This is a genomic window from Ruegeria lacuscaerulensis (assembly GCF_013031245.1).
GTDB classification, from domain to species: Bacteria; Pseudomonadota; Alphaproteobacteria; order Rhodobacterales; family Rhodobacteraceae; genus Ruegeria; species Ruegeria lacuscaerulensis_C.
Genome location: NZ_WPZL01000030.1, coordinates 1 through 45,280, shown reverse-complemented (window position 1 = coordinate 45,280; position 45,280 = coordinate 1). Strand labels below are relative to the sequence as shown.

The following is a 45,280-nucleotide window of genomic DNA, read 5'->3' as shown; positions in this document are numbered from 1 at the left end:
GATCGAGCCAAAAAGCTCTGGGTCACGGTCGGAAAGGGACTGGGTGAAAAAACCGTCAGTTCGATGGGGCGCATTCACGGGTCATATCTCCTGTAGAATGAGGGCTGTTGCGGCTGCGTAAGCCGAATTGGCGTGCATTGTTGGTTGTGTCTGGGCGTAACGACAGAAATCAGATCACCCTGTCCCGAGGTTCACGGCCTTCGAAAAAGTCACTCAGGTTATCGAGCACACGGAACCCCATCGCCTCGCGCGCCTCGCGCGTGGCGCTGCCCAGATGGGGCAGCATCACGAGGTTGTCGCATTGCAAAAGGTCCGGGCTGATGCGCGGCTCGCCTTCGAAGACATCCAACGCCGCGCCGCCGATCATGTCGAACATCAGGGCCTGAATCAGAGCCCATTCGTCGATCACCTCACCGCGTGCAGTGTTGATAAGGAAGGCGTCCGGCTTCATCAGGCTCAGCCTGCGCGAATTGATCAGGTGCCGGTTGGCGGCGCCGCCGGGACAATGGAGCGATACGAAGTCACATTGCGGAAGCAGATCGTCGATTGCGTCCACTTGAGTTGCGTTGCACTGGGCCAACTCGTCTGGTGACACTCTGCTGCGATTGTATACAAGTATGTCCATGCCGAACCCGTGATGGGCGCGACGGGCCATCTCTTGCCCAATACGGCCGTAGCCGATGATCCCCAGCGTCTTACCGCTGACCTTGGTTCCGATCAGATGCGTGGGCCGCCAGCCCGTCCAGTTACCAGCTCGCAACTCGCGCTCGCCCTCACCCGCACGACGCGCCACCATCAATAACAGAGTCATTGCGATGTCTGCGGTGCATTCGGACAGCACGTCAGGCGTGTTGGTCACGGTCATGCCCAATTCCCGCGCCGACGGCTCGCAGATATGGCTGTAACCGACGCCATAATTGGCGAGGATTTTCGTTTGCGCCCCGGGGACGTCCAGCGCCTCGGCACTGAGTGTGTCGGTGACGGTGGGCAACACCGCGTCATAGGACTTCAGTGCCTGCCGGATTTCTGCCGGGGACATTGGTTTGTCCCCGGCGTTCAGAACCGCGTTGTAGTTCTCGGCCAGCTGCGCCTCGACGGCGGCAGGCCAGCGACGGGTAACCAAAACCGAGGGTTTGACCATCACGCAGCCTCCATCACGCGGGCAATGGTTTCACCGATGACGGCCGGGTTTTCAGCCACGGTCACACCGGCAGCAGACAGGATTTCAACCTTCTCGCTGGCGCTTTCGCCAAAGGCCGAGATGATGGCACCTGCGTGGCCCATGGTCCGGCCCTTGGGTGCGGTCAGACCCGCAACATAGGCAATTACCGGCTTGGTGATATGGTCGCGGATGTACTCCGCAGCCTCAGCTTCCTGCGGGCCACCAATTTCACCGATCATCGCGATGACATGGGTGTCCTCGTCTTCTTCGAAACGCTGCAGGATATCCTTGAAGGACGACCCGTTGATTGGGTCGCCACCGATCCCGACGCTGGTCGAAACGCCGATCCCCCGCTCTTTCAGCTGCGCCGCAGCCTCATACCCCAGCGTACCCGAGCGGCCAATGATCCCCACATGTCCTGGTAGATAGATGTGGCCCGGCATGATCCCCAGCAGTGCTTTGCCAGGCGAGATCGTACCCGCGCAATTGGGGCCGGTCAGAACCATGCGCCTCTCTTTGGGGTAACGATACATGTACCGCTTGACCCGGATCATGTCCTGCGCCGGAATACCGTCCGTGATGCAGACGCAATAGCGGATACCCGCATCAGCGGCTTCCATGATCGCATCCGCTGCGAATGGCGGCGGCACGAAAACAAGGCTCGTATTTGCACCGGTTTTTTCGACGGCCTGTTTGACCGTATCGAACACAGGAACGCCTTCGACGGTATCGCCGTGCTTACCAGGCACCACACCGCCCACGACATTTGTGCCGTAGCTCAGCATGTCCTTGGTGTGGAACCGGGCCATGCGCCCGGTAATGCCCTGTACGATAACGCGAGAGTCACGATCGAGAAGAATGCTCATTACACAGCCCTCATCTTGGTGCCTTGAGTAAGGTCGTTTTTCCATGCGCCTACAGCGCGCTCAGCAGCTTCCATCAATGTCGTTGCGCGAATGATGGGCAGGCCCGATTTGGCAAGGATTTTCTGTCCTTCTTCGACATTCGTGCCGGCCAGTCGCACGATGACCGGGATATCGATATCAAGCTCTTTCAGCGCCTGAACGACACCTTCCGCCACCCAGTCGCAGCGGTTGATACCGGCGAAAATATTGACCAGGATCGCCTGCACATTGTCGTCCGACAGAACCAGCCGGAAAGCCTTGGCCACACGCTCGGGCGACGCGCCGCCGCCGATGTCGAGAAAGTTGGCAGGCTCGCCCCCGGCCAGCTTGATCGTATCCATCGTGGCCATTGCCAGACCGGCACCGTTCACGATGCAGCCGATATTCCCGTCCAGCCCGACATAAGACAGACCACGATCTGCCGCGCGGCTTTCACGCGGATCTTCCTGGCTTTTGTCGCGCAGTTCGGAAATCTGCGGGTGACGGAAAAGGGCGTTGTCGTCAAAGCTCATCTTCGCGTCCAGCGCCAGAACACGGTCGTCACCGGTAATGACCAGCGGGTTAATCTCGACCATAGTGGCGTCCAGATCGCTGAAGGCGGCGTAGCAACCCTGCAGGGTGCGCACCATCTGCTGGATCAGTTTTGGTTCCAGTCCAAGCTCGAACGCGATTTCGCGTGCCTGGAATTCCTGCAGCCCGACTGCAGGTTCAACGATTGAGCGTACGATGCTTTCGGGACGGTCTGCCGAGATATCCTCGATCTCCATGCCGCCTTCGGAAGAGGCCACGATCATGACCCGCTGGCTGGATCGGTCGAGTACGAAACCAAGATAGATCTCGCGATCGATCGGCACGGCGGATTCGACATAGACGCGATAGATGCCTTTGCCTTCGGGGCCGGTCTGATGCGTGACCAGCTTGCGACCGAACAGGTCATCGCAGGCCTCGTAGATTTCGTTTTCGGTGTTGCACAGCTTGACCCCACCGGCCTTGCCGCGACCGCCCGCGTGAACTTGCGCTTTGACGATCCATTTGTCGCCACCCAGCTCACGTGCCCGATAGGCCGCTTGCTCAGGGCTGTAGGCCAATGCGCCCGAAGGCACATCTACGCCGAAGTTGGCAAGGATTTCCTTCGCCTGGTATTCGTGGATATCCATCTGGTTCGCTCCCGTTTATGCGGCGATTGAGGTGCCGTAGCGGCTTTCAAGCAAAGCCTCGATTGCTTCCTGATCGACGACCCCACCCAGCTCGCGCAGAGCTTCGGCAAACAGGCGCACGATCCGGCTGACGGCCTCGCGGTTCAGTTGGTTGAGGATGCCGATGCGTACCTGCACAGGCGCGCTGAGCGTTGGCCAGATACCGAATCCCCGTGCCCGGCAGTTCTGCACCAACTCCATCTCACGGCCCGCCAGTTCCGGCGGCAGGTTCAGTACGACGAGGCTGGGCATGTCCGAGGTCACCTCGCATCCCATCTCGATCACCGCGTCCCGCAGAACCTGTTCATGCGTCCGGTAGGACAGCGACCGTTTCGCCAACCCTTCCTGCAGGGTCAGACGCAGCGACTCATGGAACGCGGCGACGGCGTATCCGGAATGGGTCCGGTGATAGGTGCCTTTCTCCACGTCCTGCCCGTCAACGATGCCCCAGTGACGGGCCTCGAAGATCGGATTGTGCACGTAAGTATAGGCGCCTGATGTTTTCAGCGTATCGATATAGGCATCCGTGAAGCTGACCGGCGCGTAGGTGAGCGGCAGGCAGCACAGACCCTTTTGCGGGCATGAGGCCCATCCGGCAATGCCCGGAAAATCGTCAATCGAAAAGTCATCGACGCCCAGCGATGAGACCGCGTCGATCAGGCCCATTGCACCATGGCGCTCGCAGGCATCCGAGAATCCGCGCAGGTCGTTGATGCGGCCCGAACCGGTTTCCCAATGCGCCATGAAGGCCCATTTCGGTTTGTGCTCTGCCAAAGCGGCTTCAACCACTTCACCGGTCACCGGCTGGCCGTGTGGAACCTCGATCACGGTGACGCCGGCGGCCTGCGGGTCAAGCGGGTTGGCCGCGTGTTCCTCGGGCGTGGCGGCCTTGATCCGCAGTGTCAGCGCATCGATGCCGGAAAAGGTGCCATTGGTGAAGGCAATAACCTTGTCACCGGGCATGACGGCGGAAAACATCGTGTCCAGAGCGCTCCAACCAGTACCGGCAACCGCAAAGGTATAGGCGTTCTCGGTACCCCAGATCTTCCGCAGCATGTGCTTGCACTCGACCATCCCCCGAAGGACATCGCCCTGCATGTGATCCGCGACACCAGCATTGGCAAAGGCATGCAGGACGCGGGCATCGGTATTGCCTGGCCCCGGACCCGCGGCAAGAGTCTCGGGGATCTCGAGCGGAGGGAAGATCTGAAAAGTCATTGTTAGACATCCTCGGCAGTTGGTCGGGCATAGCGACCCGTTGTGTTACGTTGACAGACAGAAAACCGAGACTTGCCCGAACGCGCAACGTAACTTACTACTGCTTTAGCATGGCTAATAGTATGGGGAAAAACCTACCCATATTGGTAAAAATACCAATGTATACCAAAATCCACCCCACCCTAATGGGTAGGTTTTTAGAAAATTAGGGAGAAAACAGATGGTTGATGCCCCCAAACCCCCGATTGATATCATGCTGGCCGACGGCAATCCGCTGGTCCTTTCTGCGATGTCGGAAATCTTCGAGCGTGACCCGCGATTCTCTCTGGTCGCGACCTCGGCCACAGCCGAAGGATTTCTGGGAACGGTGATGCGAGTGCCTGTTCAAGTCGGTGTGGTGGACTGGAACCTGCCGGTTCTGGGCGCAGCCAAACTGATCGAAGTGCTGCGCGAACAGGCGAACGCCCCCCGTTTCGTCGTCTATGGAGAAACGACCGGTGATACCCCGCGGTTGGCGATGCAAGCAGGTGCCGCGGGCTTCGCCGCCCGGTCTGGTGAGGTCGAAGGCCTGCTGGAAACCTGTGCGGATGTGGCGGCAGGCAAAATGGTGTTTCCTTTCATCGATGTCCGGAAGATGCAACAGGATCCGATCCAGAGCCTGTCCCGCAAGGAGCGCGCCATCCTGGAGGCTCTGGCACAGGGCATGTCCAACCGCGACCTCTCCAAAGAGCTTCAGATCTCGACCAATACGGTAAAATTTCACCTGTCGAACATCTACGAGAAGTTGGCGGTCAAAAACAGAACCCAGGCGATTGCCTATTATTATTCCTCCCAGTTTTCAGGGGGCTGACCGGAAAACCCGATGGTTGGGACGATGGATTTCAAAGGTGTATTCAACCAGCGTTCTTGCCCCGGGCAAACCATGAATTGCAAAAGGCTAAGGTATAGATCAATTGCCTGACGTTGCGCATGCTCACTGGGCGCCGACGTTTTCGGTGGAAACCTTCTTCGTTCCAAGGCAATCTAAGTACCTGCACTCAGGCAGGAGGACCCACAGTGCCCCAGTACAACGATATGTTTGAATTGTCTGTCGAGGATATGGACCTTATTGAACAGGCGTTGCGCCTTGCAATAACCGTCAACTCCGCCAGTTCCGTTGACGAAACCGACGAAAGCCGTCAAGACCGTGAAACCTCGGTGCGCAAAATGCATGACCTCCTGGGCAGGCTTCACGATCAGAAAATCTTCTATCGCCCAAAGAGCGGAACCTATATCGGCGGGTGAACCTTTTAACGAGTTATTCTCGATTGCGTCTCCTGTCAGACAATAACTTTCTTTGCCATTTCGTAGTACGCAGCAAAGGCAGATAACTTTGAGCAAGCTATTCATTTTTGACTGGCGGTGACTTGCGCGCGACCTTTCCAGTCGGAGAACAGATTTTACTTAAGCTCCAACGTCCGACCCTGGGAGAGATGAAAAACGGTGAAATCTACTGTTTGCCCAGAGAGGCTCCAATGACTTCGACTCAGAAGTCCACGTACAGACGCCTGAATAACCAGTACAACAATAAAATCCCAATCCAAGAAGTTCCAAATGAGGTTAGAGAACGTCGGAAAATTCTAACGGACAAAGCTCTCCAAGTCTTGGATGCGGAGGTGATACCAGTTTTCGTTCAGTTGCTGAGCTGCACTTTGCGCTCGGGACTTTGCGACCGCCGCTGATCTTGTCCGCAACGAGAAAGATATTTTTCCAATCGTATAATGGTGGATTAAGTCCTTCGGGACCCGTCGTGTAAAGTAAAGGAATCCGGCTCTTACAAAATGAAAAGGGAACGGTTTTGTTCTCCAGCACGCACTACGCCCTTGGTCAACTCCAGTTAAAGCTGAATGGAAACAGCAGGTTACCTTCTGGGAATGGTGCCCGGGGGCGGTCCAGAAACCGAAACAATTCAATAGCTTAGAAGGCATTCGACCAATGAGCAACTTTTGAGCAACGCCCCTGCCCCCATGAGGTTTCAAGAACGACTTTTGGGCTACTTTACTCGCATTGCTTGTGTCAGCTTGTGAACAGTAGTTAAAGGAGCCTGTCCGTGATGCGCCATGCGCAACAAATGTTTACCCGGCAGGGCGGCGTCAAGAATTCGAAGGTGATACCAGTATTCGTCGAGTTGTTGCGCGGCTTTCGTAGCCCTTGAGACCGCTATCGTTGATGACCGCGTCCTGAGCGAAAACGATATCTTTCTGGCAGCGTAGTGCTTCAGAAGGTCCTGTGGGACTCGCCGCTCGAAATAGTAGATGCCGTTCTTGTTGAACGAAAAGGGGACCAAATTGTCATACGCCATGTCCTACACCCGCGCAGTTTTCACAAGAAACTGAGGGTAATCAATAGGTTTGTATGAAAACGTGGTGCCCGGGGGCGGAATCGAACCACCGACACGAGGATTTTCAATCAAGTTACCATAAGTGATTTCAATGGGTTACAACAAAGTGTATCACTTCGTGCATAACCTTTGAAAACCGATGGTTTGGCGGGGGTTTAGGATATTGAAATACAATTGTTTTTTTGATCTCATGGCCGTCACAACGTTTAGGAAAACAGTTTGAAGAGCATGCTCTGGTTCAGCACTATCAGCTTGGTCTATCAAACTAGATCTAAACGACGGAAGTGTTTCCCTGCTCAAAACGACACCTCACAATCAACATCAACTTACAATTGGCGGTCTAGTAATGCTAACCAACTGGAAAATCGGAGATTGCGTCAGACATCACCGACCTTGAAGAAGAATTTTGAAACGGCATTTTATGGACACGTTCCGTAGAATCTGATTAACCGGGACCACGCTACGTCCAACAGGCAAAAAAACATAACAGGGATTTCTTTAGCGTGCAGAACTTGAGGATTGTATCTCCAAAACGAGACCGGCGCATCCAAAATGGCTGGGAAGCTTTCTTTCCGTACTATGCAGGCTACCCAGAAGTGTTCGTGGACGAGCTTCTAAGTTCAGCAGATTTGCGTCAATCGTCTGTGGTACTTGATCCGTGGAACGGAAGTGGCACCACCACCTTAGCCGCCGCACGCAAAGGCCACAGGTCAATTGGCTATGACATCAATCCAGTGATGATCGTGATTGCTCGAGCTAGGCTGCTTCCCAAGTCCGAAGCCGATTCTTTAGAGCCGATACTTCAACAAGTTCTCGAGGGTTGTGAACCTCAACTTGAAGTTCCTTCGAATGATCCACTGAATAAGTGGTTCCATGACGAAACCACCGCAGCTATTCGAGCGCTTGAGCGTTCAATTTGTGAGCGCCTAGTGGGCAGGCTCACGCTTAACCACTCTGGGGTGAATCTTGAATACTTATCCTCCATCGCAGCAGCATTTTACGTAGCGCTTTTTGCAGTAGGTAGAAAACTTGTTTCATCATTTAGATCAACCAACCCGACATGGATACGTGTTGCAAAGGTCGACGAAGACCGAGTTCACGTCGATGGAAGTAATGTGCGGGAACTGTTTCGGGATCAGATAGTGGCGATGACGTTGGAGTTATTGCACCCTTCTCACAACAGAGAGATCGACTTTGCGGCAGTTGAACTTGCAACGGTAGACAGCCAAAATTGCAACGTAGAGGAAGAGGCTATCGACCTCGTTGTAACATCTCCTCCATATTGTACAAGAATCGACTACACCGCAGCAACAAGAGTAGAGCTTGCCATTTTAAAGCCTCTTTGCTCAATCGATGATCGTCAGTTATCGCGACAAATGATTGGCTCTACTCGAGTACCGGTCGATGAAATAGAGAAGAAAGAAGAGTGGGGGAAAACTTGCCTTAGCTTTTTAGACAAAGTGAAAGCACACCCGTCGAAAGCGTCAAGTGGCTATTACCTAAAGACGCATCTAGATTATTTCGAAAAGATGGCGGCGAGCCTTAAGTCCATAAGGCAATCTCTGAAAATAGGAGGAAAAGCCATCTTAGTTGTGCAGGATTCATTCTATAAAGACGTCCACAACGATCTACCGGCTATCCTTTCCGAGATGGCAGGTCCATCAAACTTACACTTAAAACGCAGGGAAGACTTTAATGTGCGTCGAACAATGTCGGGCATGAACGTCAGTTCAAAAAATTACAACCGAAAGCCGGGAGCAGTTGAGGCTGTCCTCTGCTTTGAAGCAGTTTAGAAGTAGGGTGCAATGAACTCAGCTAACGATATTGTCCAAGAAGTGTCCTCGGCTTTACATCAGGCCCATACACAGTCATTAGATATTTCATTTAATGAATTGCTCGACATGCACGATAGTGGCGAATTGAACATTGCTCCGGATTACCAACGTCTATTTCGTTGGTCTGAGGGGCAAAGGTCCAGAATAATCGAATCTCTTTTACTTGAAATGCCAATTCCACCCGTCTTTGTGATTGAAGATGAGGAAAACAAGTATCAACTAATCGATGGCCTACAACGTATCTCATCTTATTTACATCTTCGAGGTCAACTAGACGCACCACATTTGGATCCTCCAGTCAAAAAGGGTGAGTTCCTGAGGTTAGTTGACTGTGATATTGTCACCGCACTAAATGGCCTGACTTGGCATGATCTCCCATCTTCTCTACAGATTCGCTTGAAGCGTTCCTTTATTAGGGTCGAAGTTGTACGCAAGGAATCTGATCCCCGTTTCAAGTACCACATGTTCAAGCGCCTCAATACAGGTGGAGAAAAGCTTTCGGACCAACAAATACGCAATGCCACTGTTCGAATGCTCGGCAATGAAATGCCGGATTTTCTGTCAGAGCTTAGCCAAGTTGACGCTTTTGTTGCGTGCGTTGGTGGCCTCACCCAAGAACGTTTCCTGTCCGGCGCCCATGATGAATTGGTACTGAGATTCTTCGCACTAAAAAACAACAGAGAAAAATTCAAACACGAAGTGGGAGATTTTTTGACAGAATTTATGGAGGGCGTTGCAAAAGAGGAAATCGCTTTTGACTATTTGGCGGAGAAAGAGGTTTTCGTAAAAACTTTCGAAGCGCTCAAAGCCTCTATGGCGGAAATGTCATTTTCATTTCTCAACAAAAGAACGGGAAAGTTAACTAACGGCTTTGGTATCTATCATTTTGAGGCCGTGACGATGGGACTGCAAGCAGTCTTGTCCAAGCTCGATTCGACCGACGACACACAAATGAAAAAGCTTCAAGAAGTACTTACAGCGGTTAAAACCGACGGCGACTTCGTTACGATTACAACAGGGGGAGGAAAAAACTCTCCCGGACCTCTCAAAGCCAGAATCGAATTCGTAGAAAAGGCGCTTGCAGATGCGTTCAGCAGCTGAAGTGCACGCCGAACTCGAGGCTGATCGTGAAAGTCGTGAAACGGAAATTCGACTCATTGAACAAGTTCACGACAGCACCGATGATGAAGATGACCAAATACGCTATCGGAGAATATTAGTCTTAATGACTTACGCCCACCTTGAGGGTTTTTGTCGATTTTCGCTTTTGACTTATGCTAGCGCAATTAACTCGATGCGATTGTCTTGTGCAAGCGTTTCACCAGCAATAGCGGCAGCAGGTCTCAGCAATGTTTTTGGTGCGCTTCGGGATGCTCAACGAAAGCATGATGCATTTCGTAAAACCTTGCCGGACGACTCAGCGCTACACCTAAGCGCGAGAGAGCAAAAGTTTATTGTTGACTACGAAAAGATTTCGCAGCTCGTTGTTGAGATTCCGGATAAGGTAATAGACACAAAATCAAACGTCGATACTGCGATTTTAAAGAAGTTACTTTTTCAGCTTGGACTTGAATTCGAGGACGTTGAAAACCATAGAGCAATATTAAATCGCCTCGTAGGTACGCGTAATGCAATTGCCCATGGTGATCGACTCGCGCAACCCGGTAAGAAAGAGGTCGCAGATTTTCTCAACGCAGCACGAACTATTATGAACTTTATTCAAGAACAAGTATTTTATGCTATGCAAAACAATTTGTTTCTTCGAAGTGCTTCCGACCCTGATTTATCTCACACCCAGCATTAGAAGGCGGTATTTGTCGTTTGCTAAGCGAGGTATTTTAATTAGCTATTTTCCCGGTGATAGTGCAACGTCAAAGTATTGTTTTTCGAAAAGCTCTCGAACACTGTAAGCTAAGAGATTTGTCCCGTTGTATACAACATCAGAACTCTTAAATGCGCGCGTCCTTTGGAGTATTACATACTACTGCATTTAGAATTTCGATTGGGTTCACACTCAAAGCCCGGCACAGGATTACCAGTTCAGGCACATCAACACGCCGTTGCCCGCTTTCAACCCGCGCAACGAACGATTGGTGGCACCGCAACTTATTCGCTAGCTCCATCTGTGAGAGGCCTGCATCTTTCCGCGCCTTAATGAGTGCCGCCACTAGGGCCAACTGCCCTTCAGAATGTAGTGTTTTTGTCATTTGAACCCCGCATCTTGCGAGGGTTCCCAATAATCTTGAAATCAGATTATCTAAAAAGTAGATATTTCTTGTCGGCCTTCCCGAATGTTGGCCGTATCGGGGGCGGTGCGGGCACCACTGCCCCCATCAATCCATAACAACAGGCATTAAGACATGACAGACTCACAAGACACAGACGACACTAACGACGAAGGCAGCATCTGGGACGTGTTCCGGCTCATCGGCTTCGGCGTCTTCTGCTATTTTATGTACGTGATTTTCTTCACCGATCCTCGGGGAGACCAATTCAACGAACTGGTTGAGACGACTGCGCCAGCCGACCAGAAAGTGTTTCTCGATGTTGTCGGAGCAGCCATCGAGACAGCAGACAGCGCCAGCAACGATGCGGCGGCCACGGCTGCCTACATCGCGGCCAACGAACAGCTTTGCTCCGGCCAGACATTCAACCCGTTCAGCGTGAAGACCGGATGGGTCGGGATTTTCGATGGTGCTGACCTGACGGACTCGAACTCCAAAATGTATGTGGAGATCGATATCGGCCACGACAACGAAATCAGGGCCGAGGTTCCTGACGCCTTGCGGAACACGGTGCTGAACATCGAAGACGGCAAGTCAGTCACATTCTCAGGGACGTTTGAACAGGGCAACATGTATGAAAATCAATGCCTGGACACGATTGGGTCCGTCCTGTTCGGAGCGAAGCCCAAGCTGACCAACAGGCAATTCACCTTCGGCCTCAGGCAGATTGCAGAAATCTCCAATTGATCTTTGAGACGCACAGCAAGCCATTGCTGTGCGTCCGTCACATCATCGCCAGTCATTTAAGCAGCAGGTACTCAGGACACTATGAAGACGTTAACCCTTTCCACCCTCCTTGCCTTATCGGTCGTGACCTTCGATACCGTCGCACCCAGCATTGCCCAAGCACAATCTGTCAGCCAATCCCAATCGCAGCTTGAGACAACGTTCAAGCAACTACCCGAGCGTGACCGGATCACGATTCAGTCTCAGCTTTTAGACTTTGGCCTCTATTCCAGCACGTTGGATGGGCTGTGGGGCCGGAATACAGAAAACGCCTTGCGCCAAGCTGCGATGATGATGGAACAGAACATGGGAACGGATTTGGCGTTGCACTCCCCGCAGCAGGCCAGAGCATACCTGAACCAGTTCATCGACGGATCGGCCAGTGCCTTCATGTGGGGCGGAGGTGGCGAATGTGACGGATGTGAGGAACCTGACCTTCAACCGGCAACAGCCTCAACCACGGACGCAGGTAACGCAGAGAACTTGCAGCGGGCTATCTTTGCAGCCTGCGTGAAGAATGCTCGTCTCCTGAACCACTACATGTCTACCGATCCTGTCGGCAGCAATGCATTCAACAACAAGGCCAGCACATCTGTGAACTGGGCAGAGATCGGGCTGTCTGTGAAGCGGCTCGGAGTACACCACGTCAACAATCGCTGGCAGGCGGTGGATGGCACGACCCTGATGGAAGCCTGCAAGGAGCAGGAACAGTGGGCCGACTTGTTCGACTCGGAAATCCAGTATTTGGGCAAGCACATTCTGCTGCGTGATCTGGCATATCGTGACACGGAAACAGGCCAACTGTCAGATGATCTGGCCCTGCACGAGAAACACTCGGTGGCAGTGTATCCGCTGACGGGCAAAGAAACCGAGAGGTTGAACAGCAACCAAGACGATTACGACATCATGGCAGCATCGTTCCATCTGATCGAAAGTACGGCCTGCCGGGGTAGCAGGAACTTGTCCAACGTGAGTGAGCAGCGGAGCGCACCGGGATCGAAGGCACGTGTTGTCGGAGTCAACAAATCAACCAAAGCAATCACTGCCTGCGAAGAAGTCAGCGACGTATTTGTTGGCGGACAACCTTTTGACTTGTCCAAGCAAAACCGGTGCTTTGTAAAATTCCACATCGCCCCCAACACAACGAACGTCGCTGAGGAACCGATTGACGATGATGCGTTACGCGCTTTCCTCGATATGGGTGGCTACGCATTGCACTCACGACCGTTCGGCCTGCATCTTCTGGACGTGCTGTCACACAGCGATTTTCAGAACTGGCAACATCGAGGCGCTTGGTTCCTTGAGGGCAAAGGCGACATTCGGGATGTTGCCAAGGTTCTCGGATCGGCAACGGATGCGTTTGAAGATACGATTGAATGGGAGAAAGCTCAGCAACAGCTTGACGTGACGGCCTATACCTTCGTCACTCAGCCTGCTTTGGGTCGTGACCAAAGCGCCATCGCCAAACATCCGTTATGTCAAACCGCTCTCAAGGAAACCCGGAACAAGATCGCCAGCCAACGTCTCAGCCAATGACAGGCTGCACTTCATGCGTCGAGTGAATGACTCAAGGTGAGCCACCCGTCTTCGGGTGGCTCATTTCTTTCTTTGCACTCGGTCGCACAATTAGTCTTGTGGCCGCATGGCAAACGTAGCAACGTCGTGTTGATTTTTAGTTCAAAACTAATGGGGTAGATCACATGGCTGGAAAATTTGAACTCTACGAGGACAAGGCTGGTGAGTATCGGTTTCGGCTGAAGGCCGGAAATGGCGAAATCATCTTGGCCAGCGAAGGTTATGTTCAAAAGGCCAGTGCTGAAAACGGTGTCGCATCGGTAAAAACGAATGCACCGAATGACGACAGGTACGAGCGCAAGGAAACCAAGTCCGGCGGCCATATGTTCAACCTGAAAGCCAGCAATGGGCAAGTGATAGGCACGAGCGAAAGCTACACAACAGCCTCTGCCCGGGACAACGGCATTGAATCCGTCAAGCGGAATGCCCCTGAAGCACGGGTTGAAGACCTGACCTAACTAGGACTGAGCGCACGTCTAAAGCGTTTCTCAAACCTGAACGGCAGAGCATTGGCAAAGTATTTTCTCGGCCGCTGCTTTGTTACTGAGAATCGCGGCGCACCGAAACAATTGCGAACAAGAACCGATCATTTCAGGCATCAAACATGGAACTCACATACCCCATCAACTTCGTTGGTTTTGAACACGGTGCTACCAGTGGCGACGTGATTACCCGTGACGGAGAAATTCTCGGTAGCTGGACCTTCATCAAAGACGAGGAGGACACCGGAGAGTTTCAATTTTTTGCGGATGGCGAAACTGAACCAATGTTCACAGAAGGGGTGGCATTTCTAAGCAGCGGCTTGCGTGTAGGAATGGCGCTTAGCACCATATGCCGGACCATTCGTGATTGGCACGACGAAAGTGAGCCGGTGGAAAAAGTCTACGGTGGTTTAGTCAACTCGGCATAGTGGCCTGAGATACAAAGAGGAAAATATGGAAGTCTGGTTTTGTATAAGTGGAAGTGTCGTTGCAAAGAGTGATGCAGGTACAGTTCCCCCAGTTGGCTCTGAAGTCACCATACGGATGGAAACCTATAAAAAAGGGCTGGAGGCGGGAACTATTTTGACCTTCACGGTCAGTGAAGAGTTTCCACCACACTACGATTACACATCTGACGTGGTGTATATCGACGTGAATGGATGGGAGGTTCATAAACCTCATCAGGAGTTCAACGATTGATCAAGCATTGGTGGAACGGCACTTTTATCCCCTACGACAACGATGACGACAGCGGAGTCTTCTTGATGGGAGGGACATACCGACGGCACTGGTCTGCAAATGTTGCACGTGCCGTGGTCAGTTTCCTATCTCGGGAGTGGAAATGGGTGATCGGAACGTCACTTGCCGTCTTGGGCCTTGCAATGAGCTACGCTCGTTTCTTTTGAGGGCGCGGTGCATAAGTCATGATTTGTGCACCACATGTGAGGACTCTGAAAAATCAGGATGTGGATATGGTGCATAAATCCAGTGCGTATCTCGGCGCGATTTATTAGCCTTTTTCCATGCCGATTGGCTACCTTACAGCCAACGTCAGCTTTGATGAATCAACGACTACCTGCGGCAAACTATCGGCCACCGCTAAACCCGTTGCCCACACGTCCAAGAATTCCGACCCCTTCTACGATAAACCAACGTTTGTCGGTTACGGAGGGATGAAACATGGTCGAGTACGTTGTCTATTACCGGGTTTCGACCGAACGGCAGGGGCGATCAGGGCTCGGGCTGGAAGCGCAGCGGTCGATGGTCGAACAATTCCTGTCACCGGCAGATCAGGTGATTGCCGAGTTCACCGAAATCCAATCCGGCAAACGGGATGATCGGGTTGAGCTATGGAACGCCATCAACCTTGTGAAGAAGAACCGCTCAAAGCTGTTGATCCCCAAGCTGGACAGGTTTTCCCGGAAGGTGTCGTTCATATCGGGGATCATCGACCAAGGAATAGAACTTGTCGTCTGCGAACACCCAAACGTCTCAACATTCTTTCTGCACCTACTGGCCTGCTTTGCCGAAGAGGAGCGCCGACAGATATCAGAACGCACCAGAGCCGCACTCAGAGCGGCAAAGAATCGGGGAACCATCCTTGGCCGGAACGCTCAGGCATTGGCGGCCCAACGGCAGTCTGAGAAGCAGAGATTCTTCGAAACGATCCGCATCGAATTTGAGGAGGCGATTGCTGACGCCGGATCATATTCGGGTGCTGCAAGACTGCTGAACGAGTGGGAAGTAAAGACATGCAAGGGTGGGCGCTGGCATCCACAGACAGTCAAGAACTATGCTGTTTTCTTGGGTGACACCGAATTGCAGAAAGCCTGAACACCGGCCCGAAAAATTGTTATGCAGGCGAAACTGACATACGGCCTCATGGCGGAATCCAAAGATCTATTGGTCACACCAAATCAGCGGGTCCTCAGAAATCGCTTCGACGGCATTTAGTATGGAAGCCCGAATTTTGGCTTCGTTTGCGCTGACATCTAGTCCCATGTGTTGGGTCTCAATGAAAAAAAGGTACTCAACAACTTCATCAACTGTACTTCGATTTCGCAGCATCCCTGCGGCTTTAACTAGGTAGGTATCATACTCGTCTTCGAAGGGCTGGCCCTTCCACCCACCCATCGTGCCATTCAATCCGATGGGGTCCCACAGTGACCACCCAATTTCCCTAAGCCTATCAATATCGATTTTGGGGTGAGCTTTTTTCATGCACCAAAAGTTGCACCGAAGGTGTCGAATTGACAACAGACAAACAACGAAACCGTGGACGCTTTAGGGCTCTCAGCGAACCTAGGTCGCTTTGCTGACTAACGCAGACCTTGAGTGAACGCACCTACGGTGCCAAAAACACTTCATGGAAGAAATCAGCCGGCAACTTCTTTACCAAAGGCTTCGCAACCGCTTGATCGAGTTGCTTGATATGTATTCGTCTTTAGACGACATCGCTACACTTGGGGCCTACGAGATGATCGAATTGGTCGGTGACTTGTTGCCGCTCGATTACGATGAGGCTCCCAAGGTATTCAGCGAAAAGGAAAAAGAAGCCATCTCTAAGTTTACAGAGCTTGCCAAAAACGCAGCCGATGCAACTGTAGAAGATACTTGGAGCGTCGACTGGTTTAAAAGTTCGGACGAATGGGTCAGCGTCTCAGAATTCGCAAAACAGGCATTGATTATCTTCCACGAACGCGGACGCTATTCTGAGGAACACGAAAAGGTTTTTGCGACCTAGTACGCAGCTAGTTGGGGTTCAAATCAGCTCTTGCCGATCAGCATCTTCCATTTCCTTCACCAGAGCATCCAGCGCATCTTTCACTGGGTCCCGAGGGTGCTGCGTCATGTCAGCGTCTTCCACCGCCAGATCGAAAGCCGCTTTCGACGTCAGAAATTGTTCAACATTCAATTCAGGGAACAACGCTTGCTTGATGTTTTCTAGCAGCTCAACGGATTGTGCCGTCCGTGGCACCTGATGCGGCACGAACACCTTCTTCTTTCGGGCATTGTCCACATCCGTTTTGGTGCAGGGAATGCCAAATCCATCGTTCAGGATTTGGGCTAGCTCTTTCACCTTCAGCTTGTAGTCGGGGGTGATGTTATCCCGCTGGAACGACTCCACGTTGATTTTGTGGGTGCCTGCTTTCCGTAACTTATGCGCAATGCACAGGTCCCGGCGCAGACGTTTCAGGACACCATCCTCTTTGGCAATGTAAGCCCCAGCCTTACCCTGAGCGGCCAGCTTGCCCTCAAAGTACAAAGCCCATGCCCGGTAGTCCGACAGCGACTTCAGACAATGCGCAGTCTGCTTGTTGTAGTCCGACCAGATGTCTCGAGTTGTGTTGAACTGATCCACGGTGTCCCACGGCTTGGTGGAGAATGCCAAGTGGGTGCGGCTTAGCCCGCCTTCAGTTGTGACAGCGATATCACCAGCCGTCTCCGGTCGTCGCTTCCAGTCAAACTCCATAGACAGCCGTTTGGTCATCGTCTTGTCCACGAAGTCCATGCCCTGTTCGTACATCTCACGGATGCCTGCGCCCATCGTGACGGTCATCGTGTCGGTGGGTTTGCGGTCAAAGAACAGGTCGACGATTTTGCCATTCTGCTCTGCCTTGGACAGGATAGCGTTCAGCTTGATACTACCTTTGGCCAGCACAACCCGTTCATCCTCTTTGGGCACCATTCCTGTACCGCCCCAATCAGCGGCCTCTGATGGTCGTAGCGTGGCTTGTCCTCTGGTCCGCCACCCCACTGGCTGACGGATGATGTGTTTGACCTCATAGATGCTCCACTGCGCGGCCAACCCAATGCGGGAGTTCAGGTACTTCCGGCCCAGCGTGCCTTTCGCAGCCTCCCGCATCTGCTCGTCAGTGGCCGTCGTCAGAAAGCCATCCGTAGTGACGCTGAAGATTTGCACATCCCGAGGCAGAGCGTTCATGATTTCACTGAGCACCCCCCGACAGAAGGCCGTAATGAAGGCAGCATAGACCGGGTTGGTGATTTTGCTGGGTTTCAGAGGCTTGGTTTCAGCATCCCTCAGATCGTATATCCGACGTTCCCGAAGACCCTGAGCCGTCTTGCCGTATGTGGAATTGACCAGTTCCTTCCAGAACAGGTTGTGCAGTGTCTTCTTCGGATGCTTGGCCCGCTCCTCAATGCAGTGACGGGCAAACTTCAAAAACGGTTTCTCAGCATGGCCGCCGTATTCCCTGCCGCCATCTTCCCTACGGCTGATAACACGGTCAGAGTTAATCCGCCGCCCCTCAACCAGTTCGATCTTTGCCCCTAGTTGCTTGGCGAGCAGGATTTCACTGATATGGGTGGTGCTGTTGCCTTTGCGGGGGAACAACAATCCATTCTCTGTGCGCACCGGTAGAACCGGATATCGCACGTCATCCGGAAACTCAAAATCCACATTGGCAAAGGCCAGATCTTCGACAGTCAATCCACCGCCAAGCAATTCATCAGTGCTGGTGATGTGCGTGATCGTATCCCAATCTGGTTCACCGATGAGCGCCATAGCCGTTGGGTACGCACTGGTCAGATCATAGTCATACCAGACACCCTTGGGTGCAGGACCAAACCAAAACTGCTCATTGCGCCCACCGTGATAACATTCCGTGAAGAAGTCTTCGCTCCAAAACAGTTTTTGAACGGGCTTCGGCTCAGCACTCGACACGTATTGCTGTTTCTTTTTGCTCCAGTACTTCTCCACCACAATTTCCTTGCCGACAATTTCCAGCGGGTCGAGGCCTTGGTTCGTCCAGAACTCCCGGATGAGGTCAACACCGATAGATGTCAGCGTCACAGGCAGTTTGAAGCTACTGGTCTTCTCAAAATACAATCGGATCATGCGGATCGTGTATTGCGCACAGACCTCTGCATCTCGAATGGCATAGGCTCGGAACAGCGGCCAATTGGCCGCCAGCAACTCCCCCATGTTTTCTTTGTAGTATTGCTCCTGCTCGGGATCATCGGACAGCTTCATTTTCTCAAAGCCAAGGATTTCACCCAGCTTTGCAAGGCTTTTGGCTCCTGCGGGGGCCAGAGCAATTGTGTCCCGGATTGCCACATGCAGCTTGATCGGTCTGAGCTTTTCACCCCGTTTCAGGTTGATCTTGATGTCCTTTCCGACATTCATGAACAGGCCACGGACATTCTCCAAGTTCATTGCCTTCCGGGTCTTCTCCTCCTTGAAGTCAGAGAACCCCGGCACATCTGCCCGTGTGAAGTGCGCTACCAGATAGACATTCACCGGCACTTTCAGATTGGGGTGCCGGGTAAACCCATCCCGCAAAGCATGTTCTACGAATTCGGCTAAGGTCAGCCGGTCGTCATCTGCTGGACCTTTCGGCTGTACAATGCCTGACCAGTGCTGTTCATCCCCTGCATTGTCCGGCGTTATAACGTGGCAGCTATATTGGTAGGACAACACCTGATTGCGGACCTCGGCCAAACCATCTGCATTTACAAACGGTTCCCGCTGGTACTCAGTGTCAAAGCCAATGACGAGGTAACGAATATGCCGGGAACTTGGTCTGTTCTTGGGATAAAACTGATAGGGCTGAAAAGTGAGTTTGGCTTGCATGGGACCCCGAGTACAGATCATGATGCTGGAACGTGTAACGCTGCCATATCCGTAAAAATAGTAATTGTTAATACCCTACACCCATACGGAACTTTTACTATTTTCCACTCAATTCAGCTCACCAATTACCGAACACGACGCCCCCAAACCTAGCGCCTGGAAAGCACCTTCAACCCAAGAGTGTATAGACGCATTGACATCTACAATTGAATGCACCATCTATAACGGCGAGGCGCGCAGCCCCGGCACTCGCAGGCCGAAAACGCTTTAATAGACAGCCATGTCAAATACTTGAGAAAAGCCAAATCCTGGCTCTTGTACAACTTGCGAGCTTGAGCCCCTAGGAGATGAGCATGTTTCTCAACTATTCTTCATACAAGCACCTCAAAACTGCGCTATGGCCGATCAAAGGGCCCGTAAAGTCCACGCACCTTCATGAAGGGCTGGCTTGCGCATTAGGATTTAGCGACTATCACGAATTGAAATGCCAACTGCAGGAGGGCGGCGTGCAAACCCGCTCCAAAGTCAGCGCTAGACACTTCAATGCAGATATTTTTTTGAGCAGAATGGCGGAGCTAGGCTATCGACCCGGACTCGACTATCGCGACCCTAATGCCCCTGTCTTCAATCTTGCCATCACAGCACTCTCGATTGTTGAGGGAGACGGGTTTATCGATGCTGTGGCACGTTCGGATCTCTATCGCCATGGCTCGGTGTTTCGACTTGATGTGACTAACAATGCTTGGAAAGAGGCGGTGGCAGCTTATCGAGTTGTCCTTGCAAGACATTGGGAGAGGCCACGTTGGGTGATGTGGCTGCCCCGACGCTGGCGCGAGATGGATCAAATCTCCATCGATAGAAGCGCGCTGCATGTGTCTGCTGGAACAGCACTACCACGCAGTCTTGACGATAGCGACCAAAGCGCAATTTCCGCTATCAAAGCGGAAACCGGCGAAACTCCTTTTGAAATGTTCGGTCGAGTTCTGACCGACCTTCGACCTTTCCTACCAGGGTACAACGACAATATAGATCCAATCGAAGAAATCACTTTTACTAACGACTTAGGACTTATGGTCATGTGTCGGGTCAATAACCAACCGAACTATGGCAATGTCAGCTTTCGCTACGAGGCCCCTCGCCCCTCTTTCTAAGTAGATCAAATAGCTCAGCCATGCTCGCCGCACTCTTAGCGGCGGGCATGCAAGAGCATCACCTCAGCTAGTTAACAAGCTTCTCCAGTCAGAATTGGATTTGATTTTATTGATTTGCCTTGACAGTCAGCACCCTAAAGGTGCCGACTTGAAACGCACTGGCAATTCACAACTGAACCGGATTTCAGATAAAGATTTCGTAAAGCGCGGCAGCATTCAAACGGCAAAAATGGCAATTGTTAATCCCCTACACCCACACGGCACTTTTACTATTTTTTTTCGCTGCGGATCACATGACCGTGGGAGATTTTGCCCCAATCCCGGCATGACGTGGGACATTCTCCCAAAGTTGCTTTGACCGCAAATAAATCACGGATTCTCGACCAAGTTTTGGTTTACGGCCCCTAAATAGACCATACGCAGACACACACCGCACACGACAACACACATCGCCACATTACACACAGCTCGTAGCTCTCTTGCATCAGGAACGCGATGCAAACCACACATAGACAGCCCGAAGCGTCATGCGATCAGAAGGTAATTTCCGCCGGATGGTGACGAACCGAATTCAGTAGGCCAGCAGACATGACGTCATCGAATAGTAGGGTCAGGAAACAGCGAAAGCGGGGGAAGGATGAAAGCCCCCATGAGAGAGCCAGAGCAAAATAATTGTCATCACGAGACGGGGAAGTGCCGTCGCCGAGCTAGCCAAGCTGCTATCCACGCAAAGCTAGCATATCGGTCCGCTGTTTAAGCAGCACGTAGGCTGAGACCGGATAACCGCCAGCCGTGCTTGAGAAAGCAATCGTGTGTGGATGGTATGACAGAACCAACGGGTTCGTCGGACTTCTCCTCAACGGATAGGAGAAGTATGTCGAAAATCCAAATTGACCAAAAAGGATTAACATTCGCGAAGCGAATGTCTTGCGAAGCAAGCGATTGATCAATCATTGCCAGCAGGTAGCCAACAGATAGCTACCTGCTTCACTTCGTGAAGTGCTTCGCATGTACCAGATAGATTAGCTGGCTGGTTGGGCTGGCCGGGGTAAGTATTTGGTCCCATGGCGTTCAATCTGGTGGCTGTCAGGGCCATGATGGAATGATGATTGTACCCAATGCCATCCACCTGCAAATGGATAGCCATCAATTTCACTTCGTGAAATGCTTCGCATGTGCTTGGTGATATTGGCTCGACCATTGGGCTGGCTGGATGATAAACTTGATCCCATTGCCATCCCTATTGGACCTGATAGCCCTTAATGGGATCAACGTTTGCCACCCATCGCCACTGTCCGGCAATTGTTTGGCTATCAACTTCACTTCGTGAAGTGCTTCGCACGATTTTGGTTTTGTTGCTGGTGGTTGGCACCAACCGGAAAGCAAAAGGTCCCATTGCATTCCATCCAGAACCCAACGGGACCATTTGAATGTTCAGAGCAACCGGCAGATATCACTTTCCGAACCGGCTGCGGATTGCTGTTGCAGCCGTCTCAAGGACCGCATCCAGCTTGCCGTCGCTCGTGAGGGTTTTCAGCTTTTCGAGATTTTGCACTACGTCTTCTGCATCCGTGCATTTGATCGCTGACAAGCCCGGAGCCAGTTCCAGAGACGCTTTTCCATACCTCGGTGAAATGAACCAATCCCCTTTGCTCGACTGCCAGACCCACGTGCTTTTCGAGTTATTGCTGCCTTCCCCTACCGCCATTCCAGCTAACTGCTTGTCGATGGCTGCGATGAATTTCTGACGGCGCTGATGGGACGGCTGCGTTGTCTTGGGCTTTTCTGCCGCTTCCAGATTGAATTGCTTTTCAAGTGCCATTGGAATCTCCTTTGCTACCCCAACGGCGTCCCTTGGCTCACGATTGCAGACAACGGGTTTAGGATGTCAAAAGCGTGTTTCAGCTACAAACGTCATTCACTATGCTTCTGCGTCCCGTTCGGCGATCCAGAGGGTAATCGCCACATCAGCACCACCAATCTCAACGGTTCTGACGCCATTCATTAGTATTCCGAGACCATGCTCTTCATCCCATGTGCAATCGAATTCCAAGCCGACGTAAGGGACACCTGCCCTCGTGATTTGATGCACGCAAATAGTTCTCAGATTTATGAGCGAACTCAATTCTTGTACGGAAGTTACGTCCGGCATAAGGGCCTCTTGCTCTTCAGCGTCATACCCATCGAGATTTTTCTTCATCACAGGATAATAGCGAAGAAAGCTACTCAAAGCCGCCTCGGAGATTTCGTCGAGGCTGGCCACCACCCACTCGACGATCCCGATTTCGTCCGGATTGAGCGGAGAGATGTCTCGAGCCTCAGGAGCAAAAACAACGTGAATTTCGTCAGCTTTTTCGTCTGTACCTTTTGCTTTCCCAGATTGAGATAGCCAAGAAAACTGCTTCCAGAAATCTGACTGGAGTTTTGTTGTCCAAAAGAAACCATGCTCAAGCTGAAACTCTAGCTCTGTGCTTGTCATCTATGTTGCTCCACCATTCGACCTGCGCTGTGGCCTATGCAGACTGAATCCAACAACTCATGAAACAATTGTTGGCCGTGAACTTTCCGCAATCGTGTTCATTTCGATGGCAGGTGGAGCGGTACAAGCCACGTCCACGACATGATCTGAGCACACGACAGCAAAGTGCAAGATCGGTTCATCTGAATATTGCTGAGCGAAAGTTGAACTTGCGATGAAGTCGAGAAACGTTGACGTGGTGTAAGAGCGCAGCTTCTTCGAGTAATCTTCGTTAGGTTCAGGATTGACGTAACTTTCATTTCTGATTGAAAAACCAACGTAATTCTCAAATGTTATTGTGAACTCCCGGTACGAAGGGTCGCACCTGACCGCAAAACCATGTCCCAAAATCTGATCAACTTCAGCGTTGCCAGTGTCAATCTGAGAAAGCTCGGCCTCTGCACGTGCCTCATGAACGACAAGTCGCAAATCCAAAGTGTCCGGCGCTTCCTCATGGCTGACAAGAAAGATGTAGGGGCAAGAGTTTAGGGCAGTAGAGTAATCTTCGCTCGCCATTCGTAACGGTCCTTATTCAATCTGCTCCGAACCTTATACGAACGCTGCGCCGCTCCCGCAATTTAAGGTCGGATCACTGACAACCGCTAATGAGATTGGCCATCTCTGAAGCCTTCTGCCAACTGATGCCGCTCCGCTGATCAACCGCAAGCGGATGTTCACTTTCCCAAAGGCACGCTTTTGGCCGTTGCCCCGGGCTGCCCCAGTGTACGTCACATTCTAGGTGCTCAAACGGTGCTCCCGCTTCGGAAGACTTGTAGAACGGCATAGTGACAGGCAACCACCCAAAGCTGCTCTGCGAAGATTGATCCTCATCAAATGTATCAACGTACTTCTCAAAGCTCTCCTTGGACTGTGTAACCCATACTCCCCAAGTAAACGGCTCCTTCGCACCTTTGATCGGAATCTCCAAAATAACTCGAATACAATAAATGGTAGCGTCACCGTCCTCATCCGAACTTGGATCAATCTGACAGAGGTCTTCGGTAGCACGAACACGTTTTTCCCGCTCATCTTCGGGAACGTCAAAGTAGTAGGTTGGATACCTATACGCAAATGACGGCGAACCGACGTGTGTTTTTCCACACTGAGAGCACTTGTACCGAAACTCCTTTCTACCCAGAATCCGTTCAAGCAATTGATGTCCTTTCGTGATTTCACTCAACGAAAGCAAACAATTGAATCCGTTGCAACGTCTGTCGCACTGAGTACGAGCAGCCACTCAGCTTCCACCAAAAAAGCATAAGTGGCTTAGCCCAAGTTAATCAACGTTCCCAAAGAGCTCTGACCAAATCAGCTTGTGTTTCCGCCACTCCCTCAACGTCATCACAACAAAAAGACGCAATGTTGAGAGCAGAGTAGAGACCACGGTACGGTGCAATCTGCTCCATGAGCGCTATTGCTTCTGGCACCGAACATGATGAACCGCTCGCCACAGCACGGGCCGTACTGGCCATGATGTTAGCCAAAGGATGGTCAACATTCCTGCGCCACGTTTCTACCAATCCCACCAGAGCCTCTTTCGATGCACTTGCATCTCTCGGAGGCCTACAAATTTCTTCAAGAACCATAAACGTTGCAGATTCAGAAATTGACTTGGCTTGTACGACCAGTGCTTCCGAAGCTGGAATGTCATCGTAGGGGAATTTACAGTCAATGAGTTCCGAAAACTCAACTTCATTCATTTTGGTTCTTTCAGATTAATGCCAAAACCGGGCTAGAATTGCTCCATCGTCATAGTATTGCAAGTTCAGTTACCCCAACTGCTTTCCACTCGAATACCCGATCCGGTTCCGCTAGTCCTTGTGTAACCGTCACTCCCTGTGCTGCAAGTTCTCGATGAGTTCTTTTGTGGGAGCCATGTTCTTCAGATAGAACCGCTCCAACTGGTCCACAGACGTGCCAGCATTCGTGGCAAGGGTGTGGAGGTTGACCTTCCCATTCGACCCTCTGAGCCGTGCTTGGATCGCATAATGGCGAAGTGAGTAAGGGGACAGCTTACGGTCCTCATCCAGCAGATCGGCCTCTTCCAAAATGTGGTTGAAGATACGTCTGGCGGTATTGATGGCCGTTCGACGGTTTGGGTATTCAGGCATCCAGACATAGCCATTCTTGTCCGGCCCCTTGTCATCGAACGGGTTCAAGGTGGCATGGTAGAGCGGTACGGCCAGAGGCATCGTGACACTGACACGGCCACCTGTTTTGCCGCCCCGCACATTCATTTCCAGATGGGCTGGATCGCCCTTGGTCTGAATGTCCTTGTGCTTGAGGCCAAAAAGTTCGCCCTCGGTCGGACGGAGGAAGGTGTGCACCACAAAGCGGAACATCTTGGCATGATGGCCGGTGATCTCAACACCACGAACCTTGTCTCTCCGCTTTACACATTCACCGGCGGTTTTCATGAACCGCTTGTATTCGTCATCGGTGAATGTGTGCCGGGGTGTATCGACGGTCTTTTGCTTCGGCATCACCGGCAGAACATCCAACAGACCATCCTCAACAGCCAGTGTCAGGACTTTGCGGATGATGATGGTGTGCTTGGCCTTTGTTGATTCTGCCAGCCGCTTTGAACGGTTCTCATCAAGATGTATCAGATAATCACGAACCATTCCCGTGGTGATCTTGCTCACATCATACTTTCCGAAATAGCAGATCAGCCCATCCTTGGATCGGTTCAGAAGTTTGTTGTCGCCGTCCGACCATTTCGATTTGCCTTTCTGCACTCCCATCAGCTTTTTGGCGTAGTGCTCAAAGCTGTTGGCTTTCTTCTTGGCGTGGTCACTGTTGGCTTTGCTGCGGTACGTGTCGGCAAACTCATAAGCCACTTCAATGGCTTCGAGCCGTGATTCCTCCTTGGATGACCGATGGATGTATTTTCCCGCTGTCGGGTCTCTGAATCGGAAATACCAAAAAGGGCTGCGACCTGTCCGATAGATCGCCAGACCCTTTCGGAGGTGTTTCAGCTTGGAGATTTGGTTTTTTGAATCTTTGGCCAAGGTCAGCCCGTCAGAGGAGTGTATAACTGTGTATAACTTTTACGGCGGAAAATCCGAACGCTCAACGCTCGAAATTCACCAGTTATTTCAGAGATTTAATGGTGCCCGGGGGCGGAATCGAACCACCGACACGAGGATTTTCAATCCACTGCTCTACCCCTGAGCTACCCGGGCACGGGAACGGCGTTCGCCGTTGGGTGGAGGCCTTCTATGACTTGCTACAGCCAGTGTCCAGAGGCTTTTTAAGATTTTTTCAATGCGGGCGGCGCTGGCTTTCAGCTCCATCGGAAACATCCGATTCCAAGTCTTCTTCCCGTTGCGATGGGACCGAGTAAGACCCGTTCAGCCACTTAGCCAGATCAACGTCAGCACAGCGTTTGGAGCAGAAAGGGCGGAACCTGGTCGCCGTGTCTTCACCACATATCGGGCAGCTCATTTCAGCACCTCCACCAGTGGAATACGGCCGCGTTTACGTTGCAGTTCGTAGTGGCCCAACGGGGTCCAGCCCGCCAAAGTAGTCTCAATGGAATCAGCCTTGAACGCGGCGCGCAGGGCCGACTCGAACCCCTTGCGGTCCTTCTTGGGCATGGGCGCAATATCCACAGTAACTTGCCCACCCAAACCGCGAACCCGCAAAACTCGTGCCAAGGCCTTGGCGCACGCGAAATTGGCCTTGGTCCCGGCGGCAAGAGATGTGTCAGACCCGGTATTCACATCTACCGCAACCAGGGCGCGGGTGGGCTGAATGTACAGATGCCCACCTCCGGGTAGCGGCTCGGAGATTCCGCGCACGACGTCCAAAGCGTCAAACACGCCGTGGGTCTCGAAACCGCCGGCCTGAGTCACAACGTCCGCCGGGTCCGTCCAATCGCGCCAGGCGAGGACATGAGGGCCGTCGCCATCCAGCAGCAATTCGGGCTCGGGTCCGGTGTCGTTCAGAACCTGGTCAGCTTGAACCAGCATCGCACTGATGTCTTCTGCAATTTCACCGGCATCCTCGCCCTGACAGCAAGATCGCAGGATGAGCCCATAATCGGTGCCCGCCATGCATTCATGCGCGATCTCAAGCAGCCGGTCACGTTCATCCTCATCACGAATGCTGCGCGAGATATTCAGACCAGGCGCATCGGGCGTAACGATGGCATAACGGCTTTTGAACAGGATGCGATCTGTAACGGGCAGCGCTTTGCCCGGCTCTGCATACCCTGTCACCTGAACCAGCATAAGGTTGCCAGGCGCCAAACCTTTAACCTGACGCAGAAAGGCCGGGCCATCGGGCGTGGTCAGGAACATTCCACCTTGCCCCTTGACCGGGCGATCCGCACGCGCGCGGTAAATCGTACCGGGCGCTGGGGCGTCTCCTGCGATCAGGAAATCGTCCAGTTTGCCGTCCACCATCAGTGCCGCGGCCTCGCGGTTGTCGATGTGGTCCAGAACGATGGTACGACCCTTCATGATGCCTCACGGTATAGTGGATAGCCGATGCCCTGCAAAAGAGCGGCGGTTTCGGACAGTGGCAGGCCCACGATGCCCGTGAATGACCCGGAAATCCAAGGAATGAAAGCCCCGGCCGGACCCTGGATGGCGTAGGCACCTGCTTTACCCTGCCAATCTCCGGTGGCCAGATAAGCGTTGATCTCAACGTCCGACAGACGCTTGACCTTGACCTGAGAGACCACGTCGCGTTGCAACACCCGATCCCCGCACCGCACAGCGACCGAGGTGATCACGCGGTGCCGGCGACCGGACAGCACATGCAAGAATTCCGCCGCCTGGCCAACGCTTCGGGGTTTGCCCAGAATACGGCGACCCAGAGCAACCGTAGTATCCGCACACAAGGTAATATCGCCCCTATCCGCCTGAATTGCCTGCACTTTTGAGCGGGTGATGCGGCTGCAATACGGAACCGGTAGCTCACCTTTCAAAGGCGTTTCGTCAATATCGGGGGCACGGATGGCATCGGGCTTCACGCCAAGCTGGGACAGCAGGTCCAGCCGCCTTGGGCTGCCCGATCCTAAGATAAACGCCATTGCGGCAGGCGTTACTTAAAGCGGTAGTTGATCCGACCCTTGGTCAGATCATAAGGGGTCATCTCGACCTGAACTTTGTCGCCGGCCAGAACACGGATGCGGTTCTTGCGCATCTTGCCTGCCGTATGTGCGATGATCTCATGGCCGTTTTCCAGCTCGACCCGAAACGTCGCATTAGGCAGGAGTTCCTTCACGACACCGGGAAATTCGAGCGTATCTTCCTTGGCCATGTTGTCTCCATCGTTACATTGCACCCGCAGAATCTACGGGGATGTGGGCTTAAATGAGCCCATTTTAACCCTATTTCAAGGGCGGAATCACCTAAAGAGGCGATAATATGACTGAATCTACTCGCGAGGACTGCTCGTCCCAGTGGGATCGGTTCAGAACATGACCGTCCGCGCGGACGTTGGCGATGGCCGACAGGTCGACATCCGCATAAGTCCATCCGGGCTGGTTCAGCGTTCCTTCGGCCAGAACTCCGGTCTGCGGGAACCCCTTGTCGGGCGGGCCAAAAATGCCGCCCGTGCCGGTGTTCATGTCCACAGCCTCGGACCATTCGTTGTTGCCGACCAGTGACGCCATCACCGTAACGCATTGATTTTCCAGCGCCCGAGACATCGCGCCGATGCGAACGCGCCAGTAACCCGACAGAGCCTCGGTACAGGAAGGGACCAGAATCAGATCGGCCTCTTGCAGGGCACGGCCCAGCAAAGGGAACTCGCTGTCATAGCAGATCAGAACCCCGATCTTGCCCAGCGCGGTGTCGAACAACTTCAGCGGACCACCGGGTACGATATCCCAGTCTTCACGCTCGAACCGGGTCATGATCTGTTTATCCTGATGGCCCTGCACGCCGTTCGGCGCATAAAACGCCGCACGGTTCACCGGGCGGCCCGGCCCATCCACAACCGGGGCCGACGCGCCCAGAATGTAGGTCTTGTATTCCTCGGCAAGGCGCTGATGCAGGTTTTGCACATCCTCCATCCGATCTGAAACCGCTCGGATCGAGCGCTCCAGATCACCAGTAATCTCGGCCCCGTCGAGTGTCGACACTTCCATCGCGCCGTATTCAGGGAAGACCAGTAACTTGGCCCCCTGCCCGGCAGCCTCAGAGACCCAGCGGTCCAGCTTGTCCTCATACTGCGCCCAGCTGTCGAGCCAGTCGAGATCGTATGCGGCGGTGGCTACTTTCATGCGTAATGTCCCTAGAGGCAATTCTTGCGCGACATTAGAAGGTGAGTTTACCGGCTGTACAGAATATTTTTCCCGCCGCGCGTTAAGGGCCAACAGCGGTCACAAATCAAGGATCACGTGCGCCCTGCAAGCCTTTGTCCCAGCCATCTTCATACTCTCCGAGCACTCTGGACAGCTCTAGCAACGAGGCAAAAAACCTGGCGTAAACGTCCCGTGACATCATCTGCTCGTTGTCGTCCAACAGCTGCACAAGTTCGACCACGCTCGAGGCAAACTTGTCGTAGACCTGTTTGTCCGCAGGTGTGGGATCCAAAGTCCAAATGTCGCTGTCGTCGTAAAAACTGGCTGGTTGTGGTTCGTCATTGATCATGGAACGGCCCCCTTAAGTAGAGGCACACGTGGGAACGGCTGTTTCGCGTGCAAGACCAATGGCAAGAAGTCACAAGAGTTTGGCGGCCGGGAAAAAAATTTAATTTGAAAAGAGGCTTTGTTAGCGGGTGGGTCGAGCGATCCCGGCCTGCTGTGTCTCGCCAAATTGGCTAATTTATCTTTCAGAATTAGCCGATCAACCGAAAGTAACGCGGCGTCGAGCCGCTAACGAGGGCTCCGTCTCCATAAGATCGAAATGCGGTTACAAGTCCCGAATCCAGAACTGCAACGGCTTCGGCGTCTCGCCTTCGTCCCCGAAATCCTTCCACGAGAACTGCGCGATGGCACCGGGAAGAGGTTCGTACCCCCGTGCGCGCCAGAAGGCATCCAGAGGTCGGTAGTTGGCGGGTCGCATCGGGTGATCCGCCGGGCGCTGTACGCCGCAAAACGCGCATTTGGTGAAACCGAGGCTGCGGGCATGGGCTTCGCGCTGGTCAAAGAATTTGTGGCCAACGCCTTGCCCGCGATACTCGGAAAGCAGGACAGATTCTGCACAATAGAAGATCTGAGACAGGTCCAGCCCGGTGCCGTCGAAGGCCGCTGCAAAATCGTCGGCATGATCCGTCAGGGGGGCACCGGTCGACGCACCCACCAGGCGATCGCCGTCGAATGCGCCAACCACGATAGCCTTGTCGCTGTCGCGGTAAGATTGCAGGTATTTCCGCTCGTATTCCAAATCACCGTCATAGAGATACGGCCACGTACGAAACACCTCGATCCGCAGGCTCGCGACGTCGTCCAGCGCGCCTGCAAGCGCCTCTCCCGTCAGGGCGCGGACGTCAGTGACCTTAGCCATTTGAAACCTGCTTGGTCCAGTCGGCGAGGTTGTAGAAGGTGGTGACACGGGTGATCTTGCCATCCTTGAGGTCAAAGAAGGACCCGGCTGGCAGGCGGTAGGTCTGGCCATGCGCCTCGGGCAGGCCTTCGTCGGTTTCCAGATAGGTTCCGTTCACGATGAACTCAGCGGCAGCGCGGGTGCCGCCTTCTGCCTCAAACACAACGATATCCGTAAGGGTCTCACGGTAGCAGCGGTTCATATGGGCACAGAAAGCGGCAAATTTCTCTTTGCCCACGCGAATCTGGCCTTCGTTCACGTGATGGGCCACATCCTCAGACAGGCAGGCCAGCATGCCGTCGACATCCCCGGCATTGAACGCATCGAAATAGGTTTTGACGGTCTGGTTCATGGTCACTCCGTAGGTTCTCCCCAGCGGTCTTTCAGATGCCGAATGATCTGTTCGCGGGTCTGTCGGTAGTGATATAGTTTTTCTTCGCGGCTCTCGCCCAGTCCGGTAGGGTCCATTATCGGCCAATAATCGACATCCAGATGAAAAATCCGGGTCATTTCCAGTGCCAGACGCTGACTGGCCGGCGAAAGTGCCACGATCAGATCGAATGAGCTGAGATCATCGCCCCATTCCTGCATCTCCTCAAACGACCGCGAGCGATGACGGGAAAGCTCAACGCCAATCTCATGGCAGACGGAAATGCAGAAGCCGTCGATCTCAAGATCGTTATGCACACCGGCAGACTGGACATAGGTGCCGGTGCCATAGAATTTCTTCATGATGCCTTCGGCCATCGGGGACCGGACCGAGTTGTGATCGCAACAAAACAGGACCGAGTGCGGCAACGGCTTCACGCGTCAGCCCCCGAAATGCAGCACGCAGATCAGCGTGAACAGGCGGCGCGCGGTGTCGGTATCGATATCCGCCTTTCCTTCCAGCCGTTCCTGCAAGACCCGGCTGCCTTCGTTGTGAATGCCGCGCCTGGCCATGTCGATGGTTTCGATCTGGCTGGGCGGCAGAGTTTTCACCGCATTAAAATAGCTTTCGCAGATCTGAAAATAGTCTTTGACCACCTGCCTGAATGGCCCCAGCGACAAGTGAAACTCGGCCGCTTTTTCCTCGGCCTCGGTGGCAATATCGAAAACCAGCCGCTTGTCGCGGATCGACAACTGAACGTGGTAAGGGCCGTCCGGCACCACCCGGTCATCGCGATTGGGCAGAGCAAAGCTGTTTTCCTCAAGCAGATCATAGATCGCAACCTTACGCTCCTGCTCGATCTCGGGTGTCGGCGGGGGCAGATTTCGGTCGTCCAGTTCGATATGCGATATGCGGGTCATGTGTCGTTTGGTCCGTTCAGGTCAGCACAGACCTATAACAAGCAAATTCGATCGGCAACGCCTCGCAATGCGCGAAATCAGCCGTTCAGGCGGTTCAGTCGCGCGGTCACCGACAGGCCGTGCGCCTCGAGGCTTTCAGATTTCGCCAGTTTTTCAGCCGCAGGGCCAATGGCACGCAATGCTTCGGGTGTCATCTGGCTGAGCGTGGTGCGTTTGAGGAAATCCATCACGCTGAGACCGGACGAGAACCGGGCTGAACGCGCGGTAGGAAGCACATGGTTGGGGCCTCCGACGTAATCTCCGATCGCTTCGGGTGTGTATTGGCCCAAAAAAATGGCACCTGCGTGTACAGTTTTGGCGCTCAATGCCACAGGGTCGGCCACGCACAGTTCAAGATGTTCTGGCGCGATACGATTGGACAGATTTGCAGCCTCGTCCAGATCGCGCACGGTGATGATGGCACCAAAATCGCGCCAGCTGGCCCCCGCAATGGCCCGGCGTTGCAGTGTTTCCAATCGTTTCTCTACAGCCCGCGCAACGGCCTGCCCAAAGGCTGTGTCATCGGTGATCAGGATCGACTGCGCGCTTTCGTCGTGCTCAGCCTGGCTCAGCAGGTCCAACGCGATCCAGTCGGGCTCGTTATCCTTGTCGGCGATCACCAGAATTTCGGAAGGGCCTGCGATCATGTCGATGCCGACCTTGCCGAAAACCCGGCGTTTGGCGGCGGCGACAAAAGCGTTGCCAGGCCCGGTGATCTTGTCCACCGGGGCGATGGAGTCAGTGCCGTAAGCCAGCGCAGCAATCGCCTGCGCCCCGCCTATGCGATAGATCGTGTCCACACCGGACAGTTGCGCCGCCAGCAGGACAAGCGGGTTCACCTGCCCGTCCGGCGTCGGCACGGCAATCGCCAACCGTTCAACCCCGGCTACCTTGGCTGGGATCGCATTCATCAATACCGAAGACGGATAAGAGGCCAGCCCGCCCGGCACATAAAGCCCTGCCGCCGAAACCGCAGACCAACGCCAGCCCAGCGTCGCCCCAGCTCCATCCGTCCATTGGTGATCCTCGGGCATCTGTTTTTCGTGATAGGCGCGGATGCGGTCGGCGGCCAGCTCCAGCGCAGCGCGATCATCCACCGAAACCTGAGCGACCGCCTCGGCGATTTCTCCGGCTGTAAAAGCCAGCTTGTCTGGCGTCAGCTCCAGACGGTCAAACTTTGCCGTCAGCTCAATCACGGCCGCGTCACCGCGGGCCCGCACGTCGTCAATTATCTGCGCCACAACAGCATCCACATCCGGGCTGTCCTCGCGTTTGGCTGACAGCAAGGTCTGAAAGGCGGCCTCAAACTCGGGCGACGTGGTGTCTAGAAAAACAGGCATGATCTGGCACTCCGGGCGTTTCACCGGGACATACCGTTGGGACGGTCCCGCCTCAACCCTCAGTCCGCGGGGTGCAGCGATTTGCGCATGGCAAAACAAGACAGGTCCTTGCGCTCACAGCATTGACCGGTGGCTTTCCAACCATACCGCAGATAAAAGCCCTGCGCCGTCCGCGTCGCCTGAAGGTATCCCTTGGAACAGCCGCTGTCCAAGAGCTCCTGCTCAAGCCTTTTCAGCATAACGGCGCCGATTCCGAGACCGGTGTGATCGGGGTCAATATAAAGCAGCGTGATCTCTTCACCACGCACCCCGCCCACGGCAGCAACCTTTCCTGCATGCTCGGCCAGCCAGATCTGCGAGCCGGAGGTGATCCAATCCCGGATCGTCGCCGGATCCTTGTTGGCGGTCCATTGCGCGATGGCCTGAGGATCATCCTGATGATCCGCCTTGCAGAGCTGGGTGATCGAACGGTTCAAAACCCGGCTCAGGTCAAACACATCGAACACGGTCGCACGGCGCAATGCCAGACCCGAGGCAGCGCCGGTGAACGCCTGCGCTATGCCGCGTTTATTCCGGATGGTGTGGCACCTGACCTGAAGGGGCCTGATAGGGCCGGGTCACGTCTTTGAGTGTGGCGTCAATCGCCTCGACCGTCAGGCGGATTGCGCCGTCTCCGGCCAGCGTCAGAATGATCTGGCCTGCGCTGTCTTCGCCCGGATCGAAATCGACCGAGAGCAATGACATCACCATATCCTTGTCGCTGCGGTCGATGCCCTGGCTGGCTACGGACAGGACAGAATGGAACACCAGTATCGACTGCACCCGCTCAAATGCACGACCCCGGCCGGCCGCGGCGTCTTTGTCTTCCCACCGGAACCGATTCAACAACAGGCCAAAACGGCGCTGAGAAGGATGCCACGTCATCTCGGTCACCGGAAACACCGCGTCCTGCGTCAGGGTCGAGATCACCCGCAGGTCATCGCCGTCTTCAGCTCCCAGATTCAGCGGGGCCTCACGCCCGTCTTCAAATCTTGCGTCTGTCATTGGCCCTTGATCCGTTCAATCCTTGCACCCACGCCTTCCAGCTTGCGCACCACATGTTCATATCCGCGGTCCAGATGATAGACCCGGCTAACCGTTGTTTCCCCTTCAGCCGCAAGACCAGCTAGGATCAGGGACACAGACGCCCGCAAATCAGTCGCCATCACTGGCGCCCCTTTCAGGCGCTCTACCCCGGTTACGGTGGCTGTGCCGCCATGCACTTCGATATCCGCTCCCATGCGGACCAGTTCGGGGGCGTGCATGAAGCGGTTCTCGAAAATGCGTTCCTCCAGAACCGAGGTGCCCTCGGCGGTACACATCAGCGCCATCATCTGCGCCTGTAGATCGGTCGGGAAGCCGGGGAACGGCTCGGTTACAACATCCACCGCGCTGACGCGCCCGTTCATGCGGGAAACTTTCAGACCGTTTTCGGTCTGTTCCACATTGATACCCGCCGCGTTCAGTTTCTCAGCAAAGGTTTGGACCAGCGACATGCGCCCGCCCAGAAGTTCAACTTCACCGCCGCAAATGGCCGGGGCCAGCATGTAGGTGCCCAGTTCGATCCGGTCGGTCACAACCTGATGAGTCGCCCCATGCAGGCGATCTACGCCTTGAATCTCGATGGTCGGAGTTCCCTCACCTGATATCTGCGCGCCCATTTTGCGCAGGCATTCGACCAGATCGACGATTTCGGGCTCGCGCGCTGCGTTCTTCAGAACCGTGGTGCCCTTGGCCAGCGTAGCAGCCATGACGATGTTTTCGGTCGCACCGACCGAGGCAAAGCGCATCTCATGCACTGCACCTTTTAGTCCGCCCGGAGCCTTGGCATGCAGGTAACCGTCCTTGAGTTCGATCTCTGCTCCCAGAGCTTCGAGCCCCTCGACGTGCAAATCCATAGGCCGCGCGCCAATCGCGCAACCACCCGGCAGCGAAACCACCGCCTGCCCCATCCGCGCCAGCATCGGACCCAGCACCAGATTGGACGCGCGCATCTTGCGCACAATCTCATAATCCGCCGTGTGGCTGGTCAGGTCATGACTGGACATCGCCAGCACCTGACCCTCCTGCAATGCAGACACTTCGGCTCCCAGTGATTGCAACAACAGGGTCATTGTCTTGATGTCGCTTAGCCGTGGTGCGTTGGTCAGCGTCAGCGGTTCTTCGCTCAACAGGGTCGCGGGCATCAGCGTCAGACACGCGTTCTTGGCCCCCGCGATCGGTATCTGACCGTTTAGCGGCCCATTGCCCGTTACCAGAATCGAATCCATCTGCTCTTATCCCTCGTCCTTGTCGGCCTTGTCGTTTTGGGTCGCGCGCGCCTTAGCCTGCGCCTTGCGTCGTGCCATATTGGCCTTGAGCGCCGCCTTCAGCCGCTCTTCCCGCGCATCCCCTGATTTGCCGTTATTTTCGGGTGTATCTTTGTCTGCCATGGTCTTTCTCTACAGGAGGTGAAAAAAACCGTCCAGACACCCTTGCGCCCCGTTTCGTTTAAGTCTAATCACCCGCCCACAGCGCTGCTGTAGCTCAGAGGTAGAGCACTCCCTTGGTAAGGGAGAGGTCGAGAGTTCAATTCTCTCCAGCAGCACCATCCAAATCCCCTTGTTTTATGGCACCCTTGTATGTGAGGGCGCATCGCCGCCGTGTCTGATACATGGAAGCGAATGAAATGATGCCGAACTCTGTCCTGCGAGGTAATGGGAATTGCCAACTATGGATTGCGGTCCCGGCGGACATAGCGAAAAAAACCAAGGGAACGAAGATCACGATCCCCATTGTCGAGACCACACCGGTGCGGCAGATTGCGAGTGGAGGCAGGTTCAGCGTTTCTTGTTTGATACCAACCATTTGAATAGATCAGTCCGAAAAACGCATCCGGATTGAAGGCGGGACAAGCTACCCAAGAAGTTTGGGCCGCCATTAGCCGGAACCTAGTCTATCAACCAAGGATGTCTCAGTCAGTTGATGCGGGTCGTTGCTGCCAGAGCACCTGCCAGAGCGTTTTCAATTTCCCCCGGAAAATCCCTTCCATCCTTGTGCAAACCAGCAGCAACCCAACCCACCGTATGCCCCCGATTTCCTATGTCGTTCGCCCGCGCCAGTGTTGGTGATGTTTTCTCAATACTGACCAGAACCATGGACCGCTCAATTTCGCTTTCAGTCAGGACCATTTTGACCGCGCTGAAAATATCCACCGAAACTTGCAAAGTCTGGCGTTCAAGCCGATGTGCTGCATCGGTCAGCAACCGCGTGCAAAAGGCTGACAGAAAATACCAGCGGAAAATAGAAAACACACGGTCCTGTAAGTCACTGTGCACTCGAGAATCCAGGGAAGCCACGCTGGCGATACGCTCGAAGGCAGCTTCGGCCGCTTTGGCCGCCTGACAGATTTGACGCTCGCGCTTTGCAATCGAGATAACACGTGGCGCAAATTCCACTGCGACTTCATGGGATTCTAAATTCATGCTTGCCCTCCAACGCCTACGCACGCTGAGGATTTGGAAACTATCAAAGAAGTTTGGTTGTGATTTACCGCCATTTTTTGCCAAAATTGTCCGTTTCCTGGCCTAAAATAAATGCCACAGTCCGACAATTGACGCAAACTTATGTTGCCGACTTGATAAAAAACATCAGCTATCTGTTGATTTCGGGCGGCACCTGAAAATACGGCAGCGACAACGATTTCTGTCAAAACGTACATATCTCTGACACGATCTTGTAATAGTTATGCCCTTTTCCGCATCTATGAATACTCAATCCTGCTGATCAGTTTACCAGTTTGACTTTAACGAGGGGGTACGAGCGGGACCAAGGGGGTGAGCGCCTGACCTGCCGGGCTCGCCTTTGGACAGCGCAGCTCCCCCCGCCGCCTTACATCAACCGATCTTGTTTTTCTGCGCGTGTGGGGTCACGCCAAAACTCGACCGGTAAACACGCGAGAAATGGCCGGGGCTCTCGAAACCGCAGGCCATGGCCACCTCGGTTACAGACGCTTCGGTCTGCAGCAACAGCTTCTGGGCACGCTCTAACCGCAACTCCATGAAGTACTTCTTGGGCGAGGTATTGAGGTATTTACCAAACAGCCGCTCCATTTGACGCGTGGAAATTCCCAGGTCCTCGGCGATCTGCGTCGGAGACACCGGTGCCTCGATGCAATTCCGCATGATGTGGATCGCCTTTGCCAGATGGGCATTACGCATCCCGTTACGCGATTGCAGCGAAACGCGCTGTTTGGCGGTGGCGTTGCGAACGGCATTATAAACCATCTGGTCTGCAACAGCGATCGACAGTTCTTCACCATGGTCGCGTTCGATCAGGTGCAGCATCAGATCGGCGGTGGCCGTACCCCCCGACGCCGTTATGTGTTTTGCATCGGCTTCGAAGACGCTGCGCACAAGGTTCACTTCGGGAAAGGCCTCCATGAAGGCGTCGTGATATTCCCAGTGGATCGCGGCCTGCATCCCGTCCAGAAATCCAGCCTCGGCCAGCAGCCATGCCCCGGAACACAGGGCTCCGATGGCGGTTCCGCGCGCCCGCTCGCGCCGCAGCGTGGCCAGCAAGGGGCGCGTGACATGGTTGCGCATGTGGATGCCTGACAGCACGAACAGCTGATCCGTCTTGGCCAGCGCGTCCAACCCCCCATGCACCAGCGTCACGGACCCATTGGAACATACGGCTTGCTCGCCATGTTCAGAGATAAACGACCAGCCGTATAACTCTTCGCCACTCACAAGGTTAGCAATCCGCAGAGGTTCCACCGCACAGGAAAAGGCGAGATGCGAGAATTCTTCGACCAGAATGAAGGTGATGTGCCTGGTCTGACGCATGGATATTTCCCGTTCCGTTTGACGTCCGGTGCCTGAGTCTCAGTCGATGGTCTATGCTGCACGATTTTTTTATGTATACAAGTTGTATTTTTCTAGAATACTGATTGTGCGCAGCAACTCTGCCGCGATTCGCGCCGGACTCGGAAAGGGAGACAGGATGAAAGACGATGCGAAGTCCCGCAAAGCTGAGCTGATGGAGCACCTGAAAGTCTCTATCTTAACCCTGCGCATGCAACCGGGCGCGGATCTGGATGAGGCGGATCTGTCAGACGCGTTTGGCCTGTCGCGCACGCCCCTGCGAGAGGTCTTCCGGCAGTTGGCTGGCGAAGGCTATCTGGACCTGCGCACCAACCGCAGCGCCCGCGTATCCGAGATGTCTTATACCACCCTGCGCGATTTCTTTCTGGCCGCTCCCATGGTCTATGGGGCGATCTTGCGCCTGGCGGCTCTGAACGCCACCCCGGCACAAATCGGGGATCTGAAAGACGCGCAACAGGCCTTCAAAACCGCGTTGCGTTCGGGCTCGGCTGAGGACCGGTCACTGGCTAATAACCGCTTTCATGAAGTAACCGGAGAAATGTCGGGCAATGTATACCTGCTGCCCTCGTTCAACCGGCTGCTGATCGATCACGCCCGGATTGGTATGACATTCTATCGACCGCAAACGGCGAAAACGCCCGACAATCTGTCTGAGGCAAGCCGTCAGCACGACGCTATCATCGCCGCGATTGAGGCGCGCGATGATGCCGCGGCAGCGCAGCTGGCCGAAGATCACTGGAACCTCTCGCGCGATCAGATCGAGCTGTTCGTGATGCCCGACGCGCTGGATGTCCCGATGGGCGTCCCGCCCCTTTCGAAACCTGCTTGAGGACGGAATGAACCCGATTTTCAGATTTGAGGGGATCTATACCCCGGTTGTCACGCCCTATCACAAGGATGGCAGCGTGAATTGGGACGTTCTGTCCGACGTTATCGAATACCTGATCGAGAATGGCGTGCACGGTCTGATCTCCGGTGGGTCCACAGGAGAGAACTATGCCCAGACGGTTGACGAACGGTTGGAGTTGGCGCGGTTCGCCCATGTGCAGTTAAAGGGCCGTCTACCCTTGGTGGTTGGCACCGGCGCTATGCTTACGCCGGATTCGGTGGCATTGGCTTCAGGCGCGCGTGAGATCGGCGCGGATGCGATCCTGTTAGCCAGCCCGCCCTATTCGGTTCCGACCGACCGGGAAAACGCTCTGAACGCACTGGCCATCGACAAGGCCGCCGATCTGCCGGTGATGCTGTACAATTACCCACACCGCACCGGTACGATGATGGGTGAAGAATTTCTGAACCGTGTCGGCCGTAGTCGGAATTTCTGCGGCATCAAGGAAAGCTCGGGCGAAATCAACCGGGTGCACATGCTGGCGCGGGATTACCCACATATCCAGCTGGGCTGCGGCATGGATGACCAGGCGCTGGAATTCTTCGCCTGGGGCGCGCCGTTCTGGGTCTGCGGCGGGTCAAACTTTCTGCCCGCCGAGCACGTGGCGCTGTACAATGCCTGCGTGGTCGAGGGTGATTTTGCCAAAGGCCGCCGGATCATGTCCGCGATGATGCCGTTGATGCGGGTGCTGGAGCAGGGTGGCAAGTTCATCCAGACCATCAAGCACGGAGTCACTATGAACGGGATCGACGCCGGCGCGATGCGGCCTCCGCTGAAAGGCTTGAACAAAGACGACAAGCGCGCGCTGGAACAGGTGACGCATGTGCTCAAGAAGACAATCGCTGATATTGTGGCCGAGGGATAAGAGACATGGATCTGCTGACACAGGACGAATACAAATCCATTGCCGCAGGCCTGACCCTGCCCACCGGCGCTTTCGTCGACGGCGCATTCCGCCCCGCGATCTCGGGCGAGACGTTCGAAACCATGAACCCCGCAACCGGTGAGAAGCTGGCCGATATTGCGGCCTGCGGCGCGGCGGATGTGGATTTTGCCGTCGAAAAGGCCCGCGAGGCGTTTGACAATGGGCGCTGGTCAAAACTGCACCCCTCGGATCGCAAGGACACGCTGATCCGCCTGTGCAAACTGATATCCCGCAACGCGCGCGAACTGGCGGTGATGGAGAGTATCGATAGCGGCAAGACCATCTTCGACTGTGAAACCGTGGACGTGCCCGAGACGATCCAATGCCTGAAATGGCACGCTGAGGCGATTGACAAGATCTACGATCAGGTTTCGCCTGCCAGCGACGTTCACATTGCGATGGTGGTACGCGAGCCGATCGGGGTTGTGGGGCTGGTGCTGCCGTGGAACTTCCCCCTTCTGATGTTGGCGTGGAAGATCGGGCCTGCTTTGGCGGCGGGCTGCTCGGTTGTGGTGAAACCGGCGGCTGAAACCACGCTGTCGGCGCTGCGCTTGGCCGAACTGGCGATGGAAGCCGGGCTGCCGCGTGGTGTGCTGAATATTGTGCCCGGCGGTGGCGTCGAGGTGGGCGAACCCATCGGGCGGCATATGAATATCGACATGGTGTCCTTCACCGGCTCGACCGTGACCGGCAAACGATTCCTGACCTATTCCGCTGAAAGCAACGCCAAGGAAGTCGTGCTTGAGATGGGTGGCAAAAACCCGGCCATCGTCATGGACGACGCGGAAAATCTGGACCGCGTGGCCGCGCATGTGGTCAACGGCGCGTTCTGGAACATGGGCGAAAACTGCTCGGCCTCTTCCCGCCTGATCGTGCATAAGGATGTAAAGGCGGAGTTGTTGGAGCGCATCGCCCATCACGCGAAACAGTGGAATGTCGGAGACCCGCTGGCGCCCGAGACGCGCATGGGCGCGCTGGTCAGCGAAGGCCACTACAACAAGGTTTGCAGCTATCTGGATCAGGCCGAAAATGTGGTGATCGGCGGCAAGGCGGACAAAGGCTTTGTCGAGGCGACAGTGGTCGAGGTTCCCGGCAATGACGCCACCCTGGCACGCGAGGAAATATTTGGTCCCATCCTGTCGGTGATCGAGGTGTCAAGCTTTGACGAGGCCATCAAGATCGCCAACGACACCGAATATGGCCTCTGCGCATCGATCTTCACGGCCAATGCCAAACGCGCCATTCGCGGCGCGCGTGCGATCCAGGCCGGCACCGTCACGGTCAACAGTTTTGGCGAGGGCGACATCACCACGCCCTTCGGCGGCTACAAACAATCCGGCTTTGGCGGACGGGACAACTCGGTTCACGCGCATGATCAGTACACCCAGTTGAAAACCATCTGGATTGATCTGACCGACGATGAAGATGAGGCTGTTGATTGAGCACCTATGTTGCCAGAACCTTGCCGGTCCACCGAGGACCAGCCGCATGGAGCGCCATTCTTGGCGCTCAACCTCCCGCGCAGGAGTTGGACACGGATCTGACCACGGATTTCGTTGTCGTCGGCGCCGGGTTCGCCGGTCTATCAGCAGCACGTCGAGTTAAGCAATTGCAGCCAGAGGCGAGCATCGTCGTGCTGGAGGCCGGGCGTGTGGCCGAGGGGGCCGCAGGACGAAACTCGGGCTTCATGATCGATTTGCCACATGATTTGTCCTCATCGGATTATGCCGGCGCAGGCGATGACACGGCGATGATCGCTCTGAACCGACAAGCCATTGCGTTCGCCCGCTCAGCGGTTGAACACTACCAGATCGACCCGAATTTCTTTGATCCTGCTGGCAAGGTGAACGGCGCGGCCAGCGCGGCGGGGCATGCGCATAACATCAGCTACGCGCAGCATTTAAGCAAACTCGGCGAAAACAGCGAGATGCTGGATCCGAAACAGATGCATGACCTGACTGGATCTCACCACTATCGGTCGGGGCTGTACACCCCCGGCACGGTGATGCTGCAACCCGCCGGGTATATTCGCGGGCTGGCCAAAGGGTTGGTCAGTGATGGTGTTTCGCTGTTTGAGAATTCTGCGGTGACGGGGTTCGAGAAACAGGTCAACGACTGGCAGGTCCGAACCGCGCGAGGCACAGTGCGCACCGGCGCCGTCATTCTGACGGTCAATGGCCACCTTGAGAGTTTCGGCATCGAGTGCGACCGCCTGATGCAACTCTTCCTCTTCGCGGCAATGACGCCGGAACTGGATGACGGGGCGCTGGCTCGGCTGGGCGGACAAGCGCGCTGGGGGGTAACCCCATCCGATCCGATGGGCACGACCATGCGGCGCATTGATACAGGTCAGGGTGGTAATCGCATCATCACCCGCACCTGCGCGGCCCTTCGCCCCGGCATGGCGGCGTCACGGCGCGATCTGACGCGAGCGTCGCGGGTGATGCAGCGTAAGTTCGAACAGCGGTTTCCACAATTGGGCGGGATAGAGATGGAGTATCACTGGGCAGGTCACCTATGCCTGAGCCTGAATGGTGTCGCCGTCGCACGCGAAATTGAGCCCGGCATCTATTCCGGCTGCGTCCAGAACGGGCTGGGAACCGCACGCGGGACATTGACCGGGATTGCTGCGGCTGAACGCGCCTGCGGCCATAGTTCGGACATCACCCGACACTTTGACGCCGAAGATCAGCCCAAGCGCCTTCCGCCGCAGCCCTTCCGCGAGATCGGTGCAAATGCGGTACTGCGCTGGAAGGAATGGCGCGCGCGGGACGAATGATCAAGGCAGGCTCAGCTTAGCCATACGACCGCCGTCAACAGTGTAGACCTGCCCTGTAATAAAGCTGGCCTCGTCCGAGGCGAGGAAGGCGACCAGCGCCGCGACCTCTTCAGGTGCTCCAGTGCGAGCCACCGGGTGGATACGTTTGATATCCTCGAGAAAGGCTTGCGGGTCCGGCATTGAAGCTACGAAGTCATGCTTCAGGTCAGTATCGATCCAACCCGGTGCAATTGCATTGCATCTAATACCCTCCGGGACGCAAACCCCAGCACGAGGCGGTGTTGACGATGGCACCGCCGCCTGCCACGGCCATGATCGGGATCGCCGCGCGGCATATGCGAAACGGAGCCTCGACATTCACACCCATCGAGAGAGACCAGTCCTGATCGGAAATCTCCGTGACTGAACCGCGCGTGATGACACCTGCGTTGTTGATCACGATATCCAGACCGCCCTGCGCGTCTGCCGCCTTCCTAGGCAACGCGTCCGCATAGGCCGCACCCAGCAGATCACCCGGCAAATGGGCCTCGGCCTCGACGCCATCGACCGAGCGGTCGGCGACTGCTACGCGGACCGCGGCGTGGCGCAGACGCTGCACCAATCCCGCCCGCAGCCCCCGTCACAAGGGCGGATTTTCCCTGTAGTTCCATCGTTCCTCCAGTAGAGTAGAAAATGCCCGCCCGATGGTCCGGGCGGGAGAGTTTCGGGGGAGAATTCCTCAGTAACTCTGGTTCAGTTCATCCGCTGCCGGGATTTCACGCTCGCGCCGGGCGATGTAATCCAGCAGTTCCTCGTTTTTGGCCACGTCCAGTTTCGGCTCCTGATATTCGCTCAACAGTGACCGGGCGCGGTTCAGGGCGCGTTCGGTGATCTCGACACTACCCTCGGCCTGCCACTGCTCGATCGAGTTGTTGTCGAACAGTTCGGGCATGAAGAAGGCGCTCTGGAAATTGTCCTGTGTGTGCGGGTGGCCCAGATAATGCCCGCCGGGACCCACATCTGACACCGCTGCAAGGGCCTGATCGAAATCATCCCATTTCGGCCCTTCGGCCATGCGATAGGCCATGGCACATTGTTCGGCATCGACAATGAACTTGGCGACCGAACAGTGCATTCCTGCCTCATTCCATCCCGCGCTGTGCCAGATGTAGTTGGCCCCGGCATGCATCACCGCCTGCAGCGTGGTCGCGGATTCATACCCTGCCTGCGCATCGAAGGTTTTGGCTCCACCCAGCGTATTCGACGTACGCCAGGGCACGCCGTAATGCCTCGCCATCTGACCAATCATGAAGTTCATCAGACTGATCTCGGGCGTACCGGCCATCGGGGCACCGGATTTCATCGACACGGTGGACAGGTAGTGGCCGTAGATTGCGGGCGCGCCCTTGCGTATGACCTGTGTGTAGGCCAGCGCGCTCAGCGCCTCAGCATTCAGTTGGGTCACCGTTGCGGGGACAGAAGCAGGCGTGTTTGCCCCACCCAGCACGAAGGGCGAGCAGAGAACCGGCTGCTTGCGGCGGCAGAAGGCCCGCATCGCGCCCAGCATGGTTTCATCCCAGACCAGCGGCGAGTTGCCATTGCAGTTGCCAGTGGTGACGGGGTGATCCTCAAGGAACTCCTCGCCAAACAAAATTGCGCACATGTCCATCACGTCCTCGGCGTTCCTGGGCGACGTGGTCATGCCCATGAAGGTTTTATCCGAGTGTTTCATCGACGAATAAGTGATACGCAGGTGGCGCTGACTGATCGGGTGGTCATAAGGTTCCACGATGTGGTGCGCCGAGGAATGCAATGCGGGCATCATGTGGCTGAGCTTATGGAACATCGCCAGATCGTCCAGCGTCGGGTTCCGGCGCACGTCATCCAGATCCCGCAGGAACGGTGCGCCGGTCATCGGCACGAAGATCGAATGCCTGCCGCCCAGCCGGACATTCTTCTCCGGATCCCGCGCGTGGTAAGTGAAGGCGCTGGGGATGGTGGCGATCAACTCTCGCACCAACCCCCGATCGAGATAGACCAACTCGCCATCGACCTTGGCCCCTGCTTTCTTCCAGTCTTCCAGCGCAATAGGGTCGCGAAACTGGACGCCTACATTCTCAAGAATATCCATCGAAGCCGTGTCGATGCGTTCGACCTGACTGCCGTCCATCACCTCGCACAAGGGGATGCCACGGGTCAGGCCGGGCAGCATTTCAATGTTCGGTGCGGTGCGCATGGCACGACGGGCTGAGCGTCCGCCCGAGCGGGTTGCGGTTCGAATGTTCACGGACAATCCTCCAATCTTATAGGTTAGGTTGAGGGATTCGGTGGCATTGCACCTCACTGATTGCGATATCTGTTTGCAGGAAGCGACACTGGTTCCGAATGAAAAACGCCGCCCCGTTCGGGGCGGCGTTGGTTTAGTCAGGTTGGCGTACGCTTATTCAGCGGCCTGCGTGGCCACGCCGTGCTTGTCGCGCTGACTGTCACGGAACAGCGCCTTGCCCAGAGCGATGCACATCAGACCCATCACCATGGTAAAGGGCAATGCTCCGATGATCATCGCATTGCGCAGCGCGTCCATTGGATTGTTCTCGCCCGCCGCCA

49 protein-coding genes, 2 tRNA genes and 2 pseudogenes are annotated in these 45,280 nt (G+C 54.8%); 18 read left to right on the top strand and 35 right to left on the bottom strand.

Annotated features, from left to right (window positions below):
- Window positions 1-169: 169 nt before the first annotated feature.
- From GOX66_RS21480 to GOX66_RS21465, 4 genes are read right to left on the bottom strand one after another with little or no spacing between them, the layout of a single operon-like run.
- Window positions 170-1,141, bottom strand: coding sequence for a 2-hydroxyacid dehydrogenase (locus GOX66_RS21480; RefSeq protein ID WP_170765338.1), 972 nt, complete (start codon window positions 1,139-1,141; stop codon window positions 170-172).
- A complete protein-coding gene (gene sucD, locus GOX66_RS21475; RefSeq protein WP_170765336.1) occupies window positions 1,141-2,028 on the bottom strand; it encodes a succinate--CoA ligase subunit alpha in 888 nt (295 codons plus the stop codon). The genes GOX66_RS21480 and sucD overlap by 1 nt, the downstream gene beginning before the upstream one ends.
- On the bottom strand, window positions 2,028-3,224 hold the full coding sequence (locus tag GOX66_RS21470; protein ID WP_170765334.1) for a malate--CoA ligase subunit beta: 1,197 nt from the start codon (window positions 3,222-3,224) through the stop codon (window positions 2,028-2,030). Before GOX66_RS21470 ends, sucD begins: the two co-directional genes overlap by 1 nt.
- A gap of 15 nt (window positions 3,225-3,239) precedes the next feature.
- Window positions 3,240-4,481: a pyridoxal-phosphate-dependent aminotransferase family protein gene (locus tag GOX66_RS21465; RefSeq protein ID WP_170765332.1), complete on the bottom strand. Its 1,242-nt coding sequence runs from the start codon at window positions 4,479-4,481 to the stop codon at window positions 3,240-3,242.
- 220 nt (window positions 4,482-4,701) lie between these two features.
- Here GOX66_RS21465 and GOX66_RS21460 point away from each other — a divergent pair, with 220 nt between their 5' ends.
- Window positions 4,702-5,331, top strand: coding sequence for a response regulator transcription factor (locus GOX66_RS21460; protein WP_237212714.1), 630 nt, complete (start codon window positions 4,702-4,704; stop codon window positions 5,329-5,331).
- A 206-nt stretch (window positions 5,332-5,537) separates the two neighbouring features.
- Window positions 5,538-5,765, top strand: coding sequence for a hypothetical protein (locus GOX66_RS21455; protein ID WP_170765330.1), 228 nt, complete (start codon window positions 5,538-5,540; stop codon window positions 5,763-5,765).
- 335 nt (window positions 5,766-6,100) lie between these two features.
- On the opposite strand, the gene GOX66_RS26380 is transcribed toward GOX66_RS21455, so the two are convergent.
- On the bottom strand, window positions 6,101-6,448 hold the full coding sequence (locus GOX66_RS26380) for a DUF6538 domain-containing protein (protein ID WP_419555578.1): 348 nt from the start codon (window positions 6,446-6,448) through the stop codon (window positions 6,101-6,103).
- Between the two features lie 65 nt (window positions 6,449-6,513).
- Window positions 6,514-6,822, bottom strand: a complete 309-nt coding sequence (locus GOX66_RS26215) for a DUF6538 domain-containing protein (protein WP_336509517.1) — start codon at window positions 6,820-6,822, stop codon at window positions 6,514-6,516.
- A 539-nt stretch (window positions 6,823-7,361) separates the two neighbouring features.
- On the opposite strand from GOX66_RS26215, the pseudogene GOX66_RS21450 reads away from it, so the two are divergent.
- The 3 genes and pseudogenes from GOX66_RS21450 to GOX66_RS21440 form a co-directional block, all read left to right on the top strand.
- A pseudogene (locus GOX66_RS21450) lies at window positions 7,362-8,654 on the top strand (DNA methyltransferase); the annotation flags it as partial.
- A 12-nt stretch (window positions 8,655-8,666) separates the two neighbouring features.
- Window positions 8,667-9,797, top strand: coding sequence for a DUF262 domain-containing protein (locus GOX66_RS21445; protein WP_170765325.1), 1,131 nt, complete (start codon window positions 8,667-8,669; stop codon window positions 9,795-9,797).
- Window positions 9,781-10,500, top strand: coding sequence for an MAE_28990/MAE_18760 family HEPN-like nuclease (locus GOX66_RS21440; protein ID WP_170765323.1), 720 nt, complete (start codon window positions 9,781-9,783; stop codon window positions 10,498-10,500). The genes GOX66_RS21445 and GOX66_RS21440 overlap by 17 nt, the downstream gene beginning before the upstream one ends.
- A 145-nt stretch (window positions 10,501-10,645) precedes the next feature.
- Here GOX66_RS21440 and GOX66_RS21435 read toward each other — a convergent pair whose 3' ends face one another.
- Entirely contained in the window at window positions 10,646-10,903 is a 258-nt protein-coding gene (locus tag GOX66_RS21435) for a helix-turn-helix domain-containing protein (RefSeq protein ID WP_170765321.1), read from the bottom strand.
- Window positions 10,904-11,056: 153 nt separating this feature from the next.
- Here GOX66_RS21435 and GOX66_RS21430 point away from each other — a divergent pair, with 153 nt between their 5' ends.
- The 7 genes from GOX66_RS21430 (at window position 11,057) to GOX66_RS21400 (ending at window position 16,507) form a co-directional block, all read left to right on the top strand.
- Entirely contained in the window at window positions 11,057-11,668 is a 612-nt protein-coding gene (locus GOX66_RS21430) for a hypothetical protein (protein ID WP_170765319.1), read from the top strand.
- Window positions 11,669-11,749: 81 nt separating this feature from the next.
- Window positions 11,750-13,243, top strand: a complete 1,494-nt coding sequence (locus GOX66_RS21425) for a hypothetical protein (protein ID WP_170765318.1) — start codon at window positions 11,750-11,752, stop codon at window positions 13,241-13,243.
- 164 nt (window positions 13,244-13,407) lie between these two features.
- Complete coding sequence (locus GOX66_RS21420) at window positions 13,408-13,740, top strand: YegP family protein (protein WP_170765317.1); 333 nt, start codon at window positions 13,408-13,410, stop codon at window positions 13,738-13,740.
- 146 nt (window positions 13,741-13,886) lie between these two features.
- The gene (locus GOX66_RS21415) at window positions 13,887-14,192 is read left to right on the top strand and encodes a hypothetical protein (RefSeq protein ID WP_170765316.1); all 306 of its coding nucleotides are present in this window, start codon (window positions 13,887-13,889) and stop codon (window positions 14,190-14,192) included.
- Window positions 14,193-14,217: 25 nt separating this feature from the next.
- Complete coding sequence (locus GOX66_RS21410; RefSeq protein ID WP_170765315.1) at window positions 14,218-14,463, top strand: hypothetical protein; 246 nt, start codon at window positions 14,218-14,220, stop codon at window positions 14,461-14,463.
- 480 nt (window positions 14,464-14,943) lie between these two features.
- Window positions 14,944-15,597 carry a recombinase family protein gene (locus tag GOX66_RS21405; RefSeq protein ID WP_170765314.1) on the top strand — a complete coding sequence of 218 codons (654 nt, stop codon included), beginning with the start codon at window positions 14,944-14,946 and terminating at the stop codon, window positions 15,595-15,597.
- Between the two features lie 532 nt (window positions 15,598-16,129).
- Window positions 16,130-16,507 carry a hypothetical protein gene (locus GOX66_RS21400; protein ID WP_170765313.1) on the top strand — a complete coding sequence of 126 codons (378 nt, stop codon included), beginning with the start codon at window positions 16,130-16,132 and terminating at the stop codon, window positions 16,505-16,507.
- An 18-nt stretch (window positions 16,508-16,525) separates the two neighbouring features.
- Here GOX66_RS21400 and GOX66_RS21395 read toward each other — a convergent pair whose 3' ends face one another.
- The gene (locus GOX66_RS21395; protein ID WP_170765312.1) at window positions 16,526-19,357 is read right to left on the bottom strand and encodes a DNA polymerase; all 2,832 of its coding nucleotides are present in this window, start codon (window positions 19,355-19,357) and stop codon (window positions 16,526-16,528) included.
- 353 nt (window positions 19,358-19,710) lie between these two features.
- On the opposite strand from GOX66_RS21395, the gene GOX66_RS21390 reads away from it, so the two are divergent.
- Window positions 19,711-20,508 carry a hypothetical protein gene (locus tag GOX66_RS21390; RefSeq protein ID WP_170765310.1) on the top strand — a complete coding sequence of 266 codons (798 nt, stop codon included), beginning with the start codon at window positions 19,711-19,713 and terminating at the stop codon, window positions 20,506-20,508.
- Window positions 20,509-21,961: 1,453 nt separating this feature from the next.
- Here the strand turns inward: GOX66_RS21390 and GOX66_RS21385 are convergent.
- The 22 genes from GOX66_RS21385 to GOX66_RS21280 all read right to left on the bottom strand — a co-directional run bounded on the left by GOX66_RS21385 (window position 21,962) and on the right by GOX66_RS21280 (window position 35,668).
- On the bottom strand, window positions 21,962-22,330 hold the full coding sequence (locus GOX66_RS21385; protein ID WP_170765309.1) for a hypothetical protein: 369 nt from the start codon (window positions 22,328-22,330) through the stop codon (window positions 21,962-21,964).
- Between the two features lie 99 nt (window positions 22,331-22,429).
- Window positions 22,430-22,987, bottom strand: a complete 558-nt coding sequence (locus GOX66_RS21380; protein ID WP_170765307.1) for a DUF6985 domain-containing protein — start codon at window positions 22,985-22,987, stop codon at window positions 22,430-22,432.
- 57 nt (window positions 22,988-23,044) lie between these two features.
- Window positions 23,045-23,542 carry a hypothetical protein gene (locus tag GOX66_RS21375; RefSeq protein WP_170765304.1) on the bottom strand — a complete coding sequence of 166 codons (498 nt, stop codon included), beginning with the start codon at window positions 23,540-23,542 and terminating at the stop codon, window positions 23,045-23,047.
- Between the two features lie 73 nt (window positions 23,543-23,615).
- On the bottom strand, window positions 23,616-24,263 hold the full coding sequence (locus GOX66_RS21370) for a DUF2199 domain-containing protein (RefSeq protein WP_170765302.1): 648 nt from the start codon (window positions 24,261-24,263) through the stop codon (window positions 23,616-23,618).
- A gap of 43 nt (window positions 24,264-24,306) precedes the next feature.
- The gene (locus GOX66_RS21365; protein ID WP_170765300.1) at window positions 24,307-24,726 is read right to left on the bottom strand and encodes a hypothetical protein; all 420 of its coding nucleotides are present in this window, start codon (window positions 24,724-24,726) and stop codon (window positions 24,307-24,309) included.
- A gap of 129 nt (window positions 24,727-24,855) precedes the next feature.
- Window positions 24,856-26,037, bottom strand: a complete 1,182-nt coding sequence (locus GOX66_RS21360) for a tyrosine-type recombinase/integrase (protein ID WP_174822813.1) — start codon at window positions 26,035-26,037, stop codon at window positions 24,856-24,858.
- Between the two features lie 99 nt (window positions 26,038-26,136).
- Window positions 26,137-26,211: transfer RNA gene (locus GOX66_RS21355), tRNA-Phe, on the bottom strand.
- A gap of 79 nt (window positions 26,212-26,290) precedes the next feature.
- Window positions 26,291-26,473 carry a DNA gyrase inhibitor YacG gene (locus GOX66_RS21350; RefSeq protein ID WP_170765298.1) on the bottom strand — a complete coding sequence of 61 codons (183 nt, stop codon included), beginning with the start codon at window positions 26,471-26,473 and terminating at the stop codon, window positions 26,291-26,293.
- Window positions 26,470-27,492: a ribonuclease E/G gene (locus GOX66_RS21345; protein WP_170765296.1), complete on the bottom strand. Its 1,023-nt coding sequence runs from the start codon at window positions 27,490-27,492 to the stop codon at window positions 26,470-26,472. Before GOX66_RS21345 ends, GOX66_RS21350 begins: the two co-directional genes overlap by 4 nt.
- A complete protein-coding gene (locus GOX66_RS21340) occupies window positions 27,489-28,067 on the bottom strand; it encodes a Maf family protein (protein WP_170765294.1) in 579 nt (192 codons plus the stop codon). Before GOX66_RS21340 ends, GOX66_RS21345 begins: the two co-directional genes overlap by 4 nt.
- A gap of 11 nt (window positions 28,068-28,078) precedes the next feature.
- Window positions 28,079-28,297 carry a translation initiation factor IF-1 gene (infA, locus tag GOX66_RS21335; RefSeq protein WP_005978431.1) on the bottom strand — a complete coding sequence of 73 codons (219 nt, stop codon included), beginning with the start codon at window positions 28,295-28,297 and terminating at the stop codon, window positions 28,079-28,081.
- Between the two features lie 91 nt (window positions 28,298-28,388).
- Window positions 28,389-29,264 carry a carbon-nitrogen hydrolase family protein gene (locus tag GOX66_RS21330; protein ID WP_170765292.1) on the bottom strand — a complete coding sequence of 292 codons (876 nt, stop codon included), beginning with the start codon at window positions 29,262-29,264 and terminating at the stop codon, window positions 28,389-28,391.
- 106 nt (window positions 29,265-29,370) lie between these two features.
- A complete protein-coding gene (locus GOX66_RS21325; protein ID WP_170765291.1) occupies window positions 29,371-29,634 on the bottom strand; it encodes a hypothetical protein in 264 nt (87 codons plus the stop codon).
- A gap of 261 nt (window positions 29,635-29,895) precedes the next feature.
- Window positions 29,896-30,489: a GNAT family N-acetyltransferase gene (locus GOX66_RS21320; protein WP_170765289.1), complete on the bottom strand. Its 594-nt coding sequence runs from the start codon at window positions 30,487-30,489 to the stop codon at window positions 29,896-29,898.
- On the bottom strand, window positions 30,482-30,880 hold the full coding sequence (locus GOX66_RS21315) for a ketosteroid isomerase-related protein (RefSeq protein WP_170765287.1): 399 nt from the start codon (window positions 30,878-30,880) through the stop codon (window positions 30,482-30,484). The genes GOX66_RS21320 and GOX66_RS21315 overlap by 8 nt, the downstream gene beginning before the upstream one ends.
- A 2-nt stretch (window positions 30,881-30,882) precedes the next feature.
- The gene (locus GOX66_RS21310) at window positions 30,883-31,335 is read right to left on the bottom strand and encodes an arsenate reductase/protein-tyrosine-phosphatase family protein (protein ID WP_170765285.1); all 453 of its coding nucleotides are present in this window, start codon (window positions 31,333-31,335) and stop codon (window positions 30,883-30,885) included.
- A gap of 3 nt (window positions 31,336-31,338) precedes the next feature.
- Window positions 31,339-31,818: a UPF0262 family protein gene (locus GOX66_RS21305; protein WP_170765283.1), complete on the bottom strand. Its 480-nt coding sequence runs from the start codon at window positions 31,816-31,818 to the stop codon at window positions 31,339-31,341.
- 77 nt (window positions 31,819-31,895) lie between these two features.
- The gene (gene hisD, locus GOX66_RS21300) at window positions 31,896-33,197 is read right to left on the bottom strand and encodes a histidinol dehydrogenase (RefSeq protein WP_170765281.1); all 1,302 of its coding nucleotides are present in this window, start codon (window positions 33,195-33,197) and stop codon (window positions 31,896-31,898) included.
- Between the two features lie 59 nt (window positions 33,198-33,256).
- Window positions 33,257-33,718: a GNAT family N-acetyltransferase gene (locus GOX66_RS21295; RefSeq protein WP_237212713.1), complete on the bottom strand. Its 462-nt coding sequence runs from the start codon at window positions 33,716-33,718 to the stop codon at window positions 33,257-33,259.
- A gap of 46 nt (window positions 33,719-33,764) precedes the next feature.
- Entirely contained in the window at window positions 33,765-34,241 is a 477-nt protein-coding gene (locus GOX66_RS21290) for a DUF2948 family protein (protein ID WP_170765279.1), read from the bottom strand.
- Complete coding sequence (gene murA / locus GOX66_RS21285; RefSeq protein WP_170765277.1) at window positions 34,238-35,506, bottom strand: UDP-N-acetylglucosamine 1-carboxyvinyltransferase; 1,269 nt, start codon at window positions 35,504-35,506, stop codon at window positions 34,238-34,240. Before murA ends, GOX66_RS21290 begins: the two co-directional genes overlap by 4 nt.
- A 6-nt stretch (window positions 35,507-35,512) precedes the next feature.
- Window positions 35,513-35,668, bottom strand: a complete 156-nt coding sequence (locus GOX66_RS21280) for a hypothetical protein (RefSeq protein WP_170765275.1) — start codon at window positions 35,666-35,668, stop codon at window positions 35,513-35,515.
- A gap of 83 nt (window positions 35,669-35,751) precedes the next feature.
- Here GOX66_RS21280 and GOX66_RS21275 point away from each other — a divergent pair.
- Window positions 35,752-35,826, top strand: a tRNA-Thr gene (locus GOX66_RS21275).
- A gap of 367 nt (window positions 35,827-36,193) precedes the next feature.
- Here the strand turns inward: GOX66_RS21275 and GOX66_RS21270 are convergent.
- Window positions 36,194-36,784, bottom strand: a complete 591-nt coding sequence (locus GOX66_RS21270; protein ID WP_170765273.1) for a hypothetical protein — start codon at window positions 36,782-36,784, stop codon at window positions 36,194-36,196.
- Between the two features lie 327 nt (window positions 36,785-37,111).
- Window positions 37,112-38,062 (bottom strand): GlxA family transcriptional regulator, encoded by a 951-nt coding sequence (locus GOX66_RS21265; protein WP_170765272.1) that lies wholly within the window; start codon window positions 38,060-38,062, stop codon window positions 37,112-37,114.
- 157 nt (window positions 38,063-38,219) lie between these two features.
- Here GOX66_RS21265 and GOX66_RS21260 point away from each other — a divergent pair, with 157 nt between their 5' ends.
- From GOX66_RS21260 to GOX66_RS21245, 4 genes are read left to right on the top strand one after another with little or no spacing between them, the layout of a single operon-like run.
- Window positions 38,220-38,930 carry a GntR family transcriptional regulator gene (locus GOX66_RS21260; RefSeq protein WP_170765271.1) on the top strand — a complete coding sequence of 237 codons (711 nt, stop codon included), beginning with the start codon at window positions 38,220-38,222 and terminating at the stop codon, window positions 38,928-38,930.
- Between the two features lie 7 nt (window positions 38,931-38,937).
- Entirely contained in the window at window positions 38,938-39,855 is a 918-nt protein-coding gene (locus GOX66_RS21255; protein WP_170765270.1) for a dihydrodipicolinate synthase family protein, read from the top strand.
- Between the two features lie 5 nt (window positions 39,856-39,860).
- Window positions 39,861-41,357: an aldehyde dehydrogenase gene (locus GOX66_RS21250; RefSeq protein ID WP_170765269.1), complete on the top strand. Its 1,497-nt coding sequence runs from the start codon at window positions 39,861-39,863 to the stop codon at window positions 41,355-41,357.
- Window positions 41,354-42,694, top strand: coding sequence for an NAD(P)/FAD-dependent oxidoreductase (locus GOX66_RS21245; RefSeq protein ID WP_170765268.1), 1,341 nt, complete (start codon window positions 41,354-41,356; stop codon window positions 42,692-42,694). The genes GOX66_RS21250 and GOX66_RS21245 overlap by 4 nt, the downstream gene beginning before the upstream one ends.
- Here GOX66_RS21245 and GOX66_RS21240 read toward each other — a convergent pair.
- The 3 genes and pseudogenes from GOX66_RS21240 to GOX66_RS21230 form a co-directional block, all read right to left on the bottom strand.
- A pseudogene (locus GOX66_RS21240) lies at window positions 42,695-43,292 on the bottom strand (SDR family NAD(P)-dependent oxidoreductase).
- Window positions 43,293-43,412: 120 nt separating this feature from the next.
- A complete protein-coding gene (locus GOX66_RS21235) occupies window positions 43,413-44,960 on the bottom strand; it encodes a trimethylamine methyltransferase family protein (RefSeq protein ID WP_170765267.1) in 1,548 nt (515 codons plus the stop codon).
- Between the two features lie 153 nt (window positions 44,961-45,113).
- The coding region (locus tag GOX66_RS21230; RefSeq protein WP_170765266.1) for a BCCT family transporter at window positions 45,114-45,280 on the bottom strand (167 nt) is incomplete at its 5' end.

Coding starts and splice junctions, on each gene's coding strand:
- GOX66_RS21250 (WP_170765269.1), top strand. CDS start 39,861: ATGGATCTGCTGACACAGGACGAATACAAATCCATTGCCGCAGGCCTG.
- GOX66_RS21380 (WP_170765307.1), bottom strand. CDS start 22,987: ATGACAAGCACAGAGCTAGAGTTTCAGCTTGAGCATGGTTTCTTTTGG.
- GOX66_RS26380 (WP_419555578.1), bottom strand. CDS start 6,448: ATGCCTTCTAAGCTATTGAATTGTTTCGGTTTCTGGACCGCCCCCGGG.
- GOX66_RS21470 (WP_170765334.1), bottom strand. CDS start 3,224: ATGGATATCCACGAATACCAGGCGAAGGAAATCCTTGCCAACTTCGGC.
- GOX66_RS21255 (WP_170765270.1), top strand. CDS start 38,938: ATGAACCCGATTTTCAGATTTGAGGGGATCTATACCCCGGTTGTCACG.
- murA (WP_170765277.1), bottom strand. CDS start 35,506: ATGGATTCGATTCTGGTAACGGGCAATGGGCCGCTAAACGGTCAGATA.
- GOX66_RS21410 (WP_170765315.1), top strand. CDS start 14,218: ATGGAAGTCTGGTTTTGTATAAGTGGAAGTGTCGTTGCAAAGAGTGAT.
- GOX66_RS21280 (WP_170765275.1), bottom strand. CDS start 35,668: ATGGCAGACAAAGATACACCCGAAAATAACGGCAAATCAGGGGATGCG.
- GOX66_RS21290 (WP_170765279.1), bottom strand. CDS start 34,241: ATGACAGACGCAAGATTTGAAGACGGGCGTGAGGCCCCGCTGAATCTG.
- GOX66_RS21325 (WP_170765291.1), bottom strand. CDS start 29,634: ATGATCAATGACGAACCACAACCAGCCAGTTTTTACGACGACAGCGAC.
- GOX66_RS21445 (WP_170765325.1), top strand. CDS start 8,667: ATGAACTCAGCTAACGATATTGTCCAAGAAGTGTCCTCGGCTTTACAT.
- GOX66_RS21480 (WP_170765338.1), bottom strand. CDS start 1,141: ATGGTCAAACCCTCGGTTTTGGTTACCCGTCGCTGGCCTGCCGCCGTC.
- GOX66_RS21405 (WP_170765314.1), top strand. CDS start 14,944: ATGGTCGAGTACGTTGTCTATTACCGGGTTTCGACCGAACGGCAGGGG.
- GOX66_RS21440 (WP_170765323.1), top strand. CDS start 9,781: ATGCGTTCAGCAGCTGAAGTGCACGCCGAACTCGAGGCTGATCGTGAA.
- hisD (WP_170765281.1), bottom strand. CDS start 33,197: ATGCCTGTTTTTCTAGACACCACGTCGCCCGAGTTTGAGGCCGCCTTT.
- sucD (WP_170765336.1), bottom strand. CDS start 2,028: ATGAGCATTCTTCTCGATCGTGACTCTCGCGTTATCGTACAGGGCATT.
- GOX66_RS21465 (WP_170765332.1), bottom strand. CDS start 4,481: ATGACTTTTCAGATCTTCCCTCCGCTCGAGATCCCCGAGACTCTTGCC.
- GOX66_RS21430 (WP_170765319.1), top strand. CDS start 11,057: ATGACAGACTCACAAGACACAGACGACACTAACGACGAAGGCAGCATC.
- GOX66_RS21315 (WP_170765287.1), bottom strand. CDS start 30,880: ATGAACCAGACCGTCAAAACCTATTTCGATGCGTTCAATGCCGGGGAT.
- GOX66_RS21395 (WP_170765312.1), bottom strand. CDS start 19,357: ATGCAAGCCAAACTCACTTTTCAGCCCTATCAGTTTTATCCCAAGAAC.
- GOX66_RS21330 (WP_170765292.1), bottom strand. CDS start 29,264: ATGAAAGTAGCCACCGCCGCATACGATCTCGACTGGCTCGACAGCTGG.
- GOX66_RS26215 (WP_336509517.1), bottom strand. CDS start 6,822: ATGGCGTATGACAATTTGGTCCCCTTTTCGTTCAACAAGAACGGCATC.
- GOX66_RS21415 (WP_170765316.1), top strand. CDS start 13,887: ATGGAACTCACATACCCCATCAACTTCGTTGGTTTTGAACACGGTGCT.
- GOX66_RS21265 (WP_170765272.1), bottom strand. CDS start 38,062: ATGCGTCAGACCAGGCACATCACCTTCATTCTGGTCGAAGAATTCTCG.
- GOX66_RS21305 (WP_170765283.1), bottom strand. CDS start 31,818: ATGACCCGCATATCGCATATCGAACTGGACGACCGAAATCTGCCCCCG.
- GOX66_RS21460 (WP_237212714.1), top strand. CDS start 4,702: ATGGTTGATGCCCCCAAACCCCCGATTGATATCATGCTGGCCGACGGC.
- GOX66_RS21375 (WP_170765304.1), bottom strand. CDS start 23,542: ATGGCGAGCGAAGATTACTCTACTGCCCTAAACTCTTGCCCCTACATC.
- GOX66_RS21365 (WP_170765300.1), bottom strand. CDS start 24,726: ATGAATGAAGTTGAGTTTTCGGAACTCATTGACTGTAAATTCCCCTAC.
- GOX66_RS21350 (WP_170765298.1), bottom strand. CDS start 26,473: ATGAGCTGCCCGATATGTGGTGAAGACACGGCGACCAGGTTCCGCCCT.
- infA (WP_005978431.1), bottom strand. CDS start 28,297: ATGGCCAAGGAAGATACGCTCGAATTTCCCGGTGTCGTGAAGGAACTC.
- GOX66_RS21390 (WP_170765310.1), top strand. CDS start 19,711: ATGTTTCTCAACTATTCTTCATACAAGCACCTCAAAACTGCGCTATGG.
- GOX66_RS21425 (WP_170765318.1), top strand. CDS start 11,750: ATGAAGACGTTAACCCTTTCCACCCTCCTTGCCTTATCGGTCGTGACC.
- GOX66_RS21320 (WP_170765289.1), bottom strand. CDS start 30,489: ATGGCTAAGGTCACTGACGTCCGCGCCCTGACGGGAGAGGCGCTTGCA.
- GOX66_RS21385 (WP_170765309.1), bottom strand. CDS start 22,330: ATGGCACTTGAAAAGCAATTCAATCTGGAAGCGGCAGAAAAGCCCAAG.
- GOX66_RS21400 (WP_170765313.1), top strand. CDS start 16,130: ATGGAAGAAATCAGCCGGCAACTTCTTTACCAAAGGCTTCGCAACCGC.
- GOX66_RS21345 (WP_170765296.1), bottom strand. CDS start 27,492: ATGAAGGGTCGTACCATCGTTCTGGACCACATCGACAACCGCGAGGCC.
- GOX66_RS21435 (WP_170765321.1), bottom strand. CDS start 10,903: ATGACAAAAACACTACATTCTGAAGGGCAGTTGGCCCTAGTGGCGGCA.
- GOX66_RS21420 (WP_170765317.1), top strand. CDS start 13,408: ATGGCTGGAAAATTTGAACTCTACGAGGACAAGGCTGGTGAGTATCGG.
- GOX66_RS21260 (WP_170765271.1), top strand. CDS start 38,220: ATGAAAGACGATGCGAAGTCCCGCAAAGCTGAGCTGATGGAGCACCTG.
- GOX66_RS21340 (WP_170765294.1), bottom strand. CDS start 28,067: ATGGCGTTTATCTTAGGATCGGGCAGCCCAAGGCGGCTGGACCTGCTG.